The organism is Escherichia sp. E4742 (genome assembly GCF_005843885.1).
Lineage (GTDB): Bacteria > Pseudomonadota > Gammaproteobacteria > Enterobacterales > Enterobacteriaceae > Escherichia.
Window position 1 is genome coordinate 2,071,081 of record NZ_CP040443.1, and the last position, 56,166, is coordinate 2,127,246.

General features: G+C 51.4%; 58 protein-coding genes, 2 pseudogenes and 1 other annotated feature (2 of these 61 cut by a window edge). Of the genes and pseudogenes, 35 read left to right on the forward strand and 25 right to left on the reverse strand.

Annotation, left to right across the window (positions count from 1 at the left end):
- The 5 genes from pstS to phoU all read left to right on the forward strand — a co-directional run.
- Window positions 1-209 carry the 3' portion of a phosphate ABC transporter substrate-binding protein PstS gene (gene pstS, locus FEM44_RS10055; RefSeq protein ID WP_135523353.1) on the forward strand. The gene continues 832 nt to the left of window position 1, outside the view, so only the last 209 of its 1,041 coding nucleotides appear in the window; its start codon lies beyond the left edge, outside the window; it ends in the stop codon at window positions 207-209.
- A gap of 86 nt (window positions 210-295) precedes the next feature.
- The gene (gene pstC, locus FEM44_RS10060) at window positions 296-1,255 is read left to right on the forward strand and encodes a phosphate ABC transporter permease PstC (RefSeq protein WP_135523352.1); all 960 of its coding nucleotides are present in this window, start codon (window positions 296-298) and stop codon (window positions 1,253-1,255) included.
- Window positions 1,255-2,145 carry a phosphate ABC transporter permease PstA gene (gene pstA / locus FEM44_RS10065; RefSeq protein WP_001251991.1) on the forward strand — a complete coding sequence of 297 codons (891 nt, stop codon included), beginning with the start codon at window positions 1,255-1,257 and terminating at the stop codon, window positions 2,143-2,145. The genes pstC and pstA overlap by 1 nt, the downstream gene beginning before the upstream one ends.
- Before the next feature lie 90 nt (window positions 2,146-2,235).
- Complete coding sequence (pstB, locus tag FEM44_RS10070) at window positions 2,236-3,009, forward strand: phosphate ABC transporter ATP-binding protein PstB (protein WP_000063120.1); 774 nt, start codon at window positions 2,236-2,238, stop codon at window positions 3,007-3,009.
- 14 nt (window positions 3,010-3,023) lie between these two features.
- Window positions 3,024-3,749: a phosphate signaling complex protein PhoU gene (gene phoU, locus FEM44_RS10075; RefSeq protein WP_135523351.1), complete on the forward strand. Its 726-nt coding sequence runs from the start codon at window positions 3,024-3,026 to the stop codon at window positions 3,747-3,749.
- 92 nt (window positions 3,750-3,841) lie between these two features.
- Here phoU and yieH read toward each other — a convergent pair whose 3' ends face one another.
- Window positions 3,842-4,507, reverse strand: coding sequence for a 6-phosphogluconate phosphatase (yieH, locus tag FEM44_RS10080; RefSeq protein ID WP_135523350.1), 666 nt, complete (start codon window positions 4,505-4,507; stop codon window positions 3,842-3,844).
- Between the two features lie 166 nt (window positions 4,508-4,673).
- Here yieH and adeP point away from each other — a divergent pair, with 166 nt between their 5' ends.
- Entirely contained in the window at window positions 4,674-6,011 is a 1,338-nt protein-coding gene (gene adeP / locus FEM44_RS10085; protein WP_135523349.1) for an adenine permease AdeP, read from the forward strand.
- A 55-nt stretch (window positions 6,012-6,066) separates the two neighbouring features.
- Here adeP and yieF read toward each other — a convergent pair whose 3' ends face one another.
- The 13 genes from yieF to FEM44_RS10150 form a co-directional block, all read right to left on the reverse strand.
- Window positions 6,067-6,633, reverse strand: a complete 567-nt coding sequence (gene yieF, locus FEM44_RS10090) for a class I chromate reductase YieF (protein ID WP_135523348.1) — start codon at window positions 6,631-6,633, stop codon at window positions 6,067-6,069.
- Between the two features lie 21 nt (window positions 6,634-6,654).
- Window positions 6,655-7,404 carry a 4'-phosphopantetheinyl transferase family protein gene (locus FEM44_RS10095; protein WP_135523347.1) on the reverse strand — a complete coding sequence of 250 codons (750 nt, stop codon included), beginning with the start codon at window positions 7,402-7,404 and terminating at the stop codon, window positions 6,655-6,657.
- Window positions 7,405-7,559: 155 nt separating this feature from the next.
- The gene (gene yidZ, locus FEM44_RS10100) at window positions 7,560-8,519 is read right to left on the reverse strand and encodes an HTH-type transcriptional regulator YidZ (protein WP_130258393.1); all 960 of its coding nucleotides are present in this window, start codon (window positions 8,517-8,519) and stop codon (window positions 7,560-7,562) included.
- On the reverse strand, window positions 8,494-9,669 hold the full coding sequence (mdtL, locus tag FEM44_RS10105) for a multidrug efflux MFS transporter MdtL (protein WP_135523346.1): 1,176 nt from the start codon (window positions 9,667-9,669) through the stop codon (window positions 8,494-8,496). Before mdtL ends, yidZ begins: the two co-directional genes overlap by 26 nt.
- A 134-nt stretch (window positions 9,670-9,803) precedes the next feature.
- Window positions 9,804-11,051, reverse strand: a complete 1,248-nt coding sequence (tnaB, locus tag FEM44_RS10110) for a low affinity tryptophan permease TnaB (protein WP_135523345.1) — start codon at window positions 11,049-11,051, stop codon at window positions 9,804-9,806.
- Between the two features lie 91 nt (window positions 11,052-11,142).
- On the reverse strand, window positions 11,143-12,558 hold the full coding sequence (gene tnaA / locus FEM44_RS10115; RefSeq protein ID WP_130206804.1) for a tryptophanase: 1,416 nt from the start codon (window positions 12,556-12,558) through the stop codon (window positions 11,143-11,145).
- Between the two features lie 222 nt (window positions 12,559-12,780).
- The gene (gene tnaC, locus FEM44_RS10120; RefSeq protein WP_001364348.1) at window positions 12,781-12,855 is read right to left on the reverse strand and encodes a tryptophanase leader peptide; all 75 of its coding nucleotides are present in this window, start codon (window positions 12,853-12,855) and stop codon (window positions 12,781-12,783) included.
- 241 nt (window positions 12,856-13,096) lie between these two features.
- Entirely contained in the window at window positions 13,097-14,461 is a 1,365-nt protein-coding gene (gene mnmE, locus FEM44_RS10125; protein WP_135523344.1) for a tRNA uridine-5-carboxymethylaminomethyl(34) synthesis GTPase MnmE, read from the reverse strand.
- Window positions 14,462-14,566: 105 nt separating this feature from the next.
- Entirely contained in the window at window positions 14,567-16,213 is a 1,647-nt protein-coding gene (gene yidC / locus FEM44_RS10130; RefSeq protein WP_064525945.1) for a membrane protein insertase YidC, read from the reverse strand.
- A 2-nt stretch (window positions 16,214-16,215) separates the two neighbouring features.
- Window positions 16,216-16,473, reverse strand: coding sequence for a membrane protein insertion efficiency factor YidD (gene yidD, locus FEM44_RS10135; RefSeq protein WP_001307474.1), 258 nt, complete (start codon window positions 16,471-16,473; stop codon window positions 16,216-16,218).
- On the reverse strand, window positions 16,437-16,796 hold the full coding sequence (rnpA, locus tag FEM44_RS10140; protein WP_000239730.1) for a ribonuclease P protein component: 360 nt from the start codon (window positions 16,794-16,796) through the stop codon (window positions 16,437-16,439). The genes yidD and rnpA overlap by 37 nt, the downstream gene beginning before the upstream one ends.
- 16 nt (window positions 16,797-16,812) lie before the next feature.
- Entirely contained in the window at window positions 16,813-16,953 is a 141-nt protein-coding gene (gene rpmH, locus FEM44_RS10145) for a 50S ribosomal protein L34 (protein ID WP_003849659.1), read from the reverse strand.
- 238 nt (window positions 16,954-17,191) lie between these two features.
- Window positions 17,192-17,263, reverse strand: a complete 72-nt coding sequence (locus FEM44_RS10150) for a hypothetical protein (protein WP_123057980.1) — start codon at window positions 17,261-17,263, stop codon at window positions 17,192-17,194.
- A gap of 296 nt (window positions 17,264-17,559) precedes the next feature.
- Between FEM44_RS10150 and dnaA the strand changes: the two genes are divergently transcribed.
- The 6 genes from dnaA (at window position 17,560) to yidA (ending at window position 25,145) form a co-directional block, all read left to right on the forward strand.
- Window positions 17,560-18,960 (forward strand): chromosomal replication initiator protein DnaA, encoded by a 1,401-nt coding sequence (gene dnaA / locus FEM44_RS10155; protein ID WP_000059100.1) that lies wholly within the window; start codon window positions 17,560-17,562, stop codon window positions 18,958-18,960.
- A 4-nt stretch (window positions 18,961-18,964) separates the two neighbouring features.
- On the forward strand, window positions 18,965-20,065 hold the full coding sequence (dnaN, locus tag FEM44_RS10160) for a DNA polymerase III subunit beta (RefSeq protein ID WP_000673464.1): 1,101 nt from the start codon (window positions 18,965-18,967) through the stop codon (window positions 20,063-20,065).
- The gene (recF, locus tag FEM44_RS10165) at window positions 20,065-21,138 is read left to right on the forward strand and encodes a DNA replication/repair protein RecF (protein ID WP_135523343.1); all 1,074 of its coding nucleotides are present in this window, start codon (window positions 20,065-20,067) and stop codon (window positions 21,136-21,138) included. Before dnaN ends, recF begins: the two co-directional genes overlap by 1 nt.
- Before the next feature lie 28 nt (window positions 21,139-21,166).
- On the forward strand, window positions 21,167-23,581 hold the full coding sequence (gyrB, locus tag FEM44_RS10170; protein WP_135523342.1) for a DNA topoisomerase (ATP-hydrolyzing) subunit B: 2,415 nt from the start codon (window positions 21,167-21,169) through the stop codon (window positions 23,579-23,581).
- Between the two features lie 239 nt (window positions 23,582-23,820).
- Window positions 23,821-24,219: a YidB family protein gene (locus tag FEM44_RS10175; protein WP_205713481.1), complete on the forward strand. Its 399-nt coding sequence runs from the start codon at window positions 23,821-23,823 to the stop codon at window positions 24,217-24,219.
- A gap of 113 nt (window positions 24,220-24,332) precedes the next feature.
- Window positions 24,333-25,145 (forward strand): sugar-phosphatase, encoded by an 813-nt coding sequence (gene yidA, locus FEM44_RS10180; protein WP_135523340.1) that lies wholly within the window; start codon window positions 24,333-24,335, stop codon window positions 25,143-25,145.
- A gap of 43 nt (window positions 25,146-25,188) precedes the next feature.
- Here yidA and FEM44_RS10185 read toward each other — a convergent pair whose 3' ends face one another.
- Window positions 25,189-25,845 (reverse strand): hypothetical protein, encoded by a 657-nt coding sequence (locus tag FEM44_RS10185; protein WP_135523339.1) that lies wholly within the window; start codon window positions 25,843-25,845, stop codon window positions 25,189-25,191.
- A 277-nt stretch (window positions 25,846-26,122) separates the two neighbouring features.
- Between FEM44_RS10185 and dgoR the strand changes: the two genes are divergently transcribed.
- The 4 genes and pseudogenes from dgoR to FEM44_RS10210 all read left to right on the forward strand — a co-directional run bounded on the left by dgoR (window position 26,123) and on the right by FEM44_RS10210 (window position 29,564).
- On the forward strand, window positions 26,123-26,812 hold the full coding sequence (dgoR, locus tag FEM44_RS10190; protein WP_000174297.1) for a D-galactonate utilization transcriptional regulator DgoR: 690 nt from the start codon (window positions 26,123-26,125) through the stop codon (window positions 26,810-26,812).
- A 28-nt stretch (window positions 26,813-26,840) separates the two neighbouring features.
- Window positions 26,841-26,933, forward strand: a pseudogene (locus FEM44_RS10195) (2-dehydro-3-deoxygalactonokinase); the annotation flags it as partial.
- Window positions 26,934-27,003: 70 nt separating this feature from the next.
- On the forward strand, window positions 27,004-28,152 hold the full coding sequence (gene dgoD, locus FEM44_RS10205) for a galactonate dehydratase (RefSeq protein ID WP_000705001.1): 1,149 nt from the start codon (window positions 27,004-27,006) through the stop codon (window positions 28,150-28,152).
- A 74-nt stretch (window positions 28,153-28,226) separates the two neighbouring features.
- Window positions 28,227-29,564: an MFS transporter gene (locus FEM44_RS10210; protein ID WP_165383157.1), complete on the forward strand. Its 1,338-nt coding sequence runs from the start codon at window positions 28,227-28,229 to the stop codon at window positions 29,562-29,564.
- Here the strand turns inward: FEM44_RS10210 and cbrA are convergent.
- A complete protein-coding gene (cbrA, locus tag FEM44_RS10215) occupies window positions 29,561-30,625 on the reverse strand; it encodes a colicin M resistance lipid reductase CbrA (RefSeq protein ID WP_135523338.1) in 1,065 nt (354 codons plus the stop codon). The genes FEM44_RS10210 and cbrA overlap by 4 nt on opposite strands.
- Before the next feature lie 100 nt (window positions 30,626-30,725).
- Between cbrA and FEM44_RS10220 the strand changes: the two genes are divergently transcribed.
- A complete protein-coding gene (locus tag FEM44_RS10220; RefSeq protein ID WP_205713480.1) occupies window positions 30,726-31,940 on the forward strand; it encodes a DUF3748 domain-containing protein in 1,215 nt (404 codons plus the stop codon).
- A gap of 1 nt (window position 31,941) precedes the next feature.
- Here the strand turns inward: FEM44_RS10220 and FEM44_RS10225 are convergent, their stop codons facing one another.
- Window positions 31,942-32,274: a YceK/YidQ family lipoprotein gene (locus FEM44_RS10225; RefSeq protein WP_130215114.1), complete on the reverse strand. Its 333-nt coding sequence runs from the start codon at window positions 32,272-32,274 to the stop codon at window positions 31,942-31,944.
- Window positions 32,275-32,512: 238 nt separating this feature from the next.
- Window positions 32,513-32,585, forward strand: a sequence feature (ROSE (Repression Of Heat Shock gene Expression) occurs in the 5'-region of heat shock genes and acts as an RNA thermometer to modulate expression.).
- On the opposite strand from FEM44_RS10225, the gene ibpA reads away from it, so the two are divergent.
- The 3 genes from ibpA (at window position 32,579) to FEM44_RS10240 (ending at window position 35,390) form a co-directional block, all read left to right on the forward strand.
- On the forward strand, window positions 32,579-32,992 hold the full coding sequence (gene ibpA, locus FEM44_RS10230) for a small heat shock chaperone IbpA (RefSeq protein ID WP_001243437.1): 414 nt from the start codon (window positions 32,579-32,581) through the stop codon (window positions 32,990-32,992). It overlaps the preceding feature by 7 nt.
- A 111-nt stretch (window positions 32,993-33,103) precedes the next feature.
- The gene (gene ibpB, locus FEM44_RS10235) at window positions 33,104-33,532 is read left to right on the forward strand and encodes a small heat shock chaperone IbpB (protein ID WP_001243426.1); all 429 of its coding nucleotides are present in this window, start codon (window positions 33,104-33,106) and stop codon (window positions 33,530-33,532) included.
- A 196-nt stretch (window positions 33,533-33,728) separates the two neighbouring features.
- Window positions 33,729-35,390, forward strand: a complete 1,662-nt coding sequence (locus tag FEM44_RS10240; protein WP_016159930.1) for a putative transporter — start codon at window positions 33,729-33,731, stop codon at window positions 35,388-35,390.
- A gap of 66 nt (window positions 35,391-35,456) precedes the next feature.
- Here FEM44_RS10240 and yidI read toward each other — a convergent pair whose 3' ends face one another.
- Window positions 35,457-35,906: a protein YidI gene (gene yidI, locus FEM44_RS10245; RefSeq protein WP_135523337.1), complete on the reverse strand. Its 450-nt coding sequence runs from the start codon at window positions 35,904-35,906 to the stop codon at window positions 35,457-35,459.
- A gap of 108 nt (window positions 35,907-36,014) precedes the next feature.
- Here yidI and FEM44_RS10250 point away from each other — a divergent pair, with 108 nt between their 5' ends.
- Genes FEM44_RS10250 through FEM44_RS10260 form a run of 3 tightly spaced genes read left to right on the forward strand, consistent with a single transcriptional unit; the run spans window position 36,015 to window position 37,208 of the window.
- A complete protein-coding gene (locus tag FEM44_RS10250) occupies window positions 36,015-36,362 on the forward strand; it encodes a YidH family protein (RefSeq protein WP_000703955.1) in 348 nt (115 codons plus the stop codon).
- Complete coding sequence (locus FEM44_RS10255; protein ID WP_135523336.1) at window positions 36,352-36,714, forward strand: DUF202 domain-containing protein; 363 nt, start codon at window positions 36,352-36,354, stop codon at window positions 36,712-36,714. The genes FEM44_RS10250 and FEM44_RS10255 overlap by 11 nt, the downstream gene beginning before the upstream one ends.
- The gene (locus FEM44_RS10260; protein WP_135523335.1) at window positions 36,711-37,208 is read left to right on the forward strand and encodes a radical SAM protein; all 498 of its coding nucleotides are present in this window, start codon (window positions 36,711-36,713) and stop codon (window positions 37,206-37,208) included. The genes FEM44_RS10255 and FEM44_RS10260 overlap by 4 nt, the downstream gene beginning before the upstream one ends.
- A 7-nt stretch (window positions 37,209-37,215) precedes the next feature.
- Here the strand turns inward: FEM44_RS10260 and emrD are convergent, their stop codons facing one another.
- Window positions 37,216-38,400, reverse strand: a complete 1,185-nt coding sequence (emrD, locus tag FEM44_RS10265; protein WP_130206777.1) for a multidrug efflux MFS transporter EmrD — start codon at window positions 38,398-38,400, stop codon at window positions 37,216-37,218.
- A gap of 297 nt (window positions 38,401-38,697) precedes the next feature.
- Window positions 38,698-38,787: a type I toxin-antitoxin system toxin TisB gene (gene tisB / locus FEM44_RS10270; protein WP_000060506.1), complete on the reverse strand. Its 90-nt coding sequence runs from the start codon at window positions 38,785-38,787 to the stop codon at window positions 38,698-38,700.
- 563 nt (window positions 38,788-39,350) lie between these two features.
- On the opposite strand from tisB, the gene ivbL reads away from it, so the two are divergent.
- The 7 genes from ivbL to uhpT all read left to right on the forward strand — a co-directional run bounded on the left by ivbL (window position 39,351) and on the right by uhpT (window position 46,631).
- Window positions 39,351-39,449, forward strand: coding sequence for an ilvB operon leader peptide IvbL (gene ivbL / locus FEM44_RS10275; protein ID WP_135523334.1), 99 nt, complete (start codon window positions 39,351-39,353; stop codon window positions 39,447-39,449).
- 105 nt (window positions 39,450-39,554) lie between these two features.
- On the forward strand, window positions 39,555-41,243 hold the full coding sequence (gene ilvB / locus FEM44_RS10280; protein WP_135523333.1) for an acetolactate synthase large subunit: 1,689 nt from the start codon (window positions 39,555-39,557) through the stop codon (window positions 41,241-41,243).
- Window positions 41,244-41,246: 3 nt separating this feature from the next.
- Entirely contained in the window at window positions 41,247-41,537 is a 291-nt protein-coding gene (ilvN, locus tag FEM44_RS10285) for an acetolactate synthase small subunit (RefSeq protein ID WP_104920000.1), read from the forward strand.
- A gap of 72 nt (window positions 41,538-41,609) precedes the next feature.
- Complete coding sequence (gene uhpA / locus FEM44_RS10290) at window positions 41,610-42,200, forward strand: transcriptional regulator UhpA (RefSeq protein ID WP_047612689.1); 591 nt, start codon at window positions 41,610-41,612, stop codon at window positions 42,198-42,200.
- On the forward strand, window positions 42,200-43,708 hold the full coding sequence (uhpB, locus tag FEM44_RS10295) for a signal transduction histidine-protein kinase/phosphatase UhpB (protein ID WP_130261101.1): 1,509 nt from the start codon (window positions 42,200-42,202) through the stop codon (window positions 43,706-43,708). The genes uhpA and uhpB overlap by 1 nt, the downstream gene beginning before the upstream one ends.
- Before the next feature lie 9 nt (window positions 43,709-43,717).
- Window positions 43,718-45,037, forward strand: a complete 1,320-nt coding sequence (gene uhpC, locus FEM44_RS10300; RefSeq protein WP_135523373.1) for an MFS transporter family glucose-6-phosphate receptor UhpC — start codon at window positions 43,718-43,720, stop codon at window positions 45,035-45,037.
- Between the two features lie 202 nt (window positions 45,038-45,239).
- Entirely contained in the window at window positions 45,240-46,631 is a 1,392-nt protein-coding gene (gene uhpT / locus FEM44_RS10305) for a hexose-6-phosphate:phosphate antiporter (protein ID WP_130261100.1), read from the forward strand.
- A 46-nt stretch (window positions 46,632-46,677) separates the two neighbouring features.
- On the opposite strand, the gene adeD is transcribed toward uhpT, so the two are convergent.
- Complete coding sequence (gene adeD / locus FEM44_RS10310) at window positions 46,678-48,444, reverse strand: adenine deaminase (RefSeq protein WP_135523332.1); 1,767 nt, start codon at window positions 48,442-48,444, stop codon at window positions 46,678-46,680.
- 174 nt (window positions 48,445-48,618) lie between these two features.
- Here adeD and adeQ point away from each other — a divergent pair, with 174 nt between their 5' ends.
- Together adeQ and FEM44_RS10320 are read left to right on the forward strand one after the other, a co-directional pair.
- On the forward strand, window positions 48,619-49,953 hold the full coding sequence (adeQ, locus tag FEM44_RS10315; RefSeq protein ID WP_135523331.1) for an adenine permease AdeQ: 1,335 nt from the start codon (window positions 48,619-48,621) through the stop codon (window positions 49,951-49,953).
- Window positions 49,954-50,005: 52 nt separating this feature from the next.
- On the forward strand, window positions 50,006-50,458 hold the full coding sequence (locus tag FEM44_RS10320) for a DUF1198 domain-containing protein (RefSeq protein ID WP_130222486.1): 453 nt from the start codon (window positions 50,006-50,008) through the stop codon (window positions 50,456-50,458).
- A gap of 137 nt (window positions 50,459-50,595) precedes the next feature.
- Here FEM44_RS10320 and FEM44_RS10325 read toward each other — a convergent pair whose 3' ends face one another.
- Both FEM44_RS10325 and FEM44_RS10330 read right to left on the reverse strand, forming a co-directional pair.
- Window positions 50,596-50,919 (reverse strand): helix-turn-helix domain-containing protein, encoded by a 324-nt coding sequence (locus tag FEM44_RS10325; protein WP_130206761.1) that lies wholly within the window; start codon window positions 50,917-50,919, stop codon window positions 50,596-50,598.
- A complete protein-coding gene (locus FEM44_RS10330) occupies window positions 50,903-51,256 on the reverse strand; it encodes a type II toxin-antitoxin system RelE/ParE family toxin (RefSeq protein ID WP_135523330.1) in 354 nt (117 codons plus the stop codon). The genes FEM44_RS10325 and FEM44_RS10330 overlap by 17 nt, the downstream gene beginning before the upstream one ends.
- A 232-nt stretch (window positions 51,257-51,488) precedes the next feature.
- Between FEM44_RS10330 and nepI the strand changes: the two genes are divergently transcribed.
- Window positions 51,489-52,679 carry a purine ribonucleoside efflux pump NepI gene (gene nepI / locus FEM44_RS10340; RefSeq protein ID WP_135523329.1) on the forward strand — a complete coding sequence of 397 codons (1,191 nt, stop codon included), beginning with the start codon at window positions 51,489-51,491 and terminating at the stop codon, window positions 52,677-52,679.
- A gap of 40 nt (window positions 52,680-52,719) precedes the next feature.
- Here nepI and yicS read toward each other — a convergent pair whose 3' ends face one another.
- Complete coding sequence (gene yicS / locus FEM44_RS10345) at window positions 52,720-53,013, reverse strand: protein YicS (RefSeq protein ID WP_135523328.1); 294 nt, start codon at window positions 53,011-53,013, stop codon at window positions 52,720-52,722.
- Between the two features lie 221 nt (window positions 53,014-53,234).
- Between yicS and nlpA the strand changes: the two genes are divergently transcribed.
- Window positions 53,235-54,053 carry a lipoprotein NlpA gene (nlpA, locus tag FEM44_RS10350; RefSeq protein WP_135523327.1) on the forward strand — a complete coding sequence of 273 codons (819 nt, stop codon included), beginning with the start codon at window positions 53,235-53,237 and terminating at the stop codon, window positions 54,051-54,053.
- A gap of 3 nt (window positions 54,054-54,056) precedes the next feature.
- On the opposite strand, the pseudogene FEM44_RS10355 reads toward nlpA, so the two are convergent.
- Window positions 54,057-54,981, reverse strand: a pseudogene (locus FEM44_RS10355) (carboxylate/amino acid/amine transporter).
- Window positions 54,982-55,185: 204 nt separating this feature from the next.
- Between FEM44_RS10355 and fliB the strand changes: the two are divergent.
- Window positions 55,186-56,166 carry the 5' portion of a flagellin lysine-N-methylase gene (gene fliB, locus FEM44_RS10360; RefSeq protein ID WP_135523325.1) on the forward strand. 237 nt of this gene lie beyond the right edge of the window, so the window shows 981 of its 1,218 coding nt (coding positions 1-981); its start codon is at window positions 55,186-55,188; its stop codon lies off the right edge, out of view.

Genomic DNA, 56,166 nt, shown 5'->3' on the forward strand with positions numbered 1-56,166 from the left:
CCTCTACCACGTTCATTCTGATCCACAAAGATCAGAAGAAACCAGAACAAGGCACAGAAGTGCTGAAATTCTTCGACTGGGCGTACAAAACCGGGGCTAAACAGGCGAACGACCTGGATTACGCCAGCCTGCCGGATAGCGTAGTTGAACAGGTTCGCGCTGCGTGGAAGACCAATATTAAAGACAGTAGCGGTAAGCCGCTGTACTAATAAAACTCCAGGCCGGGTACGGTGTTTTACGCCGCATCCGGCATTACAAAATGACTTTGTAAACGCGTTTAACTGAAGAGTAACTTATGGCTGCAACCAAGCCTGCTTTTAACCCACCGGGTAAAAAGGGCGACATAATTTTCAGCGTGCTGGTAAAACTGGCGGCGCTGATTGTGCTATTGATGTTGGGTGGCATTATTGTCTCTCTGATCATCTCCTCCTGGCCGAGCATTCAGAAATTTGGTCTGGCTTTCCTGTGGACCAAAGAGTGGGATGCACCGAACGATATCTACGGGGCGCTGGTACCGATCTACGGTACGTTGGTGACTTCGTTTATCGCGCTGCTGATCGCCGTCCCGGTGAGTTTCGGTATCGCCCTGTTCCTGACCGAGCTTGCGCCTGGCTGGCTGAAGCGCCCGCTGGGTATCGCCATTGAGCTGCTGGCAGCCATTCCAAGTATCGTTTACGGCATGTGGGGCCTGTTTATCTTTGCGCCGCTGTTCGCCGTTTACTTCCAGGAGCCGGTCGGCAATATCATGTCGAATATCCCGATTGTCGGCGCGCTGTTCTCTGGCCCGGCATTTGGTATCGGTATCCTCGCGGCAGGCGTGATCCTCGCCATCATGATCATTCCTTACATTGCGGCGGTAATGCGCGATGTGTTCGAGCAAACCCCGGTGATGATGAAAGAGTCAGCCTACGGTATCGGCTGCACCACCTGGGAAGTTATCTGGCGTATCGTTCTTCCGTTCACCAAAAATGGGGTTATCGGCGGCATTATGCTGGGGCTGGGGCGCGCGCTCGGTGAAACCATGGCGGTGACCTTTATCATCGGTAACACCTACCAGCTCGACAGCGCCTCGCTGTACATGCCGGGCAACAGTATCACCTCTGCGCTGGCCAACGAATTTGCCGAAGCGGAATCCGGTCTGCACGTTGCTGCACTGATGGAACTGGGCCTGATCCTGTTTGTGATTACCTTCATCGTCCTCGCCGCATCGAAGTTTATGATTATGCGCCTGGCTAAAAATGAGGGGACACGCTAATGGCTATGGTTGAAATGCAAACCACTGCGGCGCTGGCAGAATCTCGCCGCAAAATGCAGGCGCGTCGCCGCCTCAAAAACCGTATTGCACTGACGCTCTCGATGGCGACGATGGCCTTCGGTCTGTTCTGGCTGATCTGGATTTTAATGTCCACCATCACTCGCGGTATTGACGGTATGTCGCTGGCGCTGTTCACCGAAATGACGCCGCCGCCAAATACTGAAGGCGGTGGTCTGGCGAACGCCCTGGCGGGTAGCGGCCTGTTAATTTTGTGGGCCACGGTATTCGGTACGCCGCTGGGTATCATGGCGGGGATTTATCTGGCGGAATATGGTCGTAAATCCTGGCTGGCAGAAGTTATTCGCTTCATTAACGACATCCTGCTCTCCGCGCCGTCGATTGTGGTTGGTCTGTTTGTTTACACCATCGTGGTGGCGCAGATGGAGCACTTCTCCGGTTGGGCGGGCGTGATTGCCCTTGCGCTGTTGCAGGTGCCGATTGTTATCCGTACCACCGAGAACATGCTGAAACTGGTGCCAGACAGCCTTCGTGAGGCGGCTTATGCGCTGGGTACGCCGAAGTGGAAGATGATCTCCGCGATTACGCTGAAAGCGTCGGTATCCGGGATCATGACCGGTATCCTGTTGGCGATTGCCCGTATTGCCGGTGAAACCGCACCGCTGCTGTTTACCGCGCTCTCCAACCAGTTCTGGAGCACGGACATGATGCAGCCGATCGCCAACCTGCCGGTGACGATCTTTAAGTTTGCGATGAGTCCGTTTGCGGAATGGCAGCAATTGGCCTGGGCCGGGGTGTTGATCATTACCCTGTGCGTCCTGCTGCTGAACATTCTGGCGCGCGTTGTTTTTGCGAAGAATAAACACGGTTAACACTTTGCCGGATGCGGCGTGAGCGCCTTATCCGGCCTACGGTAAGCCTGATTAGCGAAGTGCATCAGGCACGATGAGGAAAAGATTGCAATGAGTATGGTTGAAACTGCCCCGAGTAAAATTCAGGTTCGTAATTTGAACTTCTACTACGGCAAATTCCATGCCCTGAAAAACATCAACCTGGATATCGCTAAAAACCAGGTTACGGCGTTTATCGGGCCGTCCGGCTGCGGTAAATCGACGCTGCTGCGTACCTTCAACAAAATGTTTGAACTGTATCCGGATCAGCGTGCGGAAGGTGAAATTCTGCTCGATGGCGACAACATCCTGACTAACACTCAGGATATCGCCCTGCTTCGTGCGAAAGTGGGCATGGTGTTCCAGAAACCGACGCCGTTCCCGATGTCCATCTACGATAATATCGCCTTTGGTGTCCGTCTGTTTGAGAAGCTCTCTCGTGCCGACATGGACGAGCGCGTACAGTGGGCACTGACCAAGGCCGCATTGTGGAACGAAACCAAAGATAAATTGCACCAGAGTGGTTACTCTCTCTCTGGTGGTCAGCAACAGCGTCTGTGCATTGCACGTGGTATCGCCATTCGCCCGGAAGTGCTGCTGCTCGACGAACCGTGTTCGGCGCTCGACCCCATCTCCACCGGGCGTATTGAAGAGCTGATCACCGAACTGAAGCAGGATTACACCGTGGTGATCGTCACCCACAACATGCAGCAGGCGGCGCGTTGTTCCGACCACACGGCATTTATGTATATGGGCGAATTGATTGAGTTCAGCAACACGGACGATCTGTTCACCAAGCCAGCGAAGAAACAAACAGAAGACTACATCACCGGTCGTTACGGTTGATTCAGGAGTGCGTTATGGACAGTCTCAATCTTAATAAACATATTTCCGGCCAGTTCAACGCTGAACTGGAAAGCATCCGCACGCAGGTGATGACCATGGGCGGTATGGTGGAGCAACAGCTTACTGATGCCATCACCGCTATGCACAACCAGGACAGCGATCTGGCGAAGCGCGTGATCGAAGGCGACAAAAACGTCAACATGATGGAAGTCGCGATCGATGAAGCCTGCGTGCGCATTATCGCTAAACGTCAGCCGACGGCGAGCGATCTGCGTCTGGTGATGGTGATCAGCAAAACCATTTCCGAGCTGGAGCGTATTGGCGACGTGGCGGATAAAATCTGTCGCACTGCACTGGAGAAATTCTCCCAGCAGCATCAACCGTTGCTGGTAAGTCTGGAGTCTCTGGGGCGTCACACAATCCAGATGCTGCATGACGTGCTGGACGCGTTTGCGCGCATGGATATTGACGAAGCGGTGCGTATTTATCGTGAAGATAAAAAAGTCGATCAGGAGTACGAAGGTATCGTGCGCCAGCTGATGACTTACATGATGGAAGATTCGCGCACGATTCCGAGCGTACTTACCGCGCTGTTCTGTGCGCGTTCAATCGAACGTATCGGTGACCGTTGTCAGAATATCTGTGAATACATCTTCTACTACGTGAAAGGGCAGGATTTCCGTCACGTCGGCGGCGATGAGCTGGATAAACTGCTGGCAGAAAAAGATCCGAAAGCGTAACGCCAAGCGTAGGCCGGATAAGGCATTTATCCGCATCCGGCAATCTGCGAGTACATAATTTGACCGGTGAGATATATCACCGGTCTCTTTATTTACCGAGTAATATCCCAGCCACGAGCCTTCCAGAGCTCCGGTAACTGAACCAGCTCAGTAAAGGTAGTGACTTTCGGATGAACGATCGGCTTATTATGCGGGTCAGCGCAGAAGTAAAACACCTCCATACCGGCATCGATTCCTGACTGCGCACCGGCGCTGGAGTCATCGACCAGAATGCAGTTTTCAACGTTCACATTCATCGCTTTTGCGGCATGGAACATTAATGCCGGGTCGGGCTTCCAGCGTTGGATGTCATAGCCACTGAACAACTTTTCCGGGAAATAGTGCAGCATGTTGAGCTTACCAAGCGAATGCTGCATCTTGCTGACCGGGCCGTTAGAGACGACGCACATTGGCACTTTCACACTAGCCAGCAATTCGTTAGCACCCGCAATCACCTCCAGTTCGCTATCAAACAGACGTGCCACTTCCGCACGGTAAACGTGCTCGGCATCGGCACGAACTATTTCTACGCCCTGTTCTTTGCTAATGATGTCGATGATTTCGTAGAGTTTTACGCCTTTAAAGCGGGTAAAAATTTCTTCAAGGTCAACGTTAATGCCAAATTCCCTGAACATCGTGACATAGGCACGAGAGCAAATGACCTCGCTATCGACCAGCGTACCGTCACAGTCGAAAAATACCGCTTCTATCTGGGACATGTCTTTCCTTTATCGTTAGTTTAACGTTTTCGTCATGCAGATTAGCGCGACGCAATCGTTGCCGTATAAGCAAATACAATGAAAAAAAGTTATCTTCAGCCGTCCATATTGTCTCATTTTGGTATACGATAGCGACGTATTTTCCCTCCTTGTTCGGAAATAGATAATGAGTCAACAACACACAACCCAGGCTTCTGGCCAGGGGATGCTGGAACGCGTGTTTAAACTGCGCGAACATGGCACGACGGCACGGACCGAAGTGATCGCCGGTTTTACCACCTTCCTGACGATGGTTTACATCGTTTTTGTTAACCCGCAAATTCTCGGCGTTGCTGGCATGGATACCAGCGCCGTCTTCGTCACCACCTGTCTGATTGCTGCGTTCGGCAGTATTCTGATGGGGCTGTTTGCTAACCTGCCAGTCGCGCTGGCTCCCGCTATGGGTCTGAATGCGTTCTTCGCTTTTGTCGTTGTGCAGGCGATGGGCTTGCCATGGCAGGTTGGGATGGGCGCCATTTTCTGGGGCGCGATTGGTCTGCTGCTGCTGACGATTTTCCGCATTCGCTACTGGATGATAGCCAACATTCCTGTGAGTCTGCGTGTGGGTATTACTAGCGGTATCGGCCTGTTTATCGGCATGATGGGGCTGAAAAACGCGGGCGTGATTGTCGCGAATCCAGAAACGCTGGTGAGCATCGGTAATCTGACTTCTCACAGCGTGCTGCTGGGTATCCTCGGCTTCTTCATCATCGCCATTCTGGCCTCACGTAACATTCACGCGGCGGTGCTGGTTTCCATCGTGGTGACGACGCTTCTGGGCTGGATGCTGGGTGATGTCCACTATAATGGCATCGTTTCTGCGCCGCCGAGCGTGATGACGGTGGTGGGGCATGTGGATTTAGCAGGGTCGTTTAACCTCGGACTGGCAGGGGTGATTTTCTCTTTCATGCTGGTCAACCTGTTTGACTCCTCCGGTACGTTGATTGGCGTAACCGATAAAGCCGGTCTGGCGGATGAGAAAGGTAAATTCCCGCGCATGAAGCAGGCGCTGTATGTCGACAGTATCTCTTCCGTGACCGGTTCGTTTATCGGTACTTCTTCCGTCACGGCATACATTGAGTCTTCTTCCGGCGTTTCCGTTGGCGGTCGTACCGGTCTGACGGCAGTGGTTGTCGGCCTGCTGTTCCTGCTGGTTATCTTCCTGTCGCCGCTGGCGGGGATGGTGCCAGGCTACGCCGCGGCTGGCGCGCTGATTTACGTTGGCGTACTGATGACATCAAGTCTTGCGCGTGTGAAATGGCAGGATCTCACCGAATCCGTTCCGGCGTTTATTACCGCCGTGATGATGCCGTTTAGCTTCTCGATTACCGAAGGTATTGCGCTGGGCTTTATCTCCTACTGCGTGATGAAAATCGGCACCGGACGTCTGCGTGACCTTAGCCCGTGCGTAATCATCGTGGCGCTGCTGTTTATCCTGAAGATTGTGTTTATCGACGGACACTAAAACCGATAGCTCGTTAAAAAAACCCGCCATGCGTTACCGCAGGCGGGTTTTTTATTTAGAGTTTCACCCTTTGAATAAACTCGCCAAATGCGGTCAATTGCCCGGTCAGGTGATCCAGCGTTCCCTGATCAATCACTTCTCCGGTTTGTGGATCGACTTTGTTCTGAATCACGCCGCCCATAAACTCTGGTTTGTTCATTACCATGGCATCGAGGAAGACCAGAATCTGGCGCAGATGATACTGACAGCGTGCGCCGCCAATTACGCCCATTGAGCTGGTCTGAATCAACACCGGTTTACCGGCCAATGGCTGATCGGGCAGGCGGGAAAGCCAGTCGATGGCATTTTTCAGCCCGCCCGGCACCGAGTAGTTATATTCCGGCGTCACGATCACCACACCATCCGCCTGACGAATCTGTTCCGCCAGAGCTTCAACCGTTGCTGGAAAACCGTCTTCCTGCTGTACGTCTGCGTCATATAAGGGAATGTCAGCAATAGATGGCAACGCGTTAACTTCCATACCCGCTGGGGCAATTTTCGGCAGCGTACGTGCAACCATGCCATTAAATGAACCTTTGCGCAGGCTTCCCAATAACGTAACCACCTTCAATTTTTCAGACATGATGACTCCTGTGGTTGTCTATCAATTTGGCAAAAATGACTTCACGGTAGAGAGCTGGGCAAAACGCATCATCCGGCTGGTAGGATTATTGGCGCGGCTGTGAATATCCGGCAGGCTTTTCCAGCCTTGCCTACCATCAAACTCCCAGACATTGAGCTTTTCAATCGCTGGGCTGACCGCCACGGACCATACCAGCACTTCCTCTGCGTCGCATATTGCTTCTACATGATTTACATGGGCACATTTCAGGCGTCCCGCAATGGGCATCAACTGCAGATTTCGCGGGTCGTCATTCAGAACATCACCGGTAAGTTTTAGCACGCTTCGGCGCAGCGTGATGAGCTGCGCTCGCGCTTCGTTAGGATCGTTCTGCTTACTGATCCATAGTGATTCATTGCTGGAAAAAGCATGGTTATCGGGCGCGTGAGGGCTATGAAACCCACGAGTCGCGCGCTGTAGTTCCATATCGAGGCCACATTCACCTTCGGTTGTTAACGCCACACCGACCATGTTTCCTGCATAGGATATTGAAAATGATGGTAAATTTTTATCGTGGAAAACCGGCTTTCCTTTAGCCTGGGTGACGATTTCCGGCAATTCACTAATGCCGTACAGCAAGAACATCAGTTCTGCGAGTAAACCTCTGGACGCCAGGAAACGACTTTGACGATGAGGGGGAAGATTTAGGGCTTCTTGATGACACTGGGAGGGTAGACGAACAGATATCAGGTGTCCTTCCGTTAAAATCCCTCGGGCAAAGTGAGTCGCCATTTTTCGCTCCATGCTTAATGGTCCATTATGAATACAGAGTAATCATTTACTGAAATTATGGACAGACTAAAGCGGCGAAAAGTTCGATTCAGATAAATTTATTACATGTTTTTTACATTTTATCGCGAAATATGGTCGCGTTTTATACGATTTAATTATGTCATCGAGGCGTAAAGATTTTTAATGGTTTCCCGTAACCAGACGATCTTCGGGTTATGGCTGTTCCGTTTGTGCCACAGCAGAGTAAACGGCACTTCCAGCTTTTTTTGCTGGATTTCGTCAAACGGGAGAGGGAGTGCAACCAGTGGAAGCTGGTGGAGTTGGTTGTAGTACTGACAGTAGCGCGGTGCGGTCGCCAGTAGCAGATTGTCGGGCTGCGCCGCCATAAACAGTGACTGCTCGAATTCCGGCAGACTCATGGCAATCGTGCGTTCGCGTCCTGATTCCTGCAACACATTGTCCAGCGCCCAGGTATCGCTCTGTTCCCAGCAAATGCTGATATGTGGATAACGTAAAAAAGTATCCAGATCCCATTCTTCACGCAGCGCCGGATGATCTTTGCGCAACCAGACGCACGGTAAGTCTGTAAATAATACGTCATAATCAATAGACAACGGCAGAAGACTAAGCTGTTCTCGCGAGCGAGGGTGGCTTTCTCGTCCGGTAAAACCGATATCCACTTCGCCACGAATAATTGCATCCAACGAGTCATAATCCCAGTTGCGCAGTTTAATCGTCGCCTGTGGGTAACGCTGGTAAATATGTTTCGACAGCGCGTTAAACATGATCATCATCAGCGGCGATTCTGCTGCCAGCTCAAACTTAAGACCACGTGGCGTTTGGTGGTGCGGTTTATCCAGCAGCAGATTGCTCATTTGCATCCACTCCGCCAGATTTTGCTCCATGCTGACCATCAGCGGCGTTGGCGTCAGGCCCAGCGGTGAGTTCACAAAGAGCAGGTCATCAAACCATATCCGAAGCTTTGCCAGAGATTTGCTCACCGCCGAAGGCGTCACGTTCATCCGCTTCGCCGCTTTGGTCACGCTGCGCTCCTGCATCAGCAGTTGCAGGCAGAGCAGCAAATTCAGATCAAGTGTGGTGATGGATTTCTTCATGAGCGGTAACGGGGCGTCCAGGCGCGACGAGCATAATCAGCAACAGGCTCACTATGCTACAGGCAATCAGAATCCCGATCAGCATATTCCATGCGCCTACGCCGACTACCGCCGCTAGCCAAATCCACAGTGATGAACCGCAAACCTGTGCAATGCCTAATGTCGAACTGGCTACGCCCGCGCGTAATGAAAACGGCCCTAACGCCTGACTCATTGCCACGCCGAATCCCACCGAAAAACCAGCGCAAATCAACGTGATGCCAAATAGCGAAACTGCATGGGAAGGCGAAACCGCAAGGATGATTCCCGCCGCCAGAAATAACACCTGCGAGGTGATCATCAACGTACGTGGCTTAAAAATCCCCAACGCAAATGGCGTGGAGAACGATACGGTCATGCTGACACCTGCGGTCAACGCCATAATGGTGGCGTATTCTCCGCGCGCAAAGCCCATGATTTCCATCAGCAATACTGGCGACGTATTCACGAAGGTAAGTATGACTGAGACGCTGAGGGTGGTGATAAGCACTCGACTGAGGAAAAAGCGGTTAAGCAACGACTCGGTATTTTCTCGTGTTTTGCCCGAAGCGGCAGGTGTCGCAGGGCGGGTTTCTTTTAAAATAAACAATGACAACATGAGTACCGCGACACCCATCAGCGCCATTACCCAGAACAGGCTCTGCCACGGGAACTTAAGCATAATCAGGTGGCCAAGCACTGGCGCTAACACCGGAATGATGCAGGTAATGCCGTTGAGTAATGACAGCACTTTTGCCCGACGTCGATCGTCCAGCGTGTCGCGTAAAATCGCGAATGCCACCACGTAACAACAGCCCGCGCCGAGTCCCTGCAAAAAGCGTCCTGCAAGAAATAACGCGCTGGTTTCAGCCAGTGAACAGAACACCGAGGCGATAATAAATAGCGCCGCGCCGGGGATGGCGACAGGTTTTCTCCCTGAACGGTCGGCCACTTTCCCGGCAAATAGCATTGCTGCTGCCATCCCCGCAAGGTAAACGGAGAACGCAATATGCAACTGCGCTTCGCTGGCATTGAGATCGGCGGCGATGCGCGGTAAGCCGACCAGGTACATATCAATACCTGCGGGATAGAGTAAAACCAGGGCAAAACTACAAATTAAAAAGCGGGACATGGGATAAAGCGTCCTGACGGGAAGGTGACGCAAAGCATACGTGGTGAAGGAGAATCAGGCGAGTTGCCATTTGGACAAAAGAGATTTCCTGGCAGGAAAGAAGCCAGCGAATGACCGCTGGCTTCTTTAAGGGCTTAGCTAAATTTAGGTAACACGTTAAAGACGTTGCCGAACCAGCACAAAATCACGGCGATACCAAAGAGAATGACAACCGCTGGAATAAGATTACCGCCCCAGACCGTGAATATCTGATTGGGAAACTTCTTGCGTGCTTTGATTGCCAGTACCGCGGGGATAATGACCGCCCAGATGGTGGCGCACAGTCCGGCACCGCCAATCCCGTAAATAAAGCCATTCGGGAAGACGAGATACAACAAAGCGGGTGGCAGGAAGGTTAACAGCACGGTTTTGAAACGTCCGCCGTGGGAGTTATCAATCTTAAACAGATCCGCCAGGTAATCGAACAGCCCAAGCGTGACGCCAAAGAACGAACTGGCGACAGCTAAGTTGGAGAACACCAGCAGGCAAAATTCGATAATGCCATGCTGTTTGGTGCCGAGGAACGTTTTTACCAGTGAATCAACGTTACCGCCCGAGGAGATAATCGCTTTAAAACTTTCTCGCGAGATATTCCCCATCGTGCAATAAAGCCAGAAGAGATAAATCACCAGTGCCAGCAGCGAGCCGAAAACTACGCTTTTGATTAGTTTATCTTTCTTTTTTCCATAGCAAATAATCAGACTGGGAATATTGCCGTGGAAACCAAATGACGCCAGACACACCGGCAAAGCCATAAAGATATACGGGAAGTAAGACGTCCCCGCAGTCGTGCTGGTGGAATCGCGCAGAATGGAATAATCGACCTGGAAGAAGAAAGAACCAAACACGATCACAAAGGAGATAATCTTCAGCCCGAGGAACAACGAGGTAATACGACTGGCGGCTAAAGAGCTTATCCACAATACGCTGGCAACGAAAATGGCCGTACAGATCCCGACAATGCGTGGATTAGCGTGATAGCCCAAATTCATCGATATCGTTTCGCTAATGATTGCGCCGTTAGCAGAGATATAAGCATAAGTGAGAATATAAAGAACGAAGGCAACGGTAATACCGCTAATAATGTTCCAGGTGTTGCCAATTAAATCTTTGGTGATGGTGTTAAAACTGGAGCCGACGGGATAATTTAAGTTTGCTTCTAATAATAATAGGCCTGAATGTAACATTGAAAACCAGGCGATAATAAGAATAAAAGCGCCCCAAAAAAACCAGGCACCGGCAAGGTCAACAGGTAAAGCAAACATCCCACCGCCAATTACTGTACCGGCTATAACCATAACACCCCAAAATGCAGAGTGCTTTTTTTCTGATTGATCAGTCATGATGCCACCTTTAGAGGAAGGCTATTTTTGTTATTGAGGATGTAGGGGAAATAGAGTGGCTAACATCCTTATAGCCACTCTGTAGTGTTAATTAAACTTCTTTCAGTTTTGCGGTGAAGTGACGCAATACTTTTGGTTCGTAGGTAAAGGTTAATCCTTTAATATTTGTCGCGTTCTCTTTCACATGTTTGAAGGCTTCAATAATGAAGTCCATATGTGTTTGGGTATATGTTGCACGTGGAATGGTTAAACGCAGCAGTTCTGCCGGGCAAGGCAGTTGTTTACCGGTTTTCGGATCGCGACCTAACAGGAAGGAACCAATTTCTACCGCACGGATACCGGCGACTTTATACAATTCGCACGCCAGTGCCTGTGCCGGGAATTGATCTGCCGGGATATGCGGTAACAGTTTACCGGCATCAACGAACGCCGCGTGACCGCCCGCCTGTTGGCATACTACGCCAATCTCTTCCAGACCATCGACCAGATACTGCACCTGCGCAATACGATAAGCCAGCCAGTCATGGTTCATGCCGTCATACAGACCCACCGCCAGACGCTCCATCGCACCGCCTTCCAGACCACCATAAGTCGGGAAGCCTTCCTGCACTACGCACAGCGTTCTGCATTCGGTGTAGACATCGAAGAAGCTGTCGTCTTTCACGCACAGCAGGCCGCCCATCGGCACCATCGCATCTTTCTTGGCGGACATCGCCAGCATATCGGCATATTTATAGGTTTCGCGAGTGATCTGCTCGATAGTCCAGTCTTTATATTCCGCTTCACGCTGTTTGATGAAATAGGCGTTTTCGGCAAAGCGCGCGGAGTCCATCACTACCGGAATATCGTATTTCTTCGCAATGCTGTACATCGCTTTCATATTTGCCAGTGAAACCGGCTGGCCGCCTGCGGAGTTGCTGGTAATGGTCGCAACGATATACGGCACGTTATTCGGGCCAACTTCTTCAATACCGCGTTCTAATCCTTCGAGGTCAAAGTTGCCTTTAAAGTCGTAACGTACGCCAGTATCGAAGGCTTCTTTGATATAGACGTTACGCACGGTACAGCCGTTAATCTGGCTATGACCCTGAGTGGTATCGAAGAAATAGTTAGAGAACGCCACCATTTTGCTGCGATCCAGACCTTTTTCCTGCTCGCGTTTTTTAATCAGTACCGGAATATAGATTTGCTCTGCGCCACGGCCCTGGTGGGTCGGAATAGTGTATTGATAACCAAAGATATTTTTTACTGACTCGGCTAACGCATAGTAGCTGCGGCTGCCACTGTAGGCTTCGTCGCCGCGCATCATCGCTGCCTGCATACTTTGAGTTACCGCCCCGGTGCCGCTGTCGGTCAGTAAATCGATAAACACATCTTCGCTATCCAGCAGGAACGGGTTCATACCAGATTTAATAATCGCTTCTTCACGGTAAGCGCGAGTCGTACGTTTTACTGGCTCAATAACACGAATGCGGAACGGTTCAGGGAGATGTTTAAAGTTTTCCATTGCATAATCCTTCATTTATTTTAATTACAGTGATCCCTGTGAATATTGCGTCTGCAATAACCATTAATTCACCATAATTATGTATGCGAGTACATTTATTTAGACGAGCAAATAGATAAAGCAATAATGGCTTGTCTAAAAGGTAAAATTAAGGCATGGCAAACTAATAGATCACATTGAATCCAATTGGTTTGACTCTGGTGATGGCTACAGAAGGGAAAATTAAGGGCGGTGATCGACAATCTTGTTGTCAATATTGAACCACTTTGAGGTCACACATATATGTAAGATATTCATAATGCACTTATCCTCGAAAGACATGTTGCTACACTATTACATTAAGGTTTTTATATCTATTCCTAAGTTTATTAAATGTGAATCGAATCACAATCGTTCGAGATGCATTATTAAATGTTTTTTCAGAAAAATACGCTGCATTAAAATTTTAATGTTTATAAGATGAATTGATTAATAAAAAGTATGCAAACAGGAAAACAAAGCCGCATCCTGATTACCAGATGCGGCTTCGTAAGTGCGGTTACTTACCGATACAGAAGCTGGAGAAAATCCGCCCCAGTAGGTCGTCAGAGGTAAACTCCCCGGTAATCTCGCTCAAGTTCTGCTGCGCCAGGCGCAGCTCTTCCGCCAGCAATTCGCCAGCCCATGCGCCCAACAGCTGTGCTTTACCTTGCTGCAAATGCTCCGCCGCCTGTTCCAGCGCCTGTAGGTGACGACGGCGCGCCAGGAAGCCGCCTTCCATGTTGGTGTCAAAGCCCATGCTCTGTTTGAGATGGTTACGCAGCACGTCCACACCTTCACCAGTTCTTGCCGAGAGACGAATTAACGCGTGACCGTTCACTTCGCTCATTCCCAGCGTTTCGCCGGTGATATCGGCTTTATTGCGCACGACGGTGATCGGTAGTTTCGCAGGCAGACGGGCGATAAATTCCGGCCAGATCTCTGCCGGATCAACGGCATCTGTCGTGGTGCCATCGACCATAAACAGCACGCGGTCGGCCTGTTCAATTTCCTGCCACGCACGCTCGATACCAATACGTTCCACTTCGTCACTGGCTTCACGTAACCCGGCGGTGTCGATGATATGCAGCGGCATTCCGTCAATGTGGATATGCTCACGCAGCACGTCACGCGTGGTTCCGGCGATATCAGTTACGATCGCCGCTTCACGCCCAGCCAGCGCGTTCAGCAGGCTCGATTTACCGGCGTTAGGACGCCCGGCAATCACCACTTTCATCCCTTCGCGCAACAGGCTGCCCTGACGAGCTTCGGCGCGTACTGCGTCAAGATCGGCAATTACGCCATTGAGCTGGGCTTCAATTTTGCCGTCGGAGAGGAAATCGATCTCTTCATCGGGGAAATCAATCGCCGCTTCGACGTAAATACGCAAGTGGGTGAGGGCTTCCACCAGATGGTTGACCCGTGTGGAGAATGCGCCTTGCAGCGAGTTAAGTGCCGAACGGGCCGCCTGTTCCGAACTGGCATCGATCAGATCGGCAATCGCCTCGGCCTGGGCTAAGTCGAGTTTATCGTTAAGAAACGCGCGTTCTGAAAACTCACCCGGGCGGGCAATCCGCAGGCCGGGAATGGTCAGAATACGTTTTAACAGCAGGTCGAGGATCACCGGACCGCCATGACCCTGCAGTTCCAGCACATCTTCGCCGGTGAACGAGTTCGGGCCAGGGAACCATAGCGCAATCCCCTGATCGAGCACGCTGCCGTCGGCGTCTTTAAACGGAAGATAATCGGCGTAGCGCGGCTTAGGCAGTTTACCCAGCACTGTTTCGGCAACTTCACGGGCTTTGAGGCCGGAGATGCGCAGGATGCCAACGCCGCCACGTCCCGGAGGCGTGGCCTGGGCTACGATAGTGTCATTATCGCTCATGATGTTCCTGTTGCTTTGTGTGGCGGATGCGCGGTGCTTATCCGCCCTACGAAAAGAAAAAAGGCGGTCAACTGACCGCCCTTATTTTAGCGAAAACTCACCGAATCAGGATTTTTTCTTCTCGCGGCTATGCAGGCCACGTTTTTCCAGACCACGGTAAATCAGCTGCTGCTGAATAATGGTAACCAGGTTGCTGACGATATAGTACAGCACCAGACCTGACGGGAACCACAGGAAGAACACGGTGAAGATGACCGGCATAAAGGTCATGATCTTCTGCTGCATCGGGTCGGTCACAGTGGTCGGCGACATCTTCTGAATGAAGAACATCGTTACGCCCATCAGGATCGGCAGGATGTAGTACGGGTCCTGTGCAGACAGGTCGTGGATCCACAGTGCAAACGGCGCCTGACGCAGTTCAACGGAACCCATCAGCATGTAGTACAACGCCAGGAAGATTGGCATCTGGATAATCAGCGGGAAGCAGCCGCCCAGCGGGTTAACCTTCTCAGCTTTGTACAGCGCCATCATTTCCTGGCTGATACGCTGTTTGTCATCGCCCAGACGCTCACGCATAGCCTGAATCTTCGGCTGCAGCATACGCATCTTCGCCATGGAGGTGTACTGCGCTTTGGTCAGCGGGTACATGATGCCACGAACGATAAAGGTGATGATGATAATGGAGAAGCCCCAGTTACCCACAAAGCTATGGATCCATTTCAGCAGTTTGAACAGCGGCTGAGAAATGAACCACAACCAACCGTAATCAACAGTCAGATCCAGGTGCGGAGCAACAGCAGCCATTTTGTCCTGGATTTCAGGGCCAACCCACAGGGTGCTGTTCATCGCGCCAGTCTGACCAGGCTGAACCAGTACCGGCTGAGATTTATAGCCGATAGCGGCGATGCCGTTACCCAGATTAGCGGTGTAGAAGTTGTTGGTGCCGTCGTTATGCGGGATCCACGCAGTCGCGAAATACTGTTGCAGCATCGCCACCCAACCACCTTTCGAAGAGATGTTCAGGTTTTCGTTATCGGCAATGGTATCGAACTTGTATTTCTCGTACTTCTCGTCAGGCGTGGAGTACGCCGCGCCACGGAAAGTATGCAGTGCGAAGTTGCTGCTTCCAGTGTCGAGATGCGGTGGCAGATTGATGGATTGCTTCAACTGGCCAAAGGTGGAGATCTCCAGCGGTTTTTCGCCAGCGTTCTGCACGTTGTAGTTGACGTTGACAGCGTAATCACCACGTTTCAGGACAAACGTTTTGGTAAACGTGTTGCCTGCCGCGTCAGTATACGTCATCGGCACCTGCAGTTCGTTTTGGCCTTCAGCCAGCACATAAGCGTCTTTTTCAACGTTATACAGCGGACGCGGGCCGTTAGCCGGGTTATCCGGGCCATCACGACCGGTCAGACCGCTCTGTGCCTGATAAATAAACTGCGGTGAAGTTTCCAGCAGCTGGAACGGCTGGGTAGAGTTCAGCTCTTTCGGGTATGCCGGGAGCAGAGCCTGTTCAACATCACCACCACGGGTGTTGATGGTCAGATCAAGCACGTCGGTCTTAACCGAAATCAGTTTCCCCTGGCCACTGGCCGGTACGCCCTGGTCGGCGGCGCTACCCGCTGCGGTGGTCGTTGTCTGCGTGGTCTGTTGGGCCTGAGGTTGCGGGTTTTTATCCTGCTCCCAGGCTTGCCAGATCATGAAAGACACGAACAGCAAAGCGATGACTAAAAGATTGCGTTGCGAATCCATCGTTAGTGTTCTCTGGTATCAAATGGTCCGGGCGGGACGGGATCGTCACCACCAGGGTGTAAAGGGTGGCATTTTAATACGCGTTTCACCGTCAACCAACTGCCTTTTATCACTCCAAACCTGCGCAATGCCTCAATTCCGTAGCTTGAACAGGTTGGAGTGAAACGACAATGCGGCCCGAGTAGCGGACTAATCAGGCGTTGATAGACCCGAATGAGGGCTATCAGGACCCGCGAGCCAGGCGACAGTGGCGGCGCCATAATTTTTCCAACGCTTCCGAGAGAGCACGGTTATCGAGGTCGGCAACCCCTTTTTTCGCCACCACCACGAAATCCATAGCCGGGAGTTCATGTTGGCGCAGACGGAAGCTTTCACGCGTCAGACGTTTAATCCGATTGCGTTCATGCGCGCGTCGAACGTTTTTCTTGGCGACAGTAAGACCGATACGGGGATGCCCCAGCGAATTCAGGCGGCCGAGAATGGTAATTTGCGGCGTGCCAGCCCGTTGTGGCTGCTGGAAGACGAATGTGAATTGACTGGGAGTTAACAAACGTAACTCCCTGGGAAATGCGAGCTTAACCACGCAGGGGTTAGCTATATTACTTAGAAACGGTCAGACGAGAGCGGCCTTTAGCACGACGACGTGCCAGAACCTGACGACCATTTTTAGTAGCCATACGAGCACGGAAGCCGTGAGAACGGTTGCGCTTCAGTACAGACGGTTGAAAAGTGCGTTTCATGGCGATTTCTACCTAAACTTGAATAAATTCAATGGCTTTATTGGATATCCGCCGAAAAATGAAACGATGGACACCGAAGCCATGGGTGATTAAAGAGGCCGGATTGTAATAATTGTACACTCCGGAGTCAATTCTCTTTCCTTATTTGCCGCGCTTTTCCGCACCTTTTCGCTGGGAAAATGTACGGCCTCACACCAGTGAAAACCAGCATGGCGCGCCGGGGCGAGGATTATACGGGCTACCGGGTAAAGCGCAAGGATCGTCCAGGATCTTTATTAGATCGATTAAGCCTAATTTTGTCTAAGGTCATTAAATTTTCCAATATGCGGCGTAAATCGTGCCCGCCTTGCGGCAGGATCGTTTACACTTAGCGAGTTCTGGAAAGCCCTGTGGATAAATCGGGAAAATCTGTGAGAAACAGAAGATCTCTTGCGCAGTTTAGGCTATGATCCGCGGTCCCGATCGTTTTGCAGGATCTTGATCGGGCATATAACCGCAGACAGCGGTTCGTGCGTCACCCTCATGCAGGGTCTTTTCGACGTGCGTCAACAATCATGAATGTTTCAGCCTTAGTCATAATCGACTTTTGTTCGAGTGGAGTCCGCCGTGTCACTTTCGCTTTGGCAGCAGTGTCTTGCCCGATTGCAGGATGAGTTACCAGCCACAGAATTCAGTATGTGGATACGCCCATTGCAGGCGGAACTGAGCGATAACACGCTGGCCTTGTACGCGCCAAACCGTTTTGTCCTCGATTGGGTAAGGGACAAGTACCTCAATAATATCAATGGACTGCTAACCAGTTTCTGTGGAGCGGATGCCCCACAGCTGCGTTTTGAAGTGGGCACAAAGCCCGTGACACAAACGCTGAAAGTCCCTGCCAGCAATACAGTTGCACCCGCTCAGGCAGCGCAGGTGCAGCCGCAACGTGCTGCGCCTTCTACGCGCTCAGGCTGGGATAACGTTCCGGCTCCGGCAGAACCGACCTATCGTTCCAACGTCAACGTTAAACATACGTTTGATAACTTCGTCGAAGGTAAATCTAACCAGCTGGCGCGCGCGGCGGCTCGCCAGGTGGCAGACAACCCGGGCGGCGCCTATAACCCGCTGTTCCTTTATGGCGGCACGGGGCTGGGTAAAACTCACCTGCTGCATGCGGTGGGTAATGGCATTATGGCGCGCAAGCCGAATGCCAAAGTGGTTTATATGCACTCCGAACGCTTTGTTCAGGACATGGTAAAAGCCCTGCAAAACAATGCGATCGAAGAGTTTAAACGCTACTACCGTTCCGTTGATGCGCTGCTGATCGACGATATTCAGTTTTTCGCCAATAAAGAACGATCCCAGGAAGAGTTTTTCCATACCTTTAACGCCCTGCTGGAAGGTAATCAGCAGATCATCCTCACGTCGGATCGCTATCCGAAAGAGATCAACGGTGTTGAGGATCGTTTGAAATCTCGCTTCGGCTGGGGGCTGACTGTGGCGATCGAACCGCCAGAGCTGGAAACCCGCGTGGCGATTCTGATGAAAAAGGCCGACGAAAACGACATTCGTTTGCCGGGCGAAGTGGCGTTCTTTATTGCCAAGCGTCTACGATCTAACGTACGTGAGCTGGAAGGGGCGCTGAACCGCGTCATTGCTAACGCCAACTTTACCGGACGGGCGATCACGATTGACTTCGTACGTGAGGCGCTGCGCGACTTACTGGCTTTGCAGGAAAAACTGGTCACTATCGACAATATTCAGAAGACGGTGGCAGAGTACTACAAGATCAAAGTCGCGGATCTCCTTTCCAAACGTCGATCCCGCTCGGTAGCGCGTCCACGTCAGATGGCGATGGCGCTGGCGAAAGAACTGACTAACCACAGTCTGCCGGAGATTGGCGATGCGTTTGGTGGTCGTGACCACACGACGGTGCTTCATGCCTGCCGTAAGATCGAGCAATTGCGTGAAGAGAGCCACGATATCAAAGAAGATTTCTCTAATTTAATCAGAACATTGTCATCGTAAACCTATGAAATTTACCGTAGAACGTGAGCATTTATTAAAACCGCTACAACAGGTGAGCGGTCCGTTAGGTGGTCGTCCTACGCTACCGATTCTCGGTAATCTGCTGTTACAGGTTGCTGACGGTACGTTGTCGCTGACCGGTACTGATCTCGAGATGGAAATGGTGGCACGCGTTGCGCTGGTTCAGCCGCACGAACCAGGGGCGACGACCGTTCCGGCGCGCAAATTCTTTGATATCTGCCGTGGTCTGCCTGAAGGCGCGGAAATTGCCGTGCAGCTGGAAGGTGAGCGGATGCTGGTGCGCTCCGGGCGTAGCCGTTTTTCGCTGTCTACCCTGCCAGCGGCGGATTTCCCGAACCTCGATGACTGGCAGAGCGAAGTTGAATTTACCCTGCCGCAGGCGACGATGAAGCGTCTGATTGAAGCGACCCAGTTTTCGATGGCGCATCAGGACGTTCGCTATTATTTAAACGGTATGCTGTTCGAAACCGAAGGTGAAGAACTGCGCACCGTGGCGACCGACGGCCACCGTCTGGCTGTCTGCTCCATGCCAATTGGTCAGTCTTTGCCGAGCCATTCGGTGATCGTACCGCGTAAAGGCGTGATTGAACTGATGCGTATGCTCGACGGCGGCGACAATCCGCTGCGCGTGCAGATTGGCAGCAACAACATTCGCGCCCACGTTGGCGACTTTATTTTCACCTCCAAACTGGTGGACGGTCGCTTCCCGGATTACCGTCGCGTTCTGCCGAAGAACCCGGACAAACATCTGGAAGCAGGCTGCGATCTCCTCAAGCAGGCTTTTGCTCGTGCGGCGATTCTCTCTAACGAGAAATTCCGTGGTGTGCGCCTGTATGTCAGCGAAAACCAGCTGAAAATTACCGCCAACAACCCGGAACAGGAAGAAGCGGAAGAAATCCTCGACGTTACCTATAGCGGTGCGGAGATGGAAATCGGCTTCAACGTCAGCTATGTGCTGGATGTCCTGAACGCGTTGAAATGCGAAAACGTCCGCATGATGCTGACCGATTCAGTTTCCAGCGTGCAGATTGAAGATGCCGCATCACAGTCGGCTGCCTATGTTGTCATGCCAATGAGACTGTAATGTCCCTCACCCGCTTGTTGATCCGCGATTTCCGCAACATCGAAACCGCGGATCTCGCTTTATCTCCCGGCTTTAACTTTCTGGTAGGTGCCAACGGCAGCGGCAAAACCAGCGTGCTGGAAGCCATCTATACGCTCGGCCACGGTCGGGCGTTTCGCAGTTTGCAGATTGGCCGCGTCATTCGCCATGAGCAGGAGGCGTTTATTCTCCACGGGCGACTACAGGGTGAAGAGCGCGAGACGGCAATTGGCTTAACCAAAGATAAACAGGGCGACAGCAAAGTCCGCATCGACGGTACTGACGGGCATAAAGTCGCTGAGCTGGCGCATCTGATGCCGATGCAACTGATAACGCCAGAAGGGTTTACTTTACTCAACGGCGGCCCCAAATACAGAAGAGCATTCCTCGACTGGGGATGCTTTCACAACGAACCCGGATTTTTCACCGCCTGGAGCAATCTCAAGCGTTTGCTCAAGCAGCGCAATGCGGCGCTGCGCCAGGTGACACGTTACGAACAGCTACGCCCGTGGGATAAAGAACTGATCCCGCTGGCGGAGCAAATCAGCACCTGGCGCGCCCAGTACAGCGCCGGTATCGCGGCCGATATGGCCGATACCTGTAAGCAATTTCTCCCTGAGTTTTCTCTGACTTTCTCTTTTCAGCGCGGCTGGGAGAAAGAGACAGAGTACGCTGAGGTGCTGGAACGTAATTTTGAACGCGATCGCCAGCTAACCTACACCGCGCACGGCCCGCATAAAGCGGACTTACGCATTCGCGCCGACGGTGCGCCGGTGGAAGATACCTTATCGCGTGGGCAGCTCAAGCTGCTGATGTGCGCCTTACGTCTGGCGCAAGGAGAGTTCCTCACCCGTGAAAGCGGGCGGCGGTGTCTCTACCTGATAGATGATTTTGCCTCTGAGCTTGATGATGAGCGTCGCGGGCTGCTTGCCAGCCGCTTAAAAGCGACGCAATCACAGGTCTTTGTCAGCGCGATCAGTGCTGAACACGTTATAGACATGTCGGACGAAAATTCGAAGATGTTTACCGTGGAAAAGGGTAAAATAACGGATTAACCCAAGTATAAATGAGCGAGAAACGTTGATGTCGAATTCTTATGACTCCTCCAGTATCAAAGTCCTGAAAGGGCTGGATGCGGTGCGTAAGCGCCCGGGTATGTATATCGGCGACACGGATGACGGCACCGGTCTGCACCACATGGTATTCGAGGTGGTAGATAACGCTATCGACGAAGCGCTCGCGGGTCACTGTAAAGAAATTATCGTCACCATTCACGCCGATAACTCTGTCTCTGTACAGGACGACGGGCGCGGTATTCCGACCGGTATTCACCCGGAAGAGGGCGTATCGGCGGCAGAAGTGATCATGACCGTCCTGCACGCAGGCGGTAAATTTGACGATAACTCCTATAAAGTGTCCGGCGGTCTGCACGGCGTTGGTGTTTCGGTAGTAAACGCCCTGTCGCAAAAACTGGAGCTGGTTATCCAGCGCGAGGGTAAAATTCACCGTCAGATCTACGAACACGGTGTACCGCAGGCTCCGCTGGCGGTTACCGGCGAGACTGAAAAAACCGGCACCATGGTGCGTTTCTGGCCAAGCCTCGAAACCTTCACCAATGTAACCGAGTTCGAATATGAAATTCTGGCGAAACGTCTGCGTGAGTTGTCGTTCCTTAACTCCGGCGTTTCCATTCGCCTGAAAGACAAGCGTGACGGCAAAGAAGACCACTTCCACTATGAAGGCGGTATCAAGGCGTTCGTTGAGTATCTGAACAAGAACAAAACGCCAATTCACCCGAATATCTTCTACTTCTCCACCGAAAAAGACGGTATCGGCGTTGAAGTGGCGCTGCAGTGGAACGATGGCTTCCAGGAAAACATCTACTGCTTTACCAACAACATTCCGCAGCGTGACGGCGGCACTCACCTGGCAGGCTTCCGTGCGGCGATGACCCGTACTCTGAACGCCTACATGGACAAAGAAGGCTACAGCAAAAAAGCGAAAGTCAGCGCCACTGGCGATGATGCGCGTGAAGGCCTGATTGCGGTTGTGTCTGTGAAAGTACCAGACCCGAAATTCTCCTCCCAGACCAAAGACAAACTGGTTTCTTCTGAGGTGAAATCGGCGGTAGAACAGCAGATGAACGAACTGCTGGCGGAATACCTGCTGGAAAACCCAACTGATGCGAAAATCGTGGTCGGCAAAATTATTGATGCCGCCCGCGCCCGTGAAGCTGCGCGTCGCGCCCGTGAAATGACCCGTCGTAAAGGTGCGCTGGACTTAGCTGGCCTGCCTGGCAAACTGGCGGACTGTCAGGAACGCGACCCGGCGCTTTCTGAACTGTACCTTGTGGAAGGGGACTCTGCGGGCGGCTCTGCAAAACAGGGGCGTAACCGCAAGAACCAGGCGATTCTGCCGCTGAAGGGTAAAATCCTCAACGTTGAGAAAGCCCGTTTCGATAAGATGCTTGCTTCCCAGGAAGTGGCGACGCTTATCACCGCGCTTGGTTGTGGTATCGGTCGTGACGAATACAACCCGGATAAACTGCGTTATCACAGCATCATCATCATGACCGATGCGGACGTCGACGGTTCGCACATTCGTACGCTGCTGTTGACCTTCTTCTATCGTCAGATGCCGGAAATCATCGAACGCGGTCATGTCTACATTGCTCAACCGCCGCTGTACAAAGTGAAGAAAGGCAAGCAAGAGCAGTACATTAAAGACGATGAAGCGATGGATCAGTACCAAATTTCTATCGCTCTGGATGGTGCATCTTTGCATACCAACGCCAGTGCACCAGCTTTAGCTGGCGAAGCGTTAGAAAAACTGGTGTCGGAGTACAATGCGGCGCAGAAAATGATCGTTCGCATGGAACGTCGCTATCCGAAAGCAATGCTGAAAGAGCTTATCTATCAGCCAACGCTGACGGAAACCGACCTTTCCAACGAGCAGACCGTTACCCGCTGGGTGAACGCGCTGGTCAGCGAACTGAACGACAAAGAACAGCACGGCAGCCAGTGGAAGTTTGATGTCCACACCAATGCCGAGAAAAACCTGTTCGAGCCGATTGTTCGCGTGCGTACCCACGGCGTGGATACTGACTACCCGCTGGATCACGAGTTCATCACCGGTGGCGAATATCGTCGTATCTGCACTCTGGGCGAGAAACTGCGTGGCTTGCTGGAAGAAGATGCGTTTATCGAACGTGGTGAGCGTCGTCAGCCGGTAGCCAGCTTCGAGCAGGCGCTGGACTGGCTGGTGAAAGAGTCCCGTCGCGGCCTCTCCATCCAGCGTTATAAAGGTCTGGGCGAGATGAACCCGGAACAACTGTGGGAAACCACCATGGACCCGGAAAGCCGCCGTATGCTGCGCGTTACCGTTAAAGATGCGATTGCCGCCGACCAGCTGTTCACCACGCTGATGGGCGACGCCGTTGAACCGCGTCGTGCATTTATCGAAGAGAACGCCCTGAAAGCGGCGAATATCGATATTTAATGGCGTTAACAATGCGAGCGTGCCTGATGCGCTACGCTTATCAGGCCTACAAGACTCATGCAATATATTGAATTTTTATGATTTTGTAGGCCGGAGAAGGCGTTAACGCCGCATCCGGCAAGAAGCTATAAGAAAAGGGCGGAGATCATCTCCGCCCTTTTTATTCCTGTGATCCGCAATTATCATCCCGCAGAACTATACTTTTTGAGTCAACACGTAACGCTTTACAGGTGATTATCATGGGGCTTTTTGATGAAGTTGTAGGTGCCTTTCTGAAAGGCGATGCGGGGAAATATCAGGCGATTTTAAGTTGGGTTGAGGAGCAGGGCGGCATTCAGGTGCTGCTGGAAAAACTGCAAAGTGGCGGCTTAGGTGCCATTCTCACATCCTGGTTGAGTAACCAACAAAGTAATCAGCCGGTGAGCGGCGAGCAACTGGAGTCGGCGCTCGGCACAAACGCGGTGTCCGAACTCGGGCAAAAACTCGGCGTAGATACCAGTGCTGCTTCCAACATGCTGGCGGAACAATTGCCGAAGATTATTGATGCTCTCTCACCGCAGGGTGAAGTGTCACCACAAGCCAATAACGATTTGCTTTCCGCAGGGATGGAGTTACTGAAAGGGAAACTCTTCCGCTAAGCAAAAGGGGAGCACGCAACGCGCGTTGCATCCCCTTTTCCCTCAGGTGTTGTACTGATTTTTGAGCGCAATCGCGTTAGCATGGGTCAGGAAACAATCTACCTGGGGAACTCATGGCTATCAAACTCATTGCTATCGATATGGATGGCACCCTTCTGCTGCCCGATCACACCATTTCACCTGCCGTTAAAAATGCGATTGCCGCAGCTCGCGCCCGTGGCGTAAATGTCGTGCTAACGACGGGTCGCCCTTATGCAGGCGTTCACAACTACCTGAAAGAACTGCACATGGAACAGCCGGGCGACTACTGCATTACTTACAATGGCGCGCTGGTGCAGAAGGCCGCTGATGGTAGCACCGTGGCGCAAACAGCATTGAGCAATGACGACTATCGTTTCCTGGAAAAACTCTCTCGCGAAGTCGGTTCTCATTTCCACGCCCTGGACCGCACCACGCTGTACACCGCTAACCGCGATATCAGTTATTACACGGTACATGAGTCGTTTGTGGCCACCATTCCGCTGGTATTCTGCGAAGCGGAAAAAATGGACCCCAATATACAGCTCCTGAAAGTGATGATGATTGATGAACCTGCCATCCTCGACCAGGCGATCGCGCGCATTCCGCAGGAAGTAAAAGAGAAATACACCGTGCTGAAAAGTGCGCCGTACTTCCTCGAAATCCTCGATAAGCGCGTTAACAAAGGCACCGGTGTGAAATCATTGGCCGACGTGTTGGGCATTAAACCGGAAGAAATTATGGCGATTGGCGATCAGGAAAACGACATCGCAATGATTGAATATGCAGGTGTTGGTGTGGCAATGGATAACGCTATTCCTTCGGTGAAAGAAGTGGCGAACTTTGTCACCAAATCCAACCTGGAAGATGGCGTGGCGTTTGCTATTGAGAAGTATGTGCTGAATTAATCTGTGGGCGGGCAAACAGCATGAATGCGTTTGCCCGCAGCGATTAACAATTTCTGGTCGTGCATAAAATCAGGAACTGGAGTGGTGATGTTACTATATCCAGCGTAAGAGTGACTGGCAGCAACGCGTTAGCGAGGCCGCGCGGGACGCCATCTGTTGTTTTGTACTTATAAAATCCCACTGTAAAGGGTTGATGGAAAACCATCACGTTTGAGTAATCCGCTTTTTTATTTTTCTGGTGGATAGAGCCTTTCAAACCGTCAAGCGTCCATGTACAACGCTGGGTATCACACACAAAGCCATATTGTGTCGCCAGTGCTTTATCTTCCTCATTATCCCAGTCGTAATAGAGCGTTATGGCACCAGAAAAATTCGTATCACCGCGGCTTAAAATAAATTTCACATTATCGGAGGTGGTTATCTTTTCGCCATGTATTGCCGGATCGTTAAGCATTTTAACCACCTCACCACCACCCGTGGTTAACAGGTAGTCCAGCGACTCGCCAACAAAAACATAGCCTTTCGTACCGTTACTATTCTTTGCCAGCGATAAACCCTTAATCGAGTCTGACCGCCATTGCTCGGCATGTGGAGGGCTTGCGGTATTGAACAGCAGTCCTGCGGTTAGACATCCTGTCAACGCAAATGCCAAAAAACACAAACCGGCAGCCTTAAAAAATCCTTTAAAATTCAACTTCATGATTAATCCTTTAAACAAGAGTGCTAAGCCGTTGAAAGCATACTCTTATTTACCCCCTGTTTAGCGCCCGACATCCCTTTTCAGATTTCTGCCCGACGCATGTCATTTTTTATGTGTTGTTCTTTTTGTGATCTAAATTGTAGTACAACAATATAAATTTGTACTACATTACGCGCACGGCAAACGCGAATGTCATCACGCTGGTACTACAAAGTTGCCGCGTTATGCATCGATCGGGGTAAAGTAGAGAAGAACATACAGAGCACAAGGACTCTCCATGACTCTCAATAAAACCGATCGCATCGTCATTACGCTGGGTAAACAGATCGTTCACGGCAAATACGTGCCAGGCTCGCCGCTTCCGGCCGAGGCGGAACTCTGTGAGGAGTTTGCAACCTCGCGCAACATCATCCGTGAAGTGTTCCGTTCGCTGATGGCAAAGCGGCTGATTGAAATGAAACGTTATCGCGGGGCGTTTGTGGCAGCGCGTAACCAGTGGAATTACCTCGACACTGACGTACTGCAATGGGTGCTGGAAAACGACTACGACCCACGGCTTATCAGTGCAATGAGCGAAGTACGAAATCTGGTGGAACCAGCGATTGCCCGCTGGGCGGCGGAGCGCGCGACTTCCAGCGATCTGGCGCAGATTGAATCGGCGCTGAACGAGATGATTGCCAACAATCAGGATCGCGAGGCGTTTAACGAAGCGGATATTCGCTATCACGAGGCGGTACTGCAATCGGTGCATAACCCGGTGTTACAGCAACTTAGCATCGCGATCAGTTCGCTGCAGCGGGCGGTTTTTGAACGAACCTGGATGGGCGATGAGGCCAACATGCCGCAAACGCTCCAGGAACATAAGGCGCTGTTCGATGCGATACGGCATCAGGACGGCGATGCGGCAGAGCAGGCGGCGCTTACCATGATCGCCAGCTCGACACGAAGGTTAAAGGAAATCACATGACAGTGTGCGACATCGCAATTGACTGGGGAATATCTCTATAATCCCCAGCGAGTGCCTCTCTCATGACGATAACCACAATGATATGCGTGGTGAAGAAACCCAATTGCACGGCGCGCAGGCACCGGGCAATCCGTAGAACGTACCACGTAGCAGGCAGCAGCATTTGTTAAGGCGTATCGAGAGGCAGTGCAATGAAAATCACCAAAATTACCACGTATCGTTTACCTCCCCGTTGGATGTTCCTGAAAATTGAAACCGATGAAGGCGTGGTCGGTTGGGGCGAGCCAGTGATTGAAGGCCGCGCGCGCACGGTTGAAGCGGCAGTTCACGAGCTGGGTGACTATTTGATTGGTCAGGATCCTTCGCGCATCAACGACTTATGGCAAGTGATGTATCGCGCCGGATTTTATCGTGGCGGTCCGATCCTGATGAGCGCCATTGCCGGGATTGACCAGGCGTTATGGGATATCAAAGGCAAAGTGCTGAATGCGCCAGTCTGGCAACTGATGGGCGGCCTGGTCCGTGACAAAATCAAAGCCTACAGTTGGGTCGGCGGCGATCGTCCGGCGGATGTTATCGACGGCATTAAAACTCTGCGTGAAATCGGCTTCGATACCTTCAAACTGAATGGTTGCGAAGAACTGGGGCTGATTGATAACTCCCGCGCGGTGGATGCGGCGGTCAACACTGTGGCACAAATTCGTGAAGCCTTTGGCAATCAGATTGAGTTTGGTCTTGATTTCCACGGTCGCGTCAGCGCGCCGATGGCGAAAGTGCTGATTAAAGAACTGGAGCCGTATCGCCCGCTGTTTATTGAAGAGCCAGTGCTGGCGGAACAAGCCGAATACTATCCGAAACTGGCGGCACAAACGCATATTCCACTGGCGGCGGGTGAGCGCATGTTCTCACGCTTCGATTTTAAACGCGTGCTGGAGGCGGGCGGTATTTCGATTCTGCAACCGGATCTCTCCCACGCAGGCGGTATTACCGAATGCTACAAAATTGCCGGAATGGCGGAAGCCTATGATGTGACCCTTGCGCCGCACTGTCCGCTCGGACCGATTGCACTGGCGGCTTGCCTGCATATCGACTTTGTCTCCTATAACGCGGTACTTCAGGAACAAAGTATGGGCATTCACTACAACAAAGGTGCGGAGTTACTCGACTTTGTGAAAAACAAAGAGGACTTCAGCATGGTCGGCGGCTTCTTTAAACCGCTAACGAAACCGGGCTTAGGCGTGGAAATCGACGAAGCCAAAGTTATTGAGTTCAGTAAAAATGCCCCGGACTGGCGTAATCCGCTCTGGCGTCATGAAGATAACAGCGTAGCAGAGTGGTAATTCCTGCCACGTAAGCCCCTCATCGGGCAATAAAACTTTAATACAAAAATATAACCCTCTGTACATTACAGGGCATGGTGAGCGGCTTCGCTATGCCCAAAATCTGGAGACAGCTCGCTATGGATATTCCCGTTAATGCAGCAAAGCCGGGGCGTCGGCGTTATCTGACGCTGGTGATGATCTTTATTACGGTGGTCATTTGTTATGTCGACCGTGCTAACCTGGCCGTGGCTTCCGCCCATATTCAGGAAGAGTTCGGCATTACGAAAGCGCAAATGGGCTATGTATTTTCGGCCTTCGCCTGGCTTTATACCTTATGTCAGATCCCCGGCGGTTGGTTTTTAGATCGCGTAGGTTCTCGCGTGACTTATTTTATTGCGATATTTGGCTGGTCAGTGGCGACTTTATTCCAGGGCTTTGCCACGGGCTTAATGTCATTAATTGGTCTGCGCGCGATAACCGGTATTTTCGAAGCGCCCGCTTTCCCGACTAATAACCGGATGGTGACCAGTTGGTTCCCGGAACATGAACGCGCTTCCGCCGTTGGTTTTTATACTTCTGGTCAGTTTGTCGGCCTGGCGTTTTTGACTCCGCTGCTGATCTGGATCCAGGAAATGTTGAGCTGGCACTGGGTGTTCATTGTCACCGGCGGTATCGGCATTATCTGGTCGTTGATTTGGTTTAAGGTTTATCAGCCGCCGCGCCTGACCAAAGGCATCAGCAAAGCTGAACTGGATTACATTCGTGATGGCGGCGGTCTGGTGGATGGTGATGCGCCGGTGAAGAAAGAGGCGCGTCAGCCGTTAACAGCCAAAGACTGGAAACTGGTGTTCCATCGTAAACTGATCGGCGTCTATCTTGGGCAATTTGCGGTGGCTTCTACACTGTGGTTTTTCTTAACCTGGTTCCCGAACTATTTAACCCAGGAAAAAGGAATCACCGCGCTGAAAGCGGGCTTTATGACCACGGTGCCGTTCCTGGCTGCGTTTGTTGGTGTACTGCTCTCAGGCTGGGTTGCGGATCTGCTGGTGCGTAAGGGCTTTTCACTGGGCTTTGCGCGTAAAACGCCAATTATCTGCGGTTTGCTAATCTCTACCTGCATTATGGGCGCTAACTACACCAATGACCCGATGATGATTATGTGCCTGATGGCACTGGCATTCTTCGGCAACGGTTTTGCTTCTATTACCTGGTCGCTGGTCTCTTCTCTGGCGCCGATGCGCCTGATTGGTTTAACCGGTGGCGTGTTTAACTTCGCCGGTGGTTTGGGCGGGATCACCGTTCCGCTGGTGGTGGGTTATCTGGCGCAGGGTTACGGTTTCGCTCCTGCACTGGTTTATATTTCCGCCGTCGCGTTGATTGGCGCGCTCTCTTACATCCTGCTGGTGGGCGATGTGAAGCGCGTTGGTTAATCTCTCGACTGTGGAATATGTGCAATGCCACTGCGCATAATCCACTTTCTTAAGGCCGGTGCGGTCAGGCACCGGCTTTTTACTATCTTGCCGTAGAGTTTTAAACGCAGTTTGCGGGTGGCGTGCCAGTAAGTGGCGTTGATCTTCTCTGGCTGCTTCAGTAACACCGAACGCAGAATCTCTGCGCTATCCAGCGCATAGCTAATTCCCTCCAGCGAGCTGGCGCTGATAAATCCCGCCGCTTCACCAATAAGAAAAGCGTTGTCCTTACCGCAGACAAAATCCTGCCTGCGTGAGGGAAACAGCACCGTGCATTTTTCGCTTTTCACCGCTTTACCAAACTGGAACTGAAAGGCGCTCATTTTCTCTTTCAGTGCTGTGAAACGCGCCTGGCCATCTTTCATCGGATAGGCGCCGCCAAAGATAAAATAACCGTCTTTGCTGATACTCCATGAATAACAGTCAGTTATCGAATTATCAAAGATGCAGGAGTAGAACGGCACCGGATGTTTCTCTGCGAACCACTGCTGGATAGCGACATATTTACGAATCTGATGATCCGGGTAGAGATGTCGCCGCACCATCGAGTTGGCACCATCGGCACCGACCAGATAGCGGGCGGTAATATGCTGCTCCCAGCCGTCTGCGCGAAAAATGACATGCCATTTATCATCCTCTCGCCAGATTTTTCGACACAGGCTATCGTGGTAAATCTCAACGCTGGCCGGGATCAGCGATTTCATCCACAAGTCGAAAGCATGGCGATTAATATTGATATAGCTTCGCTGGTAGTTACGCGTGAGCGATGCGGCGACGTCGACGGTTTTGACGCTGAAAATCTGCGGGTTGGCGATCACATCGACAGGAAGCGTCAGTCCATCGCGAATAAAAGAACGCTGCGCGTCCGGTGCCAGCAGACCGCCACAAGGTTTGCTGAAACCTTCAGTACCGCACTGGTGCTTTTTATCCAGCGCGATCACCTGCATTTTGCCTGCTAACTTTCGCGCCAACGCCGACCCTGCCGGGCCGAGGCCAATAATCGCCACGTCAAAATGTTCCATCTTTTCACTCACATTCATCACGATGGCAAAAGACTAATGTCTGAAAGTGAAGTCCTTGTGAAGTATGATGGCGGGAACCGTTTTGTATCAGGACCGCGCCATGAAACAGATAACCTTTGCTCCCCGTAATCACCTGCTCACCAATACCAATACCTGGACGCCCGACAGCCAGTGGCTGGTGTTTGATGTGCGGCCTTCTGGCGCGTCGTTTACCGGCGAGACCATTGAGCGTGTGAATATCCATACCGGCGAGGTCGAGGTTATCTACCGTGCGTTACAGGGCGCACACGTCGGCGTGGTGACCGTTCATCCGAAGTCAGAGAAATATGTCTTCATCCACGGCCCTGAAAATCCTGATGAAACATGGCATTACGATTTTCATCACCGTCGCGGTGTGATTGCTGAAGGCGGCAAGGTGAGCAACCTCGATGCAATGGATATTACCGTTCCGTACACTCCAGGGGCGTTACGCGGCGGCAGTCATGTACATGTCTTTAGCCCAAACGGTGAAATGGTGAGTTTTACCTATAACGACCACGTGCTGCATGAACGCGATCCAGCGCTGGATTTGCGAAACGTCGGGGTGGCTGCGCCGTTTGGTCCGGTCAATGTGCAAAAGCAGCATCCGCGTGAATACAGCGGTAGCCACTGGTGCGTGCTGGTGAGTAAAACAACGCCCACGCCGCAGCCTGGCAGTGATGAAATCAATCGTGCTTATGAAGAAGGATGGGTAGGAAACCACGCTCTGGCGTTTATTGGCGATACGCTTTCGCAAAAGGGCGAGAAAGTGCCGGAGCTGTTTATTGTTGAATTGCCGCAAGATGAAAACGGCTGGAAATTGCCGGGCGACGCGCCGTTAAGCGGAACGGAATCAACTCTGCCCGCGCCACCGCGTGGCGTCGTGCAGCGACGTTTAACCTTTACCCACCATCGGGCTTATCCGGGGTTAGCCAACGTCCCGCGCCACTGGGTGCGCTGTAATCCGCAGGGTACGCAAATCGCGTTTTTAATGCGTGATGATAACGGCATTGTGCAACTGTGGCTTATCTCGCCACAGGGCGGTGAGCCGCACCAGTTAACCCATAACAAAACGGATATTCAGTCTGCATTTAACTGGCATCCGTCAGGAGAATGGCTGGGCGTTGTGCTGGATAACCGTATTGCCTGCGTACACGCGCAAAGCGGCGAAGTTGAGTATTTAACCGAAAATCACGCCAACTCACCTTCGGCGGACGCGGTGGTCTTCTCGCCGGATGGTCAATGGCTGGCGTGGATGGAAGCTGGCCAGTTGTGGATAACCAAAACTGGCCGTTAAATCAGTTCACGGGCATTCTGGCTGGTGGAATGACGGCATTGATGGCTTGCGCGTCGGCTTCGCTTTTTTCCACGCGCGAGCGCACTGAACTGTCTTTGCGGAACGCATCCCATGGCAGAAGTAGCGTATCCATGACTGCGGTAAATGGCATATCGAGAATTGCCAGCGATTTGGTTCCCCAGTTTGTTGTGTCATCACCAATCATGGTGGCACTGGCGCGGGTGCCGGGATACGTTCCCTCCTTCCCTCCGGTATGGGACATTACGCTGGAGCATCCTCCGAGTAATGCCATTCCGCTGCATATCATGAACGCTAACAACACATTTCTTATCATAATAAATTCATCTGTTGATCGTGGGTGTTGGCATGATGTGTTATAGCGATCCCTTGCTGAAAATAACATCATCATCATGTCGCACTGTGGCGGCTATCGCACTTTAACGTTTCGTGCTACCCCCCAGTCTATGCAATAGACTACAAACTGCAAAAAAAAGTCCGTCGAAAAGACTTGAAAAGTGCATATCCAGACCCATTTTTATACCGTAGTCAATGAGAACACGCCTGATGGGTGTTCTGGCTATCCGACCTGTCCATTGTGGAAGGTCTTATATTCTCGCTGATTTCAGGAGCTATTAATTATGCGTAACTTTGATTTATCCCCGCTTTACCGTTCTGCTATTGGATTTGATCGTTTGTTTAACCACTTAGAAAACAACCAGAGCCAGAGTAATGGGGGCTACCCTCCGTACAATGTTGAACTGGTAGACGAAAACCATTACCGCATTGCTATCGCGGTGGCTGGCTTTGCCGAAAGTGAACTGGAAATTACCGCCCAGGACAATCTGCTGGTGGTGAAAGGTGCTCACGCCGACGAACAAAAAGAGCGCACCTATCTGTACCAGGGCATCGCTGAACGCAACTTCGAACGCAAATTCCAGTTAGCCGAGAATATTCATGTTCGTGGCGCTAACCTGGTGAATGGTCTGCTGTATATCGATCTCGAACGCGTGATTCCTGAAGCGAAAAAACCGCGCCGTATCGAAATCAACTAATTCCCTAAGGCCGCAGTGCGCGGCCTGACATTTCCATGCTCGCCGTCAGGGAGCATATGCGAATCTTCGGATTTGCAGGTACTTACTCGCTTCTTAGAAGGAGAAATGACTATGCGTAACTTCGATTTATCCCCACTGATGCGTCAATGGATCGGTTTTGACAAACTGGCCAACGCATTGCAAAACGCCGGTGAAAGCCAGAGCTTCCCGCCGTACAACATTGAGAAAAGCGACGATAACCACTACCGCATTACCCTTGCGCTGGCAGGTTTTCGTCAGGAAGATTTAGATATTCAACTGGAAGGAACGCGCCTGAGCGTAAAAGGCACGCCGGAGCAGCCAAAAGAAGAGAAGAAATGGCTGCATCAAGGGCTTATGAATCAGCCGTTTAGCCTGAGCTTTACGCTGGCTGAAAATATGGAGGTCTCTGGCGCAACCTTCGTTAATGGTTTACTGCATATTGATCTAATTCGTAATGAGCCTGAACCCATCGCAGCGCAGCGTATCGCTATCAGCGAACGTCCCGCGTTAAATAGCTAATTAGCTATTCTCTTTGCCCCGCCAGTTTGGTGGGGCTTTTTTTTGCCTGCAATCTTCAACAATGTTTTAATTTTCGCCAGGTTAAGATGTTCCGGCACTTTCTTTACCGTGATAATGTGCGCCATAAGGCAAATCTGCTTCACCGATTCAGCCATAATCCGTAGCAATTAAAATGTTATTTCAAGAGAAATGGACGATGAGTGATATAGCATTAACGGTCAGTATTCTGGCTTTGGTGGCGGTCGTCGGTTTGTTTATCGGCAACGTCAAGTTTCGCGGCATAGGATTAGGTATTGGCGGCGTGCTGTTCGGTGGGATCATCGTCGGCCATTTTGTTTCACAGGCTGGGATGACATTAAGCAGCGACATGCTGCATGTTATCCAGGAATTTGGCCTGATCCTGTTTGTTTATACCATCGGGATTCAGGTGGGACCGGGCTTCTTTGCCTCATTGCGCGTCTCCGGGTTACGCCTCAACTTGTTTGCTGTTCTGATAGTCATCATCGGCGGTCTGGTTACCGCTATCCTGCATAAACTTTTCGATATTCCACTGCCTGTGGTGCTGGGGATTTTCTCTGGTGCGGTCACCAATACGCCAGCATTGGGGGCAGGTCAGCAAATCTTACGCGACCTCGGCACACCGATGGAGATGGTCGATCAGATGGGGATGAGTTACGCGATGGCGTATCCATTCGGCATTTGTGGGATTTTGTTCACCATGTGGATGCTGCGGGTTATTTTCCGCGTCAATGTTGAGACAGAAGCCCAGCAGCACGAGTCCACGCGAACCAACGGCGGTGCGCTAATCAGGACGATTAACATCCGTGTTGAGAACCCTAATTTGCATAATTTAGCCATTAAAGATGTGCCGATTCTCAATGGCGATAAAGTTATCTGCTCACGATTGAAACGAGAAGAAACCCTAAAAGTGCCTTCGCCAGAGACCGTTATTCAACTTGGCGATTTGCTGCATCTGGTGGGGCAGCCTGCGGATTTACATAACGCACAGTTGGTGATTGGGCAGGAAGTGGATACTTCTCTATCAACGAAAGGCACCGATTTGCGCGTCGAACGCGTGGTGGTCACCAATGAAAATGTGCTCGGTAAACGTATTCGCGACCTGCACTTTAAAGAACGCTATGACGTTGTTATTTCGCGCCTGAACCGTGCCGGGGTTGAACTGGTCGCCAGTGGCGATATTAGCCTGCAATTTGGCGATATCCTTAACCTGGTGGGGCGGCCTTCTGCTATTGATGCCGTTGCCAATGTATTAGGTAATGCGCAGCAAAAACTGCAACAGGTGCAGATGTTACCGGTGTTTATTGGTATCGGTCTTGGCGTGTTGTTAGGCTCCATTCCCGTGTTTGTGCCTGGATTCCCGGCAGCATTGAAGCTGGGACTGGCGGGGGGGCCGCTGATTATGGCGCTGATCCTCGGGCGTATCGGCAGCATTGGTAAGCTTTACTGGTTTATGCCGCCAAGTGCCAACCTGGCGCTGCGCGAACTGGGTATCGTACTGTTTCTCTCGGTAGTTGGCCTGAAATCCGGCGGCGATTTTGTCGATACTCTGGTCAATGGTGAAGGGCTAAGCTGGATTGGTTATGGTGCCCTGATCACCGCAATTCCGCTGATTACAGTCGGCATTCTGGCGCGGATGTTAGCCAAAATGAATTATCTCACGATGTGCGGGATGTTGGCTGGCTCCATGACCGATCCTCCGGCGCTGGCGTTTGCCAATAATCTTCATCCTACCAGTGGTGCGGCGGCGCTCTCGTACGCCACGGTGTATCCGTTAGTCATGTTCCTGCGCATTATCACACCACAGTTACTGGCGGTGCTTTTCTGGAGTATCGGTTAATTCTTTTCCGGGTGGAGTCGCCGTAAACTGCATTCCACCTGGTATTTAAGAACACCACCGAGCTGCTTAAACCAGTGAACCGCCGGTCAGGAAGGAAAAGATCAGGAATATCAGCAGAAGACCGCAGATGATGCCGATACCAAAAAGCAAGGTATGGAAAGCCAGCGTCCCGCCACCAAAAACCAGTGCGCCGCGAATGCTCCAGCGATTTTCCTTACGCATACCGCCAACAAATGCGCAGAGTAGTGCGGCAATGGCCAGTGCGATGCCGCCTTGATCGAGGATTTTATCGACATCAACCGTCTCTTTTTTCTCCACCGCAGTAATTTTTTCACCTTTTATTCCGGCGAGAAGACCTCTTTTAATTTCAGCCGTTTTGTCCGCCACGATGCTTTCAAGTGTTGGTGGTAGCGCGGCAAAAGGGCCGAATGAAAAGTGGATAAGACCCATCAATAAAGCGATGGCACCGAACAGCATGCCCAGTGAACTGCTTTTATTTTGCGCTATGATACCCATCTGACCTCCTTGTAATGGATGGCAAAAGCATATCAGGAAACGGGCGGACGAAATTCTTAAAAATAACCGCTAAAGGCAGAGCGTTAATGAACGTGCAAAGGAGCAACAATGAAAATTTCTCGCCTCGGGGAAGCGCCTGATTACCGCTTCTCGTTGGCTAATGAGCGTACATTTTTGGCGTGGATTCGTACTGCATTAGGGTTTCTGGCAGCAGGGGTGGGGCTGGATCAACTTGCGCCAGACTTCGCCACGCCCGTCATTCGTGAGCTGCTGGCGTTATTGCTATGCTTATTTTCTGGCGGACTGGCAATGTATGGCTACCTGCGCTGGTTACGCAATGAAAAAGCGATGCGTCTGAAAGAAGATTTACCCTATACCAATAGTTTATTAATCATCAGCTTAATATTGATGATCGTGGCGGTGATCGTTATGGGACTGGTATTGTATGCCGGATAGCCGCAAAGCCAGACGGATTGCCGACCCAGGTCTTCAGCCGGAACGCACATCGCTGGCGTGGTTTCGCACCATGCTGGACTATGGCGCGCTGATGGCGCTTGCAATTAAACACAACTGGCATCAGGCTGGCGCGTTGTTCTGGATTTCTATTGCCATCCTCGCGATTGTGGCACTAATACTTTGGCGCTATACCCGTAATCGTAATTTAATGGATGTGACTAATAGCGATTTTTCCCAAATTTGCGTAATCCGTGACAAATTTATGATCTCCCTCGCGGTGTTATCTCTCGCAATACTGTTTGCTGTTACGCATATACACCAACTTATCGTATTAATTGAGAGAATCACATGACAGGAAGTCAGGTTGTAAATGCTGAAGAGGACAGGCATAAACTGGTCGTAGAGTATAAAGATGCATTACAACCAGGTGATTTTTATCAGAATTTCAAACAGCGGGGTTTTCGCTCCGTGCAACTTATTCCCCATATAGAATTTGATGACCGGGGCGAGCTGACAGCTTCTTCGGTGACGGCTGAATTGTGGGGGCAATTTTTAATCGCTCTGTTCGAGCATTGGGTGTGTGCAGATATTGGTCGTATATCAGTCGAACTTTTTGACGCCACGCTGCAAAAATGGTGCAGGAGCGAAAACGTACAACTTCGGCGGGAGTGTCAGGTGTGCGACTGGCATCGCTTGTGCCGACATTCCCAGGAGGATTCTCCTGGCAACGTGCTTTGTGTTGGCTATCAAGCTTTTTATTCCCACTCTGCGCCGCACATGCGGGTGATGCGTGACCTGATAAAGCAGCATCGTTCTCCCATGGAGTTGATGACGATGCTGCGGTGACGTGAGCTTAAACAGGCTGCCCCTGATGCGACATCCGCGTCGCCAGCGGTAGCCAGCACAGCACGATCAACAATCCCATTAAGGTCATCAACAACCCCAGGCTGCCCTGACCGGTTTGCGGCAGCATCGCGGAGAGCGACGCCAGCACGCCGGAACCAATGTTTTGCAGGCCGCCGACCAGCGCACCAGCCGTGCCAGCCAGGAAGGGGAATGGCTCCATTGCGCCGCTGGTTGCCAGCGGAAACAGCATCCCGGCACCGAAAAAGAACAGCGCGGCGGGAACGAGCAACGTCCAGACATTCATCACGCTAAACCAGCCGGGGATCCACATCATCATTCCTGCCAACAGGCAGCAGATAACCGACTGCCACATTAACGTAGAGAAGCGTTTATTCGGTCGACCAGCAAACCATGCGCCGAAGAATGCCGCTGGAATTGGCAGAATAAACAAAATACTGACTGTCATACTGCTTAACCCTAACACTGCACCCATCAACACACCGGAACAGGCTTCGAAAGCGGCAATCCCTGCCAGACCACCAATTAACATCAGCAAATAGCAGTTAAAGCTGCCATTGCCAAAGAGTGTTTTATAACTGGTGAGCAGGCGCGTACGCGGCGCATCGACAGGGCGTGTTTCCGGCATCCAGCGCGCCATGCTGAACGTCACACTGGCACAAAGCACCAGTAAAAACAGATAACAGGCCCGCCAGCTCCACAGGGTATTTAGCAGGCCGCCAATGAGTGGTGCGAGCAACGGACTTACGAGAATCCCCATATTTAACATACTATTAGCGTGACGAAGCTGTGTCCGTTCATATAAATCACGCGGCAATGTACGCGCCATTACGCCGCCGACACCGGTCCCCATCCCCTGAATCGCACTGGCGGCAATTAACACCGTCAGGCTGGAAGTAGTGACTGCCACCAGTGTCGCCAACATAAAAATGGACATTCCGACGAGGATCACCGGGCGGCGTCCCACCCTGTCGGAAATTGGGCCATAAAATAGTTGTGAGATACCGTAGGTCAGCAGATAAGCGCCCATTACGCTCTGCACCGCCCCTTCACGGACGTTGAGATCTTGTGCCATATCGGCAATAGCAGGAATATAAATAGTTTGTGCCATCTGACCGACGGCCACGAGTAATACCAACATCAATAATAAATTGACGTTTCTATGCCTTTTCATTATCACGGACGCTTTTAAAAATATATTTAGAATAAGTTACTACGCATTCGAATAAATGCAGGAGAGGAATCTATCACATTGATAAATGTTAGCCAGATATATATACGGAATGATGAATAACAAAACGGCAGAAAATATAAACAACAGCGGCAATAAATGTTGCCGGAGGGGTCTTTGGCTTAAATAAATACTGTGGGCTGGATAAGATGCGTCAGCATCGCATACCACACCAATCTGCCAGCAGCATATGAAAGGGGAGCGGTTTCCCGCTCCCCTTTAGTGCGGCTTGAATCTGAATCACTTCAGGTATTTCAGAACAGCATCAAGCAGTTGCAGTGCAGCAACAATGAGTTTGAGGATAAGAATGGCAATATCCACCAGGCTCATACGCGTCTCCTGTGGTTCAGGAGCACTGCCAGCTGACGTACCTTTCCGCTGCCTGTTGCCAGCTGTTGCGCACGCGGCTTCTTCAGAAGAAACGTTGTGCTTGTTGACATAACACAGTGTGCTCACGCGGGGTTAAGGCGCTGACGGCACCACCCGTTTCAGCCAGGACTTAGTGCGCCGGGTAACGATGCGGCCCCGCATAACACATTGCGTACAGTGATATTATAGAATTATACTGTACAAATAAACAGTAAAAATTAGACAAAATCAAAACTGTGATCGATACTCAATTATGCGCTAAATAAGTCAAAATTCGTGCCGAAATTGCGCGTTCTGCGCGGAACACGTATACTTCCAGTGTTGACATAACACAGTGTGCTTTGCGGTTACCAGCCGCGGGCGGCTGACAAAACCTCGCTCCGGCGGGGTTTTTTGTTACCTGCGTTTCAGTACAAAACGTGATCGACTCCCCAATTATTCCTTGATGAAAAATTTTCCATTGTCTCCCCTGTAAAGCTGTGCTTGTATAAATATTGTTAAACACAAAACCAACAAGGTCCCCAATGACTACTTCCATGCTCAACGCAAAACTACTACCAACTGCGCCATCCGCCGCAGTGGTCGTCGTGCGTGTGGTGGTGGTCGTCGGCAATACGCCGTAGGGACTGGAACAACACACGATTCCAAAACCCCGCCGGCGCAAACCGGGCGGGGTTTTTCGTTTAAACACCTCCCGGAAAGTCGGCCCAGAAGAAAAGGACTGGAGCATGGCAAGTTCGGGCACAACATCGACACGTAAGCGTTTTACTGGCGCAGAATTTATCGTTCATTTCCTGGAACAGCAGGGCATTAAGATTGTGACGGGGATTCCGGGCGGTTCGATTCTCCCTGTTTACGACGCCTTAAGCCAAAGCACGCAAATCCGCCATATTCTGGCTCGCCATGAACAGGGCGCGGGCTTTATCGCCCAGGGAATGGCGCGTACCGACGGCAAACCGGCGGTCTGTATGGCCTGTAGCGGGCCGGGTGCGACTAACCTGGTGACCGCCATTGCCGATGCGCGGCTGGACTCCATTCCGCTGATTTGCATCACCGGCCAGGTTCCCGCCTCGATGATCGGCACCGACGCCTTCCAGGAAGTGGACACCTACGGCATCTCTATCCCCATCACCAAACACAACTATCTGGTCAGACATATCGAAGAACTCCCGCAGGTCATGAGCGATGCCTTCCGCATCGCGCAATCAGGCCGCCCTGGCCCGGTGTGGATAGACATTCCTAAGGATGTGCAAACGGCGGTTTTTGAAATTGAAGAACAGCCCGCGGCGGCAGAAAAAGCCGCCGCGCCCGCCTTTAGCGAAGAAAGCATTCGTGACGCTGCGGCAATGATTAACGCCGCCAAACGCCCGGTGCTTTATCTGGGGGGCGGTGTCATTAACGCGCCCGCGCGGGTGCATGAACTGGCTGAGAAAGCGCAGCTGCCCACCACCATGACCTTAATGGCGCTGGGCATGTTGCCAAAAGCACATCCGCTGTCGCTGGGCATGCTGGGGATGCACGGCGTGCGCAGCACCAACTATATCTTGCAGGAGGCGGACCTGCTGATTGTTCTCGGTGCGCGTTTTGATGACCGGGCAATTGGCAAAACTGAAGAGTTCTGCCCGAATGCCAAAATTATTCATGTGGATATCGACCGCGCGGAGCTGGGTAAAGTTAAGCAACCGCACGTGGCGATTCAGGCGGATGTTGATGATGTGCTGGCGCAGCTGATCCCACAGGTGGAAGCCCAGCCGCGTACAGAGTGGCACCAACTGGTGGCTGATTTACAACATGAATTCCCGTGTCCTATCCCGAAAGCGTGTGATCCATTAACACATTACGGGCTGATCAACGCCGTTGCCGCCTGTGTCGATGACAACGCGATTATCACCACCGACGTGGGTCAGCATCAGATGTGGACGGCGCAAGCCTATCCGCTCAATCGACCACGTCAGTGGCTGACTTCTGGTGGGCTGGGAACGATGGGCTTCGGTTTACCCGCAGCGATAGGTGCGTCGCTGGCTAACCCGGATCGCAAAGTGTTGTGTTTCTCCGGCGACGGTAGCCTGATGATGAATATTCAGGAGATGGCGACCGCCAGTGAAAACCAGCTGGATGTCAAAATCATACTGATGAATAACGAAGCACTGGGACTGGTGCATCAGCAACAGAGTCTGTTCTACAAGCAGGGTGTTTTTGCGGCCACCTATCCGGGAAAAATCAACTTTATGCAGATTGCCGCCGGGTTCGGCCTCGAAACCTGCGATTTGAATAATGAAACCGATCCGCAGGCGGCATTACAGGAAATTATCAATCGCCCTGGTCCGGCGCTGATCCACGTACGCATTGATGCCGAAGAAAAAGTGTACCCAATGGTGCCGCCAGGCGCGGCAAATACTGAAATGGTGGGGGAATAAGCCATGCAAAACACAACTCATGACAACGTGATTCTGGAACTCACCGTTCGCAACCATCCGGGCGTAATGACCCACGTTTGTGGGCTTTTTGCCCGTCGTGCTTTTAACGTCGAAGGCATTCTTTGTCTGCCGATTCAGAACAGTGATAAAAGCCACATCTGGCTACTGGTCAATGACGATCAGCGACTGGAACAAATGATAAGCCAGATAGACAAACTGGAGGATGTGGTGAAAGTGCAGCGTAATCAGTCTGACCCGACAATGTTTAACAAGATAGCCGTATTTTTTCAGTAACCGCTCAAGGCTTGAACAGTGGCGCGCTTATCGTTAAGGTAAGCGCGTTTTTTTACCCGCCAGGACAAGACCATGATAACCGTTGCCCTTATAGACGATCACCTTATCGTCCGCTCCGGCTTTGCGCAGCTGCTGGGGCTGGAACCTGATTTGCAGGTAGTTGCCGAGTTTGGTTCCGGGCGTGAGGCGCTGACTGGCTTGCCTGGGCGCGGTGTGCAGGTGTGTATTTGCGATATCTCAATGCCGGATATTTCTGGGCTGGAGCTGTTAAGCCAGCTACCGAAAGGTATGGCGACAATTATGCTCTCCGTTCACGACAGTCCGGCGCTGGTTGAACAGGCGCTTAACGCGGGGGCGCGCGGCTTTCTCTCTAAACGCTGTAGCCCGGACGAGCTGATCGCTGCCGTGCATACGGTTGCAACTGGCGGCTGTTATCTGACGCCGGATATCGCTATTAAACTGGCATCGGGCCGTCAGGACCCGCTAACCAAACGCGAACGCCAGGTGGCGGAAAAACTGGCGCAAGGGATGGCGGTGAAAGAGATTGCCGCCGAACTGGGGTTGTCGCCAAAAACTGTGCATGTACATCGTGCCAATCTGATGGAAAAACTGGGCGTCAGCAACGACGTTGAACTGGCGCGGCGCATGTTTGATGGCTGGTGATGAAGACATTTTTCTCCCGCTTAAATACTGTAGTTTCCTGCTTTTTTATCTTCTCTGCCGCATGGTTTTGCCTGTGGAGTATCAGCCTGCACCTGGTTGAACGACCGGATCTGGCGGTATTGCTGTTTCCGTTCGGTCTGCGACTGGGGTTGATGTTGCAATGCCCACGCAGATACTGGCTGGTGCTGATGGGCGCAGAATGGCTGCTGATTTACTGGCTGACGCAGGCGGTTGGGTTAACGCATGATCCGTTATTGATGATCGGTAGTTTGCTGACGTTACTTCCTGTGGCGTTGATTTCCCGTTATCGCCACCAGCGCGACTGGCGCACGTTACTGTTACAGGGCGCGGCACTGACGGCGGCGGCGTTATTACAGTCGTCACCCTGGCTTTGGCATGGGTACGGAAACGAGCCCTGGAACGCCCTACTGATGACCTTAACCGGCGGCCTGACGCTAGCCCCCATTTGCCTGGTGTTCTGGCACTATCTGGCGAATAACACCTGGCTGCCGCTGGGGCCATCGCTGGTTTCCCAGCCGATAAACTGGCGTGGGCGGCATCTGGTCTGGTATTTGCTGTTGTTTGTTATCAGCCTGTGGTTGCAACTGGGGCTGCCGAACGAACTTTCGCGCTTTACCCCGTTTTGTCTGGCGCTGCCGATTATCGCCCTGGCCTGGCACTATGGCTGGCAAGGGGCGCTGATTGCGACGCTGATGAACGCCATCGCGCTGATCGCCAGTCAAACCTGGCGCGATCATCCGGTCGATTTATTGCTTTCGCTGCTGGTGCAAAGCCTCACTGGCCTGTTACTGGGCGCAGGCATCCAGCGGTTGCGTGAACTTAACCAGTCGTTGCAAAAGGAACTGGCGCGTAATCAACATCTTGCCGAGCGGTTGCTTGAAACCGAAGAGAGTGTGCGTCGCGACGTAGCGCGTGAACTGCACGATGATATCGGCCAGACCATCACCGCCATTCGTACTCAGGCTGGCATTGTCCAGCGACTGGCGGCGGATAACGCCAGTGTGAAACAGAGCGGGCAGTTAATTGAACAGTTGTCGCTGGGCGTTTACGACGCGGTGCGCCGCTTGTTAGGGCGGTTACGTCCGCGCCAGTTGGATGATCTGACCCTGGAGCAGGCCATCCGTTCATTGATGCGGGAAATGGAGCTGGAAGGGCGCGGCATTGTCAGTCATCTCGAATGGCGGATAGATGAATCAGCGCTAAGTGAAAACCAGCGCGTAACCCTATTTCGTATCTGTCAGGAGGGGCTGAACAACATTGTGAAACATGCAGATGCCAGTGCGGTTATCCTGCAAGGCTGGCAGCAGGATGAGCGTTTAATGCTGGTGATTGAAGACGATGGTAGTGGTCTGCCGCCAGGTTCCGGGCAGCAAGGTTTTGGCCTCACCGGAATGCGCGAGCGCGTAACCGCGCTGGGTGGCACCTTGACCATCTCCTGCCTGCACGGCACGCGTGTCAGTGTCTCTCTACCTCAACGTTATGTTTAAGGCTTGATGATGTTGCCGTTTCTGAAAGCGCCTGCCGACGCACCGCTGATCAGCGATAAAAGTGAAATTGATGCTCGCTACCGCTATTGGCGTCGGCATATTTTGCTGACCATCTGGCTGGGCTATGCGCTGTTTTACTTCACGCGTAAAAGTTTTAACGCCGCCGTACCAGAAATCCTTGCCAACGGCGTGCTCAGTCGTAGCGACATCGGCCTGTTAGCAACGCTGTTTTACATTACCTACGGCGTATCGAAATTTGTCTCCGGCATTGTCAGTGACCGCTCTAATGCCCGTTATTTTATGGGGATTGGGCTTATTGCCACGGGAATCATCAACATTCTGTTTGGCTTTTCCACCTCGTTGTGGGCGTTTGCCGTGCTGTGGGTGCTGAACGCCTTTTTCCAGGGCTGGGGTTCGCCGGTTTGTGCGCGTCTGTTGACTGCCTGGTATTCTCGTACCGAGCGCGGCGGTTGGTGGGCGCTATGGAATACGGCGCATAACGTCGGCGGCGCATTGATCCCCATCGTGATGGCCGCTGCTGCGGTGCATTATGGCTGGCGTGCCGGGATGATGATTGCCGGTTGTATGGCGATAGTCGTGGGGATTTTTCTTTGTTGGCGGCTGCGCGATCGCCCGCAGGCGTTAGGTTTACCGGCGGTCGGAGAATGGCGGCACGATGCGCTGGAAATCGCCCAACAAGAAGAAGGGGCGGGGCTGACGCGTAAAGAGATCCTCACCAAATATGTGTTGCTGAATCCGTATATCTGGCTGCTTTCGTTCTGTTATGTGCTGGTCTATGTGGTTCGTGCGGCGATCAACGACTGGGGCAACCTGTATATGTCCGAGACGCTGGGCGTCGATCTGGTCACGGCGAATACGGCAGTAACGATGTTTGAACTGGGCGGGTTTATCGGTGCGCTGGTTGCAGGTTGGGGCTCGGACAAACTGTTTAACGGCAACCGTGGGCCGATGAATTTGATTTTTGCTGCGGGGATTTTGCTTTCCGTCGGCTCGCTGTGGTTGATGCCATTTGCCAGCTACGTGATGCAGGCAACCTGCTTCTTCACCATTGGTTTTTTTGTCTTTGGCCCGCAGATGTTAATCGGTATGGCAGCGGCAGAGTGTTCCCACAAAGAGGCGGCAGGTGCGGCGACGGGGTTTGTCGGCTTGTTTGCTTATCTGGGGGCGTCGCTTGCCGGTTGGCCGCTGGCGAAAGTGCTGGATACCTGGCACTGGAGTGGTTTTTTCGTGGTTATCGCCATTGCCGCCGGGGTTTCGGCACTGTTGTTACTGCCCTTTTTGAACGCCCAGTCACCGCGCGAAGCGTGATGCATCTCACTTTTCTACCTCATATCCGGCAAAACTAAGAAATTTTCCTGGTTTTGCCTGGACGCTATCTCAAGCCTGATTTGCTGCAGGTTTTTACAATGCCATCATTCGTTAATTCTTTCCCAAAATAATTCAAGTTGCAGGAACGCGAGCAGCTAAGGCACCTGCGGCCTGAAGTATGAAGGGAAATCAGGAGTAACCCATGCTGGCTTTCTTAAACCAGGTTCGCAAGCCGACCCTGGATCTTCCGCTCGAAGTGCGGCGCAAAATGTGGTTCAAACCGTTCATGCAATCCTATCTGGTGGTCTTTATTGGCTACCTGACGATGTACCTGATTCGCAAGAACTTCAACATCGCACAGAACGACATGATCTCGACCTACGGGTTGAGCATGACGCAGCTGGGGATGATTGGCCTGGGCTTCTCCATCACTTACGGCGTGGGTAAAACGCTGGTTTCCTACTACGCCGACGGCAAAAATACCAAACAATTCCTGCCGTTCATGCTGATCCTCTCCGCTATTTGTATGCTGGGCTTCAGCGCCAGCATGGGCAGCGGCTCGGTTAGCCTGTTCCTGATGATTGCCTTCTACGCCTTAAGCGGTTTTTTCCAGAGCACTGGCGGTTCATGCAGTTACTCCACGATTACTAAATGGACGCCGCGTCGTAAGCGCGGGACCTTCCTCGGTTTCTGGAACATTTCCCACAACCTCGGCGGCGCGGGGGCGGCGGGTGTGGCGCTATTCGGCGCAAATTACCTGTTCGACGGTCACGTGATCGGCATGTTTATCTTCCCGTCGATTATCGCGTTGATTGTCGGTTTTATCGGTCTGCGTTACGGCAGCGACTCCCCTGAAGCGTATGGTCTTGGCAAAGCTGAAGAACTATTCGGTGAAGAGATCAGCGAAGAGGACAAAGAGACGGAATCCACCGACATGACCAAGTGGCAGATCTTTGTCGAATATGTTTTGAAAAACAAAGTGATCTGGCTGCTGTGCTTCGCCAACATCTTCCTGTACGTGGTACGCATTGGTATCGACCAGTGGTCAACCGTGTACGCTTTTCAGGAACTGAAACTTTCTAAATCGGTGGCGATTCAGGGCTTTACGCTATTTGAAGCCGGTGCTCTGGTTGGCACGCTGCTGTGGGGCTGGCTCTCTGACCTGGCGAACGGGCGCCGTGGCCTGGTGGCGTGTATTGCACTGGCGCTGATTATCGCCACGCTTGGTGTATATCAACACGCCAGCAACCAATATATCTATCTGGCTTCTCTCTTTGCATTAGGTTTCCTGGTATTTGGTCCGCAACTGTTGATTGGCGTGGCGGCTGTTGGCTTCGTACCGAAAAAAGCGATCGGCGCTGCCGATGGGATTAAAGGCACTTTCGCCTACCTGATTGGTGACAGCTTTGCCAAATTAGGTCTGGGAATGATTGCCGATGGTACGCCAGTGTTCGGCCTCACCGGCTGGGCAGGCACCTTCGCCGCACTGGATATCGCCGCTATTGGCTGTATCTGCCTGATGGCGATAGTCGCGGTGATGGAAGAACGAAAAATCCGCCGCGAGAAAAAAATTCAGCAGTTGACAGTGGCATAAACGTAACTGGTGACTTTTGCCCGGCATGACGCCGGGCTTTTTTTTATTATTCCGTGACTTCCAGTGTGGTGAAGGCAAACTTCTCGCCATCAAACAGCCCCTGACTGGTCAGTTTCAATGCGGGGATCACCGGCAGGGAAAGAAACGCCATCTGAATAAACGGTTCGTCGGGTAACGGACCACATTCACGGGCAGCGACTTTTAATGCGTCAATTTGCTCTGCCAGCGACTGCGCCGTGTCGGTGCTCATCAGCCCGGCAATGGGCAACGGTAGATGACTCTGTACCTGGCCGTTACGGACCACGCACAGCCCGCCGCCATCCTGAATCACCTGATTGACCGCCAGCGCCATCTCTTCTGCGCTACGACCGATCACCACAATATTATGGCTGTCATGGCTGACTGTCGCCGCCAGCGCGCCTTCATTCAGGCCAAAGCCGCCGAGCAAACCACAGGCCGGAGCCAGACGTTGCCCGTAACGCTCAAGTACGGCAATAAAGCACACATCATCGCGATCAAAACCATTTTCGCTGTAGACGCTGGAGCGGGAGTGCGTGATCAGTTCGTTATGGATGACATCAATGACACGATAGCGTTTTCCGGGGGTAAATTGCAGGGCAAAGTCGCTGGCGGAAACTGGCTGGCGATCAATGGTATTGCCATATGGCGGGGCGGATTGTGCCAGTCTCGCAGACTCTTCTGCCTGTAAGGTTTGTGCGTCAATCGGTTCGCCTTTCACCAGTACCTGTTGCACTGTGACTTTACGCGCGTCACTTAACAGGACAATGTCGGCCTGCTTGCCGGGAGCCAGTAAACCGAGGTGATTCAGACCAAAATGGCGCGCCGTCGACCAGCTGGCTACGCGATATGCCACATGCAGCGGCACATTGTGTTGTTCAATCAGGCGGCGAATTAAGGCGTCGATATGCCCTTCGTGAGCGATTTCCCACGGGTTACGGTCATCAGTACAAAGCATGCACTGTGGGCTGTTAAATTCGGTGATCAACGAAGCCAGCGCGTTGAGATTGCGGGCAGCGGACCCTTCGCGGATCATCAACGACATGCCGAGTTGTAATTTCCGACGGCCTTCTTCCAGTTGATAACTTTCGTGGCAGTTTTCAATACCCGCGGCAATATAGGCGTTAAGTTCTTTACCGCTTAGACCGGGGCAGTGACCATCCAGTGTCAGATGACGAAAGGCATCCAGTTTATCGAGCAGCGCATTTTGTCCGCTAATTACGCCAGGGTAGTCCATCATTTCGGCAAGACCGGTAACCTGCGGATGGTCGCGCCAGGCGAGCATCTGTTCGAGGGTAAAACTGGCACCGTTAACATCGCAGCCTTCCAGGGCGGGTACGCAAGAGCTGACCTGCAAATACTGGTTTTGCTTTGCCTGTTCGGCACAGCGAGCAAACCAGGCAAACCCTGCTTCGCCCATCACGTTGACGATTTCATGAGGGTCGCAAATAACAGTCGTCAGGCCGCGCGGCAGAGTGGCGGTTTCAAAGGTGACAGGGGTCATCATGCTGGATTCAATATGCAGGTGTGCATCAATAAACCCCGGTACTGCCGTTGCGCCGTGGGCGTCAATTCGGCGCGAAGCCGGAGCATCAGCGTATTCTGCGCCGACACCGGCAATGTAACGTCCTTTAATCACGATTGGGCCGGGAATTTCTCCGCCATTGATCAGATCCAGAATAGAGACATTATCAATAATATAATCGGCAGCGGCTTCGCCACGGGAAACGGCTAACAATTCCTGGTATTCGCTCCGACTAATGTAATGAAATTTATGGCTAATAGAATTGTTCATATTTTTCTCATTTTGATTTTATCAATTTGATTATTATTTATCATAAAGAAACGTCGCGAGATTATTAAAGAATATCCATTAATGTGCAATTGAAATGTGATAATTATCACTGAACCGTTGTTGTCATTTGTTTTACAAAAGCAAGGGATTAAATCTCCTCCAATGGACAAAAAAATGAATAATGACAATACCGATTACGTGAGTAATGAATCAGGGACGCTTTCGCGATTATTTAAACTTCCTCAACATGGGACCACCGTCCGCACAGAATTGATTGCGGGGATGACCACTTTTTTAACCATGGTGTACATCGTTTTTGTTAACCCGCAAATTCTTGGCGCAGCGCAAATGGACCCAAAGGTGGTGTTTGTTACTACCTGTTTGATTGCGGGCATTGGCAGTATTGCGATGGGAGTTTTTGCTAATCTTCCCGTCGCGCTGGCGCCTGCGATGGGGCTGAATGCGTTTTTCGCCTTCGTGGTGGTGGGGGCGATGGGGATCTCCTGGCAGACCGGGATGGGAGCCATATTCTGGGGCGCAATTGGGCTATTTTTGCTGACTCTTTTTCGTATCCGTTACTGGATGATCTCCAACATTCCGTTAAGTTTACGTATTGGTATCACCAGTGGTATCGGGCTATTTATTGCCTTAATGGGATTAAAAAATACCGGTGTTATTGTCGCCAATAAAGACACGCTGGTGATGATTGGTGATTTAAGTTCCCACGGCGTGTTGTTAGGTATTTTAGGTTTTTTTATTATAACCGTGTTGTCATCGCGTAATTTTCATGCGGCGGTGTTGGTTTCTATCGTCGTCACTTCCTGCTGTGGATTATTTTTCGGAGATGTTCATTTCAGCGGAATCTATTCTATTCCACCTGATATTAGCGGTGTTATTGGCGAAGTTGATTTGAGCGGGGCATTATCGCTTGAGCTTGCCGGTATCATTTTCTCCTTTATGTTGATCAACCTATTTGATTCATCAGGAACATTAATTGGTGTAACTGATAAAGCTGGCTTAATAGATAGTAACGGTAAATTCCCTAACATGAATAAGGCGCTATATGTTGATAGCGTGAGTTCGGTGGCTGGCGCGTTTATCGGAACTTCCTCTGTTACCGCCTATATTGAAAGTACTTCTGGCGTGGCGGTCGGCGGTCGCACGGGGCTGACTGCGGTTGTTGTTGGCGTTATGTTCCTGTTAGTTATGTTCTTCTCGCCGCTGGTGGCGATGGTTCCACCTTACGCCACCGCCGGGGCGTTAATCTTTGTTGGCGTGTTGATGACCTCAAGTCTGGCGCGCGTTAACTGGGATGATTTTACTGAATCGGTACCCGCATTTATCACCACGGTGATGATGCCCTTTACGTTCTCGATCACTGAAGGGATTGCGCTCGGCTTTATGTCCTACTGCATCATGAAAGTGTGTACTGGTCGCTGGCGTGATCTGAATCTATGTGTGGTGGTTGTAGCGGCATTGTTTGCGCTGAAAATCATCCTGGTGGATTAGTATCTGATAAGCGTTTCCAGATATCATGAGTGCCGATTACGCAGGAGAACTCATGATCTGGATAATGCTCGCTACGCTGGCGGTGGTGTTTGTGGTTGGTTTTCGGGTGCTGACATCCGGGGCCAGAAAAGCGATTCGCCGCCTCAGCGATCGGCTGAATATTGATGTTGTACCCGTTGAGTCAATGGTCGATCAAATGGGAAAGTCAGCCGGTGACGAATTTTTACGTTATCTGCATCGCCCGGATGAGTCGCACCTGCAAAATGCCGCGCAGGTGTTGCTTATCTGGCAGGTTGTCATTGTCGATGGTAGCGAACAGAACCTGCTGCAATGGCATCGGATTTTACAAAAAGCCCGCCTTGCCGCGCCGATTACCGATGCTCAGGTCAGGCTGGCGCTGGGTTTTCTGCGCGAAATAGAGCCTGAAATGCAGGAGATTAATGCATTCCAGATGCGCTACAACGCGTTTTTTCAGCCTGCTGAGGGCGTTTACTGGCTGCATTAAAACCGCTTTGCCTGATGCGACGCTGGCGCGTCTTATCAGGCCTACATACCCACGTCTAACCTGTAGGGCAAATAAGGCGTTCACGCCGTATCTGCTATCGGATCTGACAGTAGGCGGACGCATTCTCTACGTTCTATTTACAGCAGCACCTCTAGCCCGTGTTTTTGCACAATACTAAGTAGTTTTAATGACATACCGCTGGGGCGTTTAGCGCCACTTTCCCATTTTTGTACAGTTGAAACGCTGGTATTGAGATAGTGAGCGAAGACGGGTTGACTTACTTTTAATTTTTCCCGCAGTGCTTTTATCTCAACAGGTTGTAAGTCTGGCACGCTGGTCAGGCAGGCTTTGTCAAAAGTACGCATTGTTTCGGCAGAAATGGCATCAACGCTGGACAATCCAGCCGCCGCGCTGTGAATGGCCTCAAATGCAGGACTTTTGAATTTAGTTTTTGCAGTCATAGCAGATCTCTGTCCGTTCTTTACTGTTAATCATTGCCGTCAGTTGGGCTTTCGTAAGGAAGGCATAATGCTTTGCGAGTTCACGAAATCCAGACAGTTCCTGACTATTGATGTTCGACATATCCTGTTTGGCATATAAAAACGTGTAAAACCAATTGTTACCCCCTTTCGCCAGAATAATTGCACGTTCACGATTTTGGTGAAGGCGCTTTTTAAAAACGCCACCACCAAGCGCATCAGCTTTACCCTGATCTGTTTCTAAAATGGCCCGGCATAACTCTTCATCTGTTATTGCATGAGACTTCGCTTCCCTTGCAAACCATTTGGTTTTAAACACGCGTATATCGTTGATGTCCTGTCATTAAAGTATATCACTAAGTGCGATACTTTATCCTTATTCCCAACCAAATCGCGAAAATGCATATCACCTTGCCATATGATTTTTATTTCCTCGAGCAGCCTCGAATTTTTCCCACAACATCGTAAAAGTTGCAAAAACGTTAAATGCATCACACATTTCAATGTTAAACTGGTCGGCTTTTCCCCTGAAACATGCCACGGGTAACACCATGAGTGAATATATCGAAGAAAACCGCGGCGCGGACGCCATTAACCGACCGAACTGGTCAGCCGTTTTCTCGGTGGCGTTTTGCGTCGCCTGTCTGATTATCGTTGAGTTTTTGCCCGTCAGTTTGTTGACGCCGATGGCGCACGATTTAGGCATTTCGGAAGGGGTTGCCGGGCAATCGGTGACTGTAACCGCTTTTGTGGCGATGTTTGCCAGTTTGTTTATTACCCAGACCATTCAGGCCACTGACCGCCGCTACGTTGTCATTCTGTTCGCCGTTTTGCTGACGCTTTCCTGCTTACTGGTTTCCTTTGCCAGCTCATTCAGTCTGCTGTTAATCGGTCGCGCCTGTCTGGGGCTGGCACTGGGCGGATTCTGGGCGATGTCGGCGTCGCTGACCATGCGCCTGGTACCGCCTCGTACGGTGCCGAAGGCGCTGTCGGTGATCTTCGGCGCGGTGTCCATTGCGCTGGTAATTGCCGCGCCATTGGGCAGTTTTTTAGGCGAGCTTATCGGTTGGCGCAATGTCTTTAATGCGGCGGCGGTGATGGGCGTGCTGTGTATTATCTGGATTATCAAATCATTGCCTTCGCTGCCTGGCGAACCGTCACATCAGAAACAAAATACCTTTCGCCTGTTGCAGCGTCCGGGGGTGATGGCCGGGATGATCGCCATCTTTATGTCCTTCGCCGGGCAGTTTGCTTTTTTCACTTATATTCGCCCAGTGTATATGAATCTGGCGGGATTCGGTGTTGATGGCTTAACGCTGGTGCTGTTGAGTTTTGGTATCGCCAGCTTTGTTGGTACATCGCTTTCGTCGTTTATTCTCAAACGTTCGGTGAAACTGGCCTTAGCGGGCGCACCGTTTGTGCTCGCCCTGAGCGCGCTGGTACTGACGCTGTGGGGAAGCGATAAAATTGTTGCTACTGGTGTGGCGATTATCTGGGGGCTGACCTTTGCTTTAATTCCCGTTGGCTGGTCAACGTGGATCACTCGCTCATTGGCCGATCAGGCAGAAAAGGCTGGGTCTATTCAGGTGGCCGTTATTCAGCTTGCCAATACCTGCGGTGCGGCAATCGGCGGTTATGCGTTGGATAACATTGGTCTGACTTCGCCGCTGATGTTGTCCGGCACATTGATGTTGCTGACTGCATTGTTGGTTACTGCAAAGGTGAAAATGAAGAAATCCTGATATCAGGTAAAGAAGCGTTGGTCAGTGGTTGTTGCCGTTCTTACATATCCGGGCATTCTACCTTACCCAACGCTTCCCAATAATTGCTCTGATTATTACGTTCCATCGCCACGATGGCCTCGCGTATGTGTTGTTTATTGTTTTCATCTGACAACATTAACTTTTCCCACGCTTCATCTGATAACGATGCCTGTGGGGTACAAATTTTTCGCAAATCCTCTAATACCGTATTTTTCTCTTTCGCCGATTGTAGCGAGCTAAAAGGCGACTCGGCATACACGATACCTGGCATCGCGAAAACAGCGAAAATAAGAAGCAGCGTCGTTGATTTCATGAGTTCCACCTTTTTACAAATGGCATCGAATGAAGCATAAGTGTAGTTTGCTTTCATCGCTCTCATCATGCTGTACGAAACGCGCTTGCGTGGTCAGTAAGAAGTGCCAGACCTTATATTCCACTTTTATTCCTTTTTATTCTTATCGATAGCGTTTCGTTTTTTAAACCGCAGCGACCTTACCGCTATAGTCAGGTAATCATTAATAAAAGGATAAAAAAATGAAACTGACAACACATCATCTACGGACAGGGGCAGCATTATTACTGGCGGGGATCCTGCTGGCAGGCTGCGACCAGCAAAACAGCGATGCAAAACACATTAAAGTTGGCGTCATTAACGGTGCCGAACAGGATGTGGCAGAAGTCGCTAAAAAAGTGGCCAAAGAGAAGTATGGTCTTGAAGTTGAATTGGTTGGATTTAGTGGTTCGTTGTTGCCGAACGATGCAACTAATCAGGGTGAACTGGATGCCAATGTCTTCCAGCATCGTCCTTTCCTTGAACAGGATAATCAGGCGCACGGTTACAAACTGGTGGCGGTAGGAAATACCTTTGTCTTCCCCATGGCAGGCTATTCGAAAAAAATTAAAACAGTCGATCAGCTAAAAGAAGGAGCGACAGTAGCGATTCCGAATGATCCAACCAATCTGGGTCGTGCGCTGTTACTGTTGCAAAAAGAGAAACTTATTACCTTAAAAGAGGGGAAAGGTTTACTGCCAACGGCGTTGGATATTATTGAGAATCCACGCCATTTGCAGATCATGGAGCTGGAAGGGGCACAGTTGCCACGTGTACTGGACGACCCGAAAGTGGATGTAGCGATTATCAGCACCACTTACATCCAGCAAACAGGACTTTCTCCGGTTAACGACAGCGTATTTATTGAAGATAAAAATTCACCGTATGTGAACATTCTGGTGGCGCGGGAAGATAATAAGGATGCAGAAAACGTGAAGGAGTTTCTGCAATCTTATCAGTCACCAGAAGTTGCTAAAGCGGCAGAAACCCTCTTTAACGGTGGCGCGGTGCCTGGCTGGTAATGATCAACCGTGCCGCGCCGGACGATTACATTTTTCTGGCGCGGCGGCGGGAATCCATTGAAATCAAAATCACCGATGACAGAATCAGTAGCGTTCCCAGCCAATCTGGTAATGTGAAGGTGATCCCCAGCAACAGCAAAGAGAGCAGCGCGCTACTTAATGGTTCTGCACAACTCAAAATACTGGCTTTCGGCCCGCCAATTAACTGTGCACCTTTCAGATACAGACTAAAGGTCAGCGAAGTTCCAATTACCACCAGATAGAAAAAAGCCAGAATCAGGCTGCCATTAACCACGAAATTTGTTCCTTGCCCGGCATAAAAGGGCAGCAGGACCAGCCCACCAATGAGCATACTCCAGCCGACCACGGGCAGCGTGCCGTAACGGGCAATGAGCGTTGAGGGGTATGTCGTATAGAATGCGGCAGCAAAGGCTGAAGCAACTCCCCAGAACAGCGCAGCAGGAGAGATCGACAACGATGTTGGATTACCGTGGGTGACCAGCAAAAATGTGCCTATCAGGGAGGTCAAAATCGCGGTAAATACCAGAATACCGGGGCGCGATTTTCGTACCAGTGAGAACCAGGCCACGATAATCGTTGGTGATAAAAATTGCAGCACCGTTGCTGTAGCTGCATTGGATTTTTCAATCGTCAGTAAGAAAGTTAGCTGGACGGTCAGGGCGCCAACAATGGAAAAAATAAGCAGGCTGATGGCATCTTTATGATTCTTAATGATTGAGAAGACTTTATCGCCGTGGATAAAAGAGAGCGTCAGCAGAATAAATCCGGCAAATATCAGTCGCGTCATGGTCAGAAACTGCGATGACATCTGACTTTGCTCCATGATGTATTGCGCGCAAACGCCTGAACTTCCCCATAATACGGCGGCAATCAGAACGTTCATCATCCCCTTTCTGGTGGAACCCATTTTTCCCTCTGCATACTGTTTTGTCGTTTATGTATGCAGGCATGATAGCAAAAATGGTGAGAATGACCCCTTCCGGTAAATCAGTCATTTGATGGGGCGAACATTTATGAAACGAGTGAAATACTTGTTAAACCGTCAGGTTATGACGTTATCATTTTGTTCAGACAGCGTGCTACTGTTCGCTTTTTAAACGCGAAGAATGCTATGCAAATCCATAAAGTGATCAAACCCGAGTTTGTGAAGAAGTTTTCCTGTGTCGGTCCCGACTGCCTGATTTCCTGTTGTCAGGGATGGCAAATAGATATCGATAAGAAAACTCATCATGATTACCTCAACGCACACCATCCGGAAATCTCCAGCCTGGCGAAAGAGAATTTGATGCTGGTGCGAAAAGGTAAACAAAGATATTCGAGAATTAAGCTGGACGCGCAGGGGCAGTGTCCGTTTCTCGACGAAAATAAACTCTGCCTGGTTCATCGCGAGCTGGGAGGCAACGCGCTTTCAGTTACCTGTTCTACTTATCCACGTTGTAAAAAGCACTACGCGGATACAACTCGTTATTCGATGACGCTTTCATGTCCAGAAGTAGCCCGGCTGGTATTGTTCGATGCCGACAGCATGTTAGTGCATGAACAAGATGAGCTGCTGGCGAAGGCGAAAAACAATATCATCGCCCGGCAGCAGCCGGTTAATCAGATCCAACAGATTGTGCATCTCTTTGCCTGGCACCTTCTACAGGCGCCATCGTTGAACGTTGAAGAGAACCTGATGGCGCTGGCACAGTTTATGGTTTATCTGCAGCGCATTGAGTTCGATCTGCATCGCCATTTTGCGCAGGCCGAACAGTATCATCAGGAACTATTAAGCGAGCTGGCGGCAGGTATAAGTTTGATTCATCGCTCAACGTCAACGGAGTCGGTTGGATTGAAGGTGCGCGCGCTGTCGGCATTGGGTTCACTTATCGCGAATGAAGGCGCCAGGGATAACATTATCGCTGGGGTGCATCGGAAGATGGCGGTGTATTTAAACATTACAGCCAGCACGGATAAGCAGGATCTGGTCGACAAGTTTGCAGTTCTGGATAAGCAATGGCAGCAGCTTTGCCAGGATTCTATCCTTAGCGCCCCGCATGTATTGCGTAATTTACTGACCTACAAAATTTACCACTGTCATTTTCCGGATGCT

What these genes read in the sequence shown, in the direction of transcription:
- pstC (WP_135523352.1), top strand. Translation starts at nt 296, where the DNA reads ATGGCTGCAACCAAGCCTGCTTTTAACCCACCGGGTAAAAAGGGCGAC.
- pstA (WP_001251991.1), top strand. Translation starts at nt 1,255, where the DNA reads ATGGCTATGGTTGAAATGCAAACCACTGCGGCGCTGGCAGAATCTCGC.
- pstB (WP_000063120.1), top strand. Translation starts at nt 2,236, where the DNA reads ATGAGTATGGTTGAAACTGCCCCGAGTAAAATTCAGGTTCGTAATTTG.
- phoU (WP_135523351.1), top strand. Translation starts at nt 3,024, where the DNA reads ATGGACAGTCTCAATCTTAATAAACATATTTCCGGCCAGTTCAACGCT.
- yieH (WP_135523350.1), bottom strand. Translation starts at nt 4,507, where the DNA reads ATGTCCCAGATAGAAGCGGTATTTTTCGACTGTGACGGTACGCTGGTC.
- adeP (WP_135523349.1), top strand. Translation starts at nt 4,674, where the DNA reads ATGAGTCAACAACACACAACCCAGGCTTCTGGCCAGGGGATGCTGGAA.
- yieF (WP_135523348.1), bottom strand. Translation starts at nt 6,633, where the DNA reads ATGTCTGAAAAATTGAAGGTGGTTACGTTATTGGGAAGCCTGCGCAAA.
- FEM44_RS10095 (WP_135523347.1), bottom strand. Translation starts at nt 7,404, where the DNA reads ATGGCGACTCACTTTGCCCGAGGGATTTTAACGGAAGGACACCTGATA.
- yidZ (WP_130258393.1), bottom strand. Translation starts at nt 8,519, where the DNA reads ATGAAGAAATCCATCACCACACTTGATCTGAATTTGCTGCTCTGCCTG.
- mdtL (WP_135523346.1), bottom strand. Translation starts at nt 9,669, where the DNA reads ATGTCCCGCTTTTTAATTTGTAGTTTTGCCCTGGTTTTACTCTATCCC.
- tnaB (WP_135523345.1), bottom strand. Translation starts at nt 11,051, where the DNA reads ATGACTGATCAATCAGAAAAAAAGCACTCTGCATTTTGGGGTGTTATG.
- tnaA (WP_130206804.1), bottom strand. Translation starts at nt 12,558, where the DNA reads ATGGAAAACTTTAAACATCTCCCTGAACCGTTCCGCATTCGTGTTATT.
- mnmE (WP_135523344.1), bottom strand. Translation starts at nt 14,461, where the DNA reads ATGAGCGATAATGACACTATCGTAGCCCAGGCCACGCCTCCGGGACGT.
- yidC (WP_064525945.1), bottom strand. Translation starts at nt 16,213, where the DNA reads ATGGATTCGCAACGCAATCTTTTAGTCATCGCTTTGCTGTTCGTGTCT.
- yidD (WP_001307474.1), bottom strand. Translation starts at nt 16,473, where the DNA reads ATGGCGCCGCCACTGTCGCCTGGCTCGCGGGTCCTGATAGCCCTCATT.
- rpmH (WP_003849659.1), bottom strand. Translation starts at nt 16,953, where the DNA reads ATGAAACGCACTTTTCAACCGTCTGTACTGAAGCGCAACCGTTCTCAC.
- dnaN (WP_000673464.1), top strand. Translation starts at nt 18,965, where the DNA reads ATGAAATTTACCGTAGAACGTGAGCATTTATTAAAACCGCTACAACAG.
- recF (WP_135523343.1), top strand. Translation starts at nt 20,065, where the DNA reads ATGTCCCTCACCCGCTTGTTGATCCGCGATTTCCGCAACATCGAAACC.
- gyrB (WP_135523342.1), top strand. Translation starts at nt 21,167, where the DNA reads ATGTCGAATTCTTATGACTCCTCCAGTATCAAAGTCCTGAAAGGGCTG.
- FEM44_RS10175 (WP_205713481.1), top strand. Translation starts at nt 23,821, where the DNA reads ATGGGGCTTTTTGATGAAGTTGTAGGTGCCTTTCTGAAAGGCGATGCG.
- yidA (WP_135523340.1), top strand. Translation starts at nt 24,333, where the DNA reads ATGGCTATCAAACTCATTGCTATCGATATGGATGGCACCCTTCTGCTG.
- FEM44_RS10185 (WP_135523339.1), bottom strand. Translation starts at nt 25,845, where the DNA reads ATGAAGTTGAATTTTAAAGGATTTTTTAAGGCTGCCGGTTTGTGTTTT.
- dgoR (WP_000174297.1), top strand. Translation starts at nt 26,123, where the DNA reads ATGACTCTCAATAAAACCGATCGCATCGTCATTACGCTGGGTAAACAG.
- dgoD (WP_000705001.1), top strand. Translation starts at nt 27,004, where the DNA reads ATGAAAATCACCAAAATTACCACGTATCGTTTACCTCCCCGTTGGATG.
- FEM44_RS10210 (WP_165383157.1), top strand. Translation starts at nt 28,227, where the DNA reads ATGGTGAGCGGCTTCGCTATGCCCAAAATCTGGAGACAGCTCGCTATG.
- cbrA (WP_135523338.1), bottom strand. Translation starts at nt 30,625, where the DNA reads ATGGAACATTTTGACGTGGCGATTATTGGCCTCGGCCCGGCAGGGTCG.
- FEM44_RS10220 (WP_205713480.1), top strand. Translation starts at nt 30,726, where the DNA reads ATGAAACAGATAACCTTTGCTCCCCGTAATCACCTGCTCACCAATACC.
- FEM44_RS10225 (WP_130215114.1), bottom strand. Translation starts at nt 32,274, where the DNA reads ATGATAAGAAATGTGTTGTTAGCGTTCATGATATGCAGCGGAATGGCA.
- ibpA (WP_001243437.1), top strand. Translation starts at nt 32,579, where the DNA reads ATGCGTAACTTTGATTTATCCCCGCTTTACCGTTCTGCTATTGGATTT.
- ibpB (WP_001243426.1), top strand. Translation starts at nt 33,104, where the DNA reads ATGCGTAACTTCGATTTATCCCCACTGATGCGTCAATGGATCGGTTTT.
- FEM44_RS10240 (WP_016159930.1), top strand. Translation starts at nt 33,729, where the DNA reads ATGAGTGATATAGCATTAACGGTCAGTATTCTGGCTTTGGTGGCGGTC.
- yidI (WP_135523337.1), bottom strand. Translation starts at nt 35,906, where the DNA reads ATGGGTATCATAGCGCAAAATAAAAGCAGTTCACTGGGCATGCTGTTC.
- FEM44_RS10250 (WP_000703955.1), top strand. Translation starts at nt 36,015, where the DNA reads ATGAAAATTTCTCGCCTCGGGGAAGCGCCTGATTACCGCTTCTCGTTG.
- FEM44_RS10255 (WP_135523336.1), top strand. Translation starts at nt 36,352, where the DNA reads ATGCCGGATAGCCGCAAAGCCAGACGGATTGCCGACCCAGGTCTTCAG.
- FEM44_RS10260 (WP_135523335.1), top strand. Translation starts at nt 36,711, where the DNA reads ATGACAGGAAGTCAGGTTGTAAATGCTGAAGAGGACAGGCATAAACTG.
- emrD (WP_130206777.1), bottom strand. Translation starts at nt 38,400, where the DNA reads ATGAAAAGGCATAGAAACGTCAATTTATTATTGATGTTGGTATTACTC.
- tisB (WP_000060506.1), bottom strand. Translation starts at nt 38,787, where the DNA reads ATGAGCCTGGTGGATATTGCCATTCTTATCCTCAAACTCATTGTTGCT.
- ivbL (WP_135523334.1), top strand. Translation starts at nt 39,351, where the DNA reads ATGACTACTTCCATGCTCAACGCAAAACTACTACCAACTGCGCCATCC.
- ilvB (WP_135523333.1), top strand. Translation starts at nt 39,555, where the DNA reads ATGGCAAGTTCGGGCACAACATCGACACGTAAGCGTTTTACTGGCGCA.
- ilvN (WP_104920000.1), top strand. Translation starts at nt 41,247, where the DNA reads ATGCAAAACACAACTCATGACAACGTGATTCTGGAACTCACCGTTCGC.
- uhpA (WP_047612689.1), top strand. Translation starts at nt 41,610, where the DNA reads ATGATAACCGTTGCCCTTATAGACGATCACCTTATCGTCCGCTCCGGC.
- uhpB (WP_130261101.1), top strand. Translation starts at nt 42,200, where the DNA reads ATGAAGACATTTTTCTCCCGCTTAAATACTGTAGTTTCCTGCTTTTTT.
- uhpC (WP_135523373.1), top strand. Translation starts at nt 43,718, where the DNA reads ATGTTGCCGTTTCTGAAAGCGCCTGCCGACGCACCGCTGATCAGCGAT.
- uhpT (WP_130261100.1), top strand. Translation starts at nt 45,240, where the DNA reads ATGCTGGCTTTCTTAAACCAGGTTCGCAAGCCGACCCTGGATCTTCCG.
- adeD (WP_135523332.1), bottom strand. Translation starts at nt 48,444, where the DNA reads ATGAACAATTCTATTAGCCATAAATTTCATTACATTAGTCGGAGCGAA.
- adeQ (WP_135523331.1), top strand. Translation starts at nt 48,619, where the DNA reads ATGAATAATGACAATACCGATTACGTGAGTAATGAATCAGGGACGCTT.
- FEM44_RS10320 (WP_130222486.1), top strand. Translation starts at nt 50,006, where the DNA reads ATGATCTGGATAATGCTCGCTACGCTGGCGGTGGTGTTTGTGGTTGGT.
- FEM44_RS10325 (WP_130206761.1), bottom strand. Translation starts at nt 50,919, where the DNA reads ATGACTGCAAAAACTAAATTCAAAAGTCCTGCATTTGAGGCCATTCAC.
- nepI (WP_135523329.1), top strand. Translation starts at nt 51,489, where the DNA reads ATGAGTGAATATATCGAAGAAAACCGCGGCGCGGACGCCATTAACCGA.
- yicS (WP_135523328.1), bottom strand. Translation starts at nt 53,013, where the DNA reads ATGAAATCAACGACGCTGCTTCTTATTTTCGCTGTTTTCGCGATGCCA.
- nlpA (WP_135523327.1), top strand. Translation starts at nt 53,235, where the DNA reads ATGAAACTGACAACACATCATCTACGGACAGGGGCAGCATTATTACTG.